Annotated in this window: 55 protein-coding genes (2 of these 55 cut by a window edge); 27 read left to right on the top strand and 28 right to left on the bottom strand. The window is 33.0% G+C overall.

The window, feature by feature from the left end:
- The 16 genes from D6T69_RS04580 to D6T69_RS04510 all read right to left on the bottom strand — a co-directional run.
- Positions 1-546, bottom strand: the 5' portion of a protein-coding gene (locus D6T69_RS04580; RefSeq protein ID WP_125066658.1) for a CIS tube protein. Its footprint begins 141 nt before the window's first position; 546 of the gene's 687 nt are visible here — the first part of the coding sequence; the start codon lies at positions 544-546; its stop codon lies off the left edge, out of view.
- Complete coding sequence (locus D6T69_RS15935; RefSeq protein WP_164506685.1) at positions 546-707, bottom strand: DUF5908 family protein; 162 nt, start codon at positions 705-707, stop codon at positions 546-548. Before D6T69_RS15935 ends, D6T69_RS04580 begins: the two co-directional genes overlap by 1 nt.
- Position 708: 1 nt before the next feature.
- Positions 709-1,146 carry a phage tail protein gene (locus D6T69_RS04575; RefSeq protein ID WP_047790304.1) on the bottom strand — a complete coding sequence of 146 codons (438 nt, stop codon included), beginning with the start codon at positions 1,144-1,146 and terminating at the stop codon, positions 709-711.
- Positions 1,146-1,592: a phage tail protein gene (locus tag D6T69_RS04570; RefSeq protein WP_047790305.1), complete on the bottom strand. Its 447-nt coding sequence runs from the start codon at positions 1,590-1,592 to the stop codon at positions 1,146-1,148. Before D6T69_RS04570 ends, D6T69_RS04575 begins: the two co-directional genes overlap by 1 nt.
- 44 nt (positions 1,593-1,636) lie before the next feature.
- Positions 1,637-3,790 carry a phage tail sheath C-terminal domain-containing protein gene (locus D6T69_RS04565; protein WP_240628361.1) on the bottom strand — a complete coding sequence of 718 codons (2,154 nt, stop codon included), beginning with the start codon at positions 3,788-3,790 and terminating at the stop codon, positions 1,637-1,639.
- A 29-nt stretch (positions 3,791-3,819) separates the two neighbouring features.
- On the bottom strand, positions 3,820-4,890 hold the full coding sequence (locus tag D6T69_RS04560; protein ID WP_125066656.1) for a hypothetical protein: 1,071 nt from the start codon (positions 4,888-4,890) through the stop codon (positions 3,820-3,822).
- 6 nt (positions 4,891-4,896) lie between these two features.
- Positions 4,897-5,472 (bottom strand): DUF4255 domain-containing protein, encoded by a 576-nt coding sequence (locus tag D6T69_RS04555; protein ID WP_047790308.1) that lies wholly within the window; start codon positions 5,470-5,472, stop codon positions 4,897-4,899.
- Positions 5,473-5,754: 282 nt separating this feature from the next.
- The gene (gldA, locus tag D6T69_RS04550; RefSeq protein ID WP_125066655.1) at positions 5,755-6,648 is read right to left on the bottom strand and encodes a gliding motility-associated ABC transporter ATP-binding subunit GldA; all 894 of its coding nucleotides are present in this window, start codon (positions 6,646-6,648) and stop codon (positions 5,755-5,757) included.
- Between the two features lie 56 nt (positions 6,649-6,704).
- Positions 6,705-7,190, bottom strand: coding sequence for a dihydrofolate reductase (locus D6T69_RS04545; protein WP_125066654.1), 486 nt, complete (start codon positions 7,188-7,190; stop codon positions 6,705-6,707).
- Between the two features lie 18 nt (positions 7,191-7,208).
- Positions 7,209-7,394 carry a hypothetical protein gene (locus D6T69_RS04540; protein ID WP_047790311.1) on the bottom strand — a complete coding sequence of 62 codons (186 nt, stop codon included), beginning with the start codon at positions 7,392-7,394 and terminating at the stop codon, positions 7,209-7,211.
- Positions 7,395-7,458: 64 nt separating this feature from the next.
- Positions 7,459-8,283 carry a thymidylate synthase gene (locus D6T69_RS04535; RefSeq protein ID WP_125066653.1) on the bottom strand — a complete coding sequence of 275 codons (825 nt, stop codon included), beginning with the start codon at positions 8,281-8,283 and terminating at the stop codon, positions 7,459-7,461.
- 114 nt (positions 8,284-8,397) lie between these two features.
- Positions 8,398-8,580: a hypothetical protein gene (locus tag D6T69_RS04530; protein WP_099215628.1), complete on the bottom strand. Its 183-nt coding sequence runs from the start codon at positions 8,578-8,580 to the stop codon at positions 8,398-8,400.
- 106 nt (positions 8,581-8,686) lie between these two features.
- On the bottom strand, positions 8,687-10,432 hold the full coding sequence (locus tag D6T69_RS04525) for a NupC/NupG family nucleoside CNT transporter (RefSeq protein ID WP_125066652.1): 1,746 nt from the start codon (positions 10,430-10,432) through the stop codon (positions 8,687-8,689).
- A 15-nt stretch (positions 10,433-10,447) separates the two neighbouring features.
- Positions 10,448-11,059 carry a bifunctional nuclease family protein gene (locus D6T69_RS04520; protein WP_125066651.1) on the bottom strand — a complete coding sequence of 204 codons (612 nt, stop codon included), beginning with the start codon at positions 11,057-11,059 and terminating at the stop codon, positions 10,448-10,450.
- Positions 11,060-11,207: 148 nt separating this feature from the next.
- Positions 11,208-12,161 (bottom strand): electron transfer flavoprotein subunit alpha/FixB family protein, encoded by a 954-nt coding sequence (locus tag D6T69_RS04515; RefSeq protein WP_125066650.1) that lies wholly within the window; start codon positions 12,159-12,161, stop codon positions 11,208-11,210.
- Between the two features lie 101 nt (positions 12,162-12,262).
- Entirely contained in the window at positions 12,263-13,003 is a 741-nt protein-coding gene (locus tag D6T69_RS04510; protein WP_125066649.1) for an electron transfer flavoprotein subunit beta/FixA family protein, read from the bottom strand.
- 213 nt (positions 13,004-13,216) lie between these two features.
- Between D6T69_RS04510 and D6T69_RS04505 the strand changes: the two genes are divergently transcribed.
- The 19 genes from D6T69_RS04505 to D6T69_RS04415 all read left to right on the top strand — a co-directional run bounded on the left by D6T69_RS04505 (position 13,217) and on the right by D6T69_RS04415 (position 35,864).
- Entirely contained in the window at positions 13,217-14,197 is a 981-nt protein-coding gene (locus tag D6T69_RS04505) for a pyruvate dehydrogenase complex E1 component subunit beta (protein WP_125066648.1), read from the top strand.
- Positions 14,198-14,274: 77 nt separating this feature from the next.
- Positions 14,275-16,803 carry a DUF5686 family protein gene (locus tag D6T69_RS04500; RefSeq protein WP_125066647.1) on the top strand — a complete coding sequence of 843 codons (2,529 nt, stop codon included), beginning with the start codon at positions 14,275-14,277 and terminating at the stop codon, positions 16,801-16,803.
- 102 nt (positions 16,804-16,905) lie between these two features.
- A complete protein-coding gene (locus tag D6T69_RS04495; RefSeq protein ID WP_125066646.1) occupies positions 16,906-17,433 on the top strand; it encodes an inorganic diphosphatase in 528 nt (175 codons plus the stop codon).
- A 120-nt stretch (positions 17,434-17,553) separates the two neighbouring features.
- A complete protein-coding gene (locus D6T69_RS04490; RefSeq protein WP_125066645.1) occupies positions 17,554-19,983 on the top strand; it encodes a sodium-translocating pyrophosphatase in 2,430 nt (809 codons plus the stop codon).
- A gap of 489 nt (positions 19,984-20,472) precedes the next feature.
- Entirely contained in the window at positions 20,473-20,664 is a 192-nt protein-coding gene (locus D6T69_RS04485) for a hypothetical protein (RefSeq protein ID WP_125066644.1), read from the top strand.
- A 588-nt stretch (positions 20,665-21,252) separates the two neighbouring features.
- Positions 21,253-21,882, top strand: coding sequence for a hypothetical protein (locus D6T69_RS04480; protein WP_125066643.1), 630 nt, complete (start codon positions 21,253-21,255; stop codon positions 21,880-21,882).
- Between the two features lie 67 nt (positions 21,883-21,949).
- Positions 21,950-22,462 (top strand): TlpA family protein disulfide reductase, encoded by a 513-nt coding sequence (locus D6T69_RS04475; protein ID WP_125066642.1) that lies wholly within the window; start codon positions 21,950-21,952, stop codon positions 22,460-22,462.
- Positions 22,463-22,828: 366 nt separating this feature from the next.
- The gene (locus D6T69_RS04470) at positions 22,829-24,988 is read left to right on the top strand and encodes a peptidase domain-containing ABC transporter (protein ID WP_125066641.1); all 2,160 of its coding nucleotides are present in this window, start codon (positions 22,829-22,831) and stop codon (positions 24,986-24,988) included.
- 93 nt (positions 24,989-25,081) lie between these two features.
- Positions 25,082-26,398 (top strand): aminodeoxychorismate synthase component I, encoded by a 1,317-nt coding sequence (gene pabB, locus D6T69_RS04465; protein ID WP_125066640.1) that lies wholly within the window; start codon positions 25,082-25,084, stop codon positions 26,396-26,398.
- 66 nt (positions 26,399-26,464) lie between these two features.
- Positions 26,465-26,977 carry a hypothetical protein gene (locus D6T69_RS04460; RefSeq protein WP_125066639.1) on the top strand — a complete coding sequence of 171 codons (513 nt, stop codon included), beginning with the start codon at positions 26,465-26,467 and terminating at the stop codon, positions 26,975-26,977.
- Positions 26,977-27,801: an alpha/beta hydrolase gene (locus D6T69_RS04455; RefSeq protein ID WP_125066638.1), complete on the top strand. Its 825-nt coding sequence runs from the start codon at positions 26,977-26,979 to the stop codon at positions 27,799-27,801. The genes D6T69_RS04460 and D6T69_RS04455 overlap by 1 nt, the downstream gene beginning before the upstream one ends.
- An 11-nt stretch (positions 27,802-27,812) precedes the next feature.
- A complete protein-coding gene (tilS, locus tag D6T69_RS04450; RefSeq protein WP_125066637.1) occupies positions 27,813-29,126 on the top strand; it encodes a tRNA lysidine(34) synthetase TilS in 1,314 nt (437 codons plus the stop codon).
- Positions 29,127-29,151: 25 nt separating this feature from the next.
- Positions 29,152-31,113, top strand: coding sequence for a protein-disulfide reductase DsbD family protein (locus tag D6T69_RS04445; protein WP_125066636.1), 1,962 nt, complete (start codon positions 29,152-29,154; stop codon positions 31,111-31,113).
- 78 nt (positions 31,114-31,191) lie between these two features.
- Positions 31,192-31,764 (top strand): DUF4126 domain-containing protein, encoded by a 573-nt coding sequence (locus D6T69_RS04440; RefSeq protein WP_125066635.1) that lies wholly within the window; start codon positions 31,192-31,194, stop codon positions 31,762-31,764.
- Between the two features lie 32 nt (positions 31,765-31,796).
- Positions 31,797-32,159: a hypothetical protein gene (locus D6T69_RS04435; RefSeq protein ID WP_125066634.1), complete on the top strand. Its 363-nt coding sequence runs from the start codon at positions 31,797-31,799 to the stop codon at positions 32,157-32,159.
- A 40-nt stretch (positions 32,160-32,199) separates the two neighbouring features.
- On the top strand, positions 32,200-33,735 hold the full coding sequence (locus tag D6T69_RS04430) for a YifB family Mg chelatase-like AAA ATPase (protein ID WP_125066633.1): 1,536 nt from the start codon (positions 32,200-32,202) through the stop codon (positions 33,733-33,735).
- 135 nt (positions 33,736-33,870) lie between these two features.
- On the top strand, positions 33,871-34,878 hold the full coding sequence (locus D6T69_RS04425) for a TlpA family protein disulfide reductase (protein ID WP_125066632.1): 1,008 nt from the start codon (positions 33,871-33,873) through the stop codon (positions 34,876-34,878).
- Positions 34,879-34,981: 103 nt separating this feature from the next.
- Entirely contained in the window at positions 34,982-35,275 is a 294-nt protein-coding gene (locus D6T69_RS04420; RefSeq protein ID WP_240628360.1) for a hypothetical protein, read from the top strand.
- A gap of 82 nt (positions 35,276-35,357) precedes the next feature.
- Entirely contained in the window at positions 35,358-35,864 is a 507-nt protein-coding gene (locus D6T69_RS04415) for a ferritin (protein WP_125066631.1), read from the top strand.
- Between the two features lie 100 nt (positions 35,865-35,964).
- Here the strand turns inward: D6T69_RS04415 and ahcY are convergent, their stop codons facing one another.
- Positions 35,965-37,281 (bottom strand): adenosylhomocysteinase, encoded by a 1,317-nt coding sequence (ahcY, locus tag D6T69_RS04410; RefSeq protein WP_125066630.1) that lies wholly within the window; start codon positions 37,279-37,281, stop codon positions 35,965-35,967.
- Positions 37,282-37,343: 62 nt separating this feature from the next.
- Between ahcY and D6T69_RS04405 the strand changes: the two genes are divergently transcribed.
- From D6T69_RS04405 to arfB, 5 genes are all read left to right on the top strand, one after another.
- Entirely contained in the window at positions 37,344-37,970 is a 627-nt protein-coding gene (locus D6T69_RS04405; protein ID WP_125066629.1) for a 4'-phosphopantetheinyl transferase family protein, read from the top strand.
- A 210-nt stretch (positions 37,971-38,180) separates the two neighbouring features.
- Positions 38,181-38,441, top strand: coding sequence for a hypothetical protein (locus D6T69_RS04400; protein ID WP_073182558.1), 261 nt, complete (start codon positions 38,181-38,183; stop codon positions 38,439-38,441).
- A complete protein-coding gene (pnuC, locus tag D6T69_RS04395; protein ID WP_125066628.1) occupies positions 38,425-39,057 on the top strand; it encodes a nicotinamide riboside transporter PnuC in 633 nt (210 codons plus the stop codon). The genes D6T69_RS04400 and pnuC overlap by 17 nt, the downstream gene beginning before the upstream one ends.
- Complete coding sequence (locus D6T69_RS04390; RefSeq protein WP_125066627.1) at positions 39,018-39,671, top strand: AAA family ATPase; 654 nt, start codon at positions 39,018-39,020, stop codon at positions 39,669-39,671. Before pnuC ends, D6T69_RS04390 begins: the two co-directional genes overlap by 40 nt.
- Before the next feature lie 500 nt (positions 39,672-40,171).
- Positions 40,172-40,573: an alternative ribosome rescue aminoacyl-tRNA hydrolase ArfB gene (gene arfB / locus D6T69_RS04385; protein ID WP_125066626.1), complete on the top strand. Its 402-nt coding sequence runs from the start codon at positions 40,172-40,174 to the stop codon at positions 40,571-40,573.
- Positions 40,574-40,676: 103 nt separating this feature from the next.
- On the opposite strand, the gene D6T69_RS04380 is transcribed toward arfB, so the two are convergent.
- Positions 40,677-41,630, bottom strand: coding sequence for a hypothetical protein (locus D6T69_RS04380; RefSeq protein WP_125066625.1), 954 nt, complete (start codon positions 41,628-41,630; stop codon positions 40,677-40,679).
- Positions 41,631-43,044: 1,414 nt separating this feature from the next.
- Here D6T69_RS04380 and D6T69_RS04375 point away from each other — a divergent pair.
- Positions 43,045-44,016 (top strand): hypothetical protein, encoded by a 972-nt coding sequence (locus D6T69_RS04375; protein ID WP_125066624.1) that lies wholly within the window; start codon positions 43,045-43,047, stop codon positions 44,014-44,016.
- Between the two features lie 338 nt (positions 44,017-44,354).
- Here the strand turns inward: D6T69_RS04375 and D6T69_RS04370 are convergent, their stop codons facing one another.
- The 6 genes from D6T69_RS04370 to D6T69_RS04345 form a co-directional block, all read right to left on the bottom strand.
- Positions 44,355-45,194, bottom strand: a complete 840-nt coding sequence (locus D6T69_RS04370) for a hypothetical protein (protein ID WP_125066623.1) — start codon at positions 45,192-45,194, stop codon at positions 44,355-44,357.
- 539 nt (positions 45,195-45,733) lie between these two features.
- Positions 45,734-46,153 (bottom strand): hypothetical protein, encoded by a 420-nt coding sequence (locus tag D6T69_RS04365; RefSeq protein ID WP_125066622.1) that lies wholly within the window; start codon positions 46,151-46,153, stop codon positions 45,734-45,736.
- 77 nt (positions 46,154-46,230) lie between these two features.
- Entirely contained in the window at positions 46,231-46,638 is a 408-nt protein-coding gene (locus D6T69_RS04360) for a hypothetical protein (RefSeq protein WP_125066621.1), read from the bottom strand.
- Between the two features lie 161 nt (positions 46,639-46,799).
- Positions 46,800-48,341, bottom strand: a complete 1,542-nt coding sequence (locus D6T69_RS04355) for an acyl-CoA carboxylase subunit beta (RefSeq protein ID WP_125066620.1) — start codon at positions 48,339-48,341, stop codon at positions 46,800-46,802.
- A 132-nt stretch (positions 48,342-48,473) separates the two neighbouring features.
- On the bottom strand, positions 48,474-49,910 hold the full coding sequence (accC, locus tag D6T69_RS04350; RefSeq protein ID WP_125066619.1) for an acetyl-CoA carboxylase biotin carboxylase subunit: 1,437 nt from the start codon (positions 49,908-49,910) through the stop codon (positions 48,474-48,476).
- A 1-nt stretch (position 49,911) separates the two neighbouring features.
- Positions 49,912-50,397 (bottom strand): biotin/lipoyl-containing protein, encoded by a 486-nt coding sequence (locus tag D6T69_RS04345; RefSeq protein ID WP_125066618.1) that lies wholly within the window; start codon positions 50,395-50,397, stop codon positions 49,912-49,914.
- 478 nt (positions 50,398-50,875) lie between these two features.
- Between D6T69_RS04345 and D6T69_RS04340 the strand changes: the two genes are divergently transcribed.
- Both D6T69_RS04340 and D6T69_RS04335 read left to right on the top strand, forming a co-directional pair.
- The gene (locus D6T69_RS04340; protein ID WP_125066617.1) at positions 50,876-53,245 is read left to right on the top strand and encodes a TonB-dependent receptor; all 2,370 of its coding nucleotides are present in this window, start codon (positions 50,876-50,878) and stop codon (positions 53,243-53,245) included.
- A 102-nt stretch (positions 53,246-53,347) separates the two neighbouring features.
- A complete protein-coding gene (locus D6T69_RS04335; protein ID WP_125066616.1) occupies positions 53,348-53,854 on the top strand; it encodes a hypothetical protein in 507 nt (168 codons plus the stop codon).
- Between the two features lie 45 nt (positions 53,855-53,899).
- Here the strand turns inward: D6T69_RS04335 and D6T69_RS04330 are convergent, their stop codons facing one another.
- The 4 genes in view from D6T69_RS04330 to ruvB are tightly spaced (at most 11 nt apart) and all read right to left on the bottom strand, a layout consistent with a single transcriptional unit that may run on beyond the window.
- Positions 53,900-54,280 carry a rhodanese-like domain-containing protein gene (locus tag D6T69_RS04330; protein ID WP_164506684.1) on the bottom strand — a complete coding sequence of 127 codons (381 nt, stop codon included), beginning with the start codon at positions 54,278-54,280 and terminating at the stop codon, positions 53,900-53,902.
- 5 nt (positions 54,281-54,285) lie between these two features.
- Complete coding sequence (locus D6T69_RS04325; protein WP_125066614.1) at positions 54,286-55,695, bottom strand: MBL fold metallo-hydrolase; 1,410 nt, start codon at positions 55,693-55,695, stop codon at positions 54,286-54,288.
- An 11-nt stretch (positions 55,696-55,706) separates the two neighbouring features.
- Positions 55,707-57,437, bottom strand: a complete 1,731-nt coding sequence (locus D6T69_RS04320) for a SulP family inorganic anion transporter (RefSeq protein ID WP_125066613.1) — start codon at positions 57,435-57,437, stop codon at positions 55,707-55,709.
- A gap of 4 nt (positions 57,438-57,441) precedes the next feature.
- A protein-coding gene (ruvB, locus tag D6T69_RS04315) for a Holliday junction branch migration DNA helicase RuvB (RefSeq protein WP_125066612.1) crosses the window boundary here: on the bottom strand, positions 57,442-57,671 show its 3' portion. The gene runs 793 nt beyond the window's last position; 230 of the gene's 1,023 nt are visible here — the last part of the coding sequence; the start codon falls outside the window, past its right edge; the stop codon is at positions 57,442-57,444.

The following is a 57,671-nucleotide window of genomic DNA, read 5'->3' as shown; positions in this document are numbered from 1 at the left end:
GTCTCCTGACTTTACTTTACGATAGTGTGTTAAATCTGGCGACTGATTGTTTTCTCTTGCTACTCTTAAATCATCATCAATAGTACCTTTTACCTTAAGCTTTGCACTGGCACGTAATGGTGTTCCATCTGGTGCAAACAATTTATATTCTATAGAAAGATCGACTAAAGAGCCTTTAAAAAGGAGAGCTCCCCATTTAATCATTAAATAGTTAGGTTTGTGCTCCTCTCCTTTATATTCGAATACAATTTTTTTGAATGCTTCTATTTTATCTATGATTCCATCTTTTAGATCACTTTTTCCGTCAATGGCTCCACTACTATCAAATAACAAGTCTAAATCTAATTCTTGAGGAGGTATTCTTGTAAACTTAGGTTGATAACCACTTGTACCTTGCCCTTGCTCTTCAGTATATTCTGGCTTATAAGCAATCATATACTTTTCTGGGTTTATAAGTGTTGTAAACTCTCCATTGGCTACTTCATCCTTAAACTTATCGTCAGAATAGGCCTTTATTACTAATTTTTTTAATTCTCCTTGACTCATTATCGTTGTTTTTGCCTTTCAAGAATATCCATTACTTCTTCCACACATGCTGAAACTATAGCTGCAGTATTTCCGTTTTTTGATCCACTCGTCTTCCCTTGTGATACTGATTTTTCATCCACATTAATCTTGATATGTAGTTCTTTGATGGTAATAGGCATCTTATACTATTTTAAAATAATTATAGGTTAACTCAAGTGTTTCAATAACCAGTTTACTTTCTTCAGCGTTAAAGTCACCTACATTCCATTTTACAGGATATGCATGTTTTACATTCCAAGTTTGTATGGCTTGTTCGTCTTCTCCTAATAACATTACATTGATGTTTACAGGTTGTATTTCAAAGTTTCCTAAAGCTTTTTTACACCACTTGATTACTTCCGAGTCTACAAGCATCCCTCTTTTCAACACTAAATTTGGATATTTGGAACGTACGGGTATTTTATGCTTGAATCTGTTTTCTCCTCCTTCGGCTATTTCTTCAGTTTCAAGGTCTACAGTGAGACCTGAAACTGATTGAAATGAGTTGTCGCCGCTTGAAGTTGAGATGTCTTCAAACTCTACTTTAAAACTAAATCCTACTGGTGGATGATAGCTCATTACGATGACATTTTTAGCTTCTCAATTGCCCATTCAGCAGTTTCAATGGCAATTTCATTACCATCCGCTTTTAAATCTGTAGGCTGTACTTTAGTGATATAAGCATTCTGAGCTTCCCATACTACTGCTGGTTGCCCTGTCTCATCTAATAACTTGATGGTTAAGTCTCCTCTAAACTGCTCACCTCCTTCTTGGAAATAAACTGTTTTAGCCCATTGCTTGTAAAACTGTTTACTTTCATCTACAAAGGTTCCTCTCTTCATAGTAATGTTACTATACTCGAACAAGCCTGGTTGTTTTGATTTGTGGTATTCTTTATCTGCTCCTCCACGATATTCTATTACTTTATTATCAAAACTTAACCCTGATACTTCTGTACAATTAAATTTCGTATCTCCAAAGGTTACCTCGAAGGAAAACTTTGGCATTGGATATGATTCTGCCATGATTCTTTATTTTTTATTTATAATTTTTTGGTTAGTTAGTTTACTTATGCTTCTTGCATTTTGTGAGAGAATTTAAGGATGATAAATTCAGCTGGACGTACTACTGCCATACCTATTTCTATGATCATATTTCCTTCTAAAACATCTTGAGCAGTCATGGTTTCTCCTAAACCAACACTTACATAAAATGCTTTTTCTGGTGTAGGACCTGCAAGTGCTCCTGCTCTCCATTGTTGTGTTAAGAAGTTGTCAATCATTGCTTTTACACGCACCCAAGTGTTTTTATCATTAGGTTCGAAAACAAATTGTTCTGATGCTTTTTTGATTGACTCTTCTGCCATGTTGAAGAAACGTCTTACAGATACATATCTCCACTCGTTATCATTTCCTGCAAGGGTTCTCGCTCCCCAAACTAAGTTTCCTTTTCCAACGAATGATCTAATGGCATTGATTGATTTACCTGCAACTGTATCTACATTTAAGTTTTGTTGATCTTCATGGGAAACTTTTACTGTAGGCTCCATAACATAAGTAAGACCTACATTGGCTGGTGCCTTCCATACTCCTCTATCTGAATCAACTCTCGCATATACTCCTGCCATTGCACTACTAGGTGGTAATACTAATGGTAAGTTTCCTATTTCAGTTAAAATTAGGTTGTATGTTTCATTATCTGAACTCTCTATACTTCCTAAACTTCTACCGTGCAATTCTCCATTATTTGTATCTAAATCTATATTTTGAGGACCAACTGCTACCTCATCAACAATAGAAGCCTTTAAAGTATCCCAAGAAGTTTCAATTCCATCAAAAATTGTAGTATCTCCTTTTGCTACTGGAGCTATTTCTGCTGGTGAAGCAGGCATTGTAATTGTAATCAATTTGTTTACCTCATCTACAATATTCGAAGTATTATTTTCAATTACATTCTTAATTTTAGTAGTGTTACCATCATCAATAAAGTTTTTTAAATTAATTGTTAATTTTGATAACTCTTCAAATACTTGCTCAACCTTATCTGTGTCCTCAAATAATAAATTAAAAGCTGCTAGTTTCCCTTGAATATCTGTAACATCTGCCGCAGCAGCTAATTCATCTTCAAGAGCAGATATTGCGGCTTTTGCCTCAACATTAATTTTACTTTTCACATCAATTAACGCTTCCAAGTCACTTAATAACTTTACTAAATTACCGTGTAATGTCAATGGTCTTGCTCCTGTATAATCTTTAGACTCAGAATTTCTTTCTTCTAAATTAAGTCCTTCTTTTCCTCCTGTATTTATACTATATAAATAATTTACAACCTCTGCCAAAGAACCTGCTAAGTCTGTAGCTCCAGATTTATCAGAAATACTCTTTACAGCTGCTGCAACATCTATAGCATTTAAATTGTTTGTAATTACAACTTTTGCTTGTGGATCTGCTTCATTTACATGGGTAATACTTACACTGTTTTTATCGAACTTATAGTCTAAAATTGTTTTTAAATGTGGGTAATAAGCTGCTCCATACTTAAGGTAATCTTTTCCTAAACCTATTTCACTTCTTAGTATACCTATATTAGGGTCGGTTGGACTATCAGCGTCATAAGATCTTGTATCAATAATCGTAAAACGATCTTGTAATTCGTTACACTGTTGTAATGCTAGTTCATAAAGATCATAAAAAGTTGTATCAGACGAAATTGCAGTTGCATCTGGAAACAAAATTAATGTTGGTTCATCAACTTTTCTTACATCATTTAATCCTTGGGTAAAATGAGTCATTAAATCAATGTCGTTTACATTAACAATTTTTGTATCGTTTGTATCTAAATCATCTCCATATCTACCTACAGAAACAATATAACATGGTCCGCCTCCATTAGCAAAGTACATTTGCATAGAGTAATACATTAAAAAAGGTTCTCTTTCGGATGGTTGATTAACTACAATATTCCTTTCGTTAGCTCCATTAACTCTTACATCTGTAATTTTTACTTGAATTGTTGTTTCTGGTTTTGCTCCTCCAAAATATGTTTCATATTCCAACATCGATGTTATTCGAGTAGGAATTCCTTTCAAATCTCCTTTAACCTTATTAGTTGCTCTCTCGGTATAACCAATAAAAGCTGGAATTGCTGTTTCTACTTGAGCTACCGAAGGCGGAAACTTTACAATTTCCTCTACGTAGACTCCTGGTGTTTTGTACGCTGACATAATTACTTGTTTTAAATTTTAATTTTTGTTTATATAAATACTTCCGAATAATAATTTTGTGATTCTTTCTTAATACTTTCAGGAGTAGGATTAGGGAAATAATAATCTTCTTGTGGTTCTGGTATAACGTCTTGTTTCTCTATCTCTACACGCCCATTAAGTGTCAATGGTTTTTCTTCTGATGTAGTCATTACAAGGTTTTCACTTCTTTTTGTGTAACGCCAAAATGTATTCCTATTTTCAATGCAAATAGTAAACTCAGGAAACTCTTTTAACAAGCATTGTTTTGATACATCAAAGACTTCTGTTTCTTCATTCTTGGCTAATACTTCCTCTGTTAAATTGGTATTGTTGTCTCCTGATATCTGGATTTGAACAACACCTATTACTCCACTATTTTTAATTCTTTTTACAAAAGAGTTGATTATACCTAGTACCTTTTGCTCTTCTACATTTAAAGGAATAGCCTTCGTTATTTTAGACTCAATAGTATCTAACTCTGATGCTTCTACATTTGCAATAGTTACTAAGTTTGGTGTAACTGTTTCAAGTTCTTTTTCACTTTCTAGTTGATGTAAAAGCTTTCTTGTTTCACTATCTGAAATCAAAAAAGAACTCCATTTTTTTACTTCTGAAATTGTTTCAAATAAATTGATTGCTGAGGAACTTTTGTTTGATAAGTAATATAATTGCTGCTCTTTCTTTTCAATTATGTTAGAAAAATTTTCAAAATAAGGATGATGTACTTTTAAGTAAAAAGTTAACGTTAGTGAATCAGATAAGATAATTATTGGACTATATCTATCTACTTCTTGATTTCCTTCTTCTGTAGTTACTTTTATTGTTTCTGATAGTACTCGAACTCCCTTTTTATGGTTTCTAAGTAATAGTCTGTGATTTTTTAAACTTTTTCTAGTTTCTTCAGTAGGTTGAATTGATAGAAACTTGCTGATATCATATTGTTCTTCTAAACGTTTTTTTTCTTCTTCTGTAAGAGGTGTTACTCCATTATTTCCTCCATTTAATTCGAAAAAAGTTCGTTCTCCTTCGTTTAGGAAGTAAGAGTGGTATATATTGATATTGAACAGTGTTTTGTACATAATCATTTAATTTTTAATTATTGATTGTTGTTCAATACCTGAGACTACTGTTCCTTCATTAGTTACAACATCCCTTTCTATTTCTAGTAATGTTATTTTGTAAAGTACAGATGGGTACTGCTTACCTCCTAAGGTTCCCCATATATAATTTAACTCTTCAAAAGAAGGTGTATATAGTTGGGTAATAAACTTAAACGTCTTTAGGTCTCCTAATCCATCTATACCTTCAAAGTTGGTGTTTTGATGTGTGAATACTTTTTTCCCCTGGAAAAAGGCTAATATTTTTGTTAAACTCTTTAAAGATTCAGCATAACTGGATTTATCTACACTGAATAAAACATAAAGGTTTAAATATACTTTTGGATTTCTGTAACTAACTGTAGTTCCTTCTACACGATTGTTAGAAGTATTTTTTAGCGCAAATTCTTCTTGTGTATTGATTAATGTTAACGAAATATCTGGAGTGTTTGCTGGGGAATTTCCATCTCCGTCCGCCATAGCTATATTTGATAGGTCTACAGCTTTTTCGTCGAAATAATCATTTAGTTCTTCGGTAATGATTTGTAATATTTCAAAAATCATTTTAATAGTAAGTTTGGTTAGTTTTGCTTGTAGATTGAAGGGTTAGCAATCAGACATTGTAAAATTAATCGCTCTTACCAAGAGTAACCGCAATGAAAAACTCTTTTAAAAAAGTAGTTTCTCCTAAATATTTTCTAATAGAATTACAGGTAGTAAAAAGGGGAAAATCACCCTTACTTTTTTAAATAGTAAGGCTTAAACTTTAGAGATACCAAGTAAGTAAAACAAAAAACTCCTTACATAATGTATGCAAGGAGTCTTTCTTTTTAGGTTGTTATTTTTCTATTGAGTTAACTCTCTAAATAAACTTTCTAAGTTTTTATTTTCGGTATTTAATCCTAGAATTTTTAACCCGTTTTCTTGTGCAAAGTCAAAAATTACTGGACGCATATCTTCTTTTGAATTAAAAACAAGTATCCAGTTATTTTCTAAAGTGTTTTTATACGATACTATATTAGGTAAGCGTTTTATAAACTGTTCTTCTAATTTATAATCAAACGTTACTTTAATTACTTGTTCATTATCTGTTTTAAGTTCTGAAATAGGTTTGTTAATTACTATTTCTCCTTTATTAATAATTATAACTCTGTCACACATTGCTTCTACTTCTTGCATAATGTGTGTAGATAGTAGTACTGTTTTATCTTTTCCTAGTTCTTTAATTAATTGACGTATTTCAACTAATTGATTTGGGTCTAATCCTGTTGTTGGTTCATCTAGAATCAACACTTCTGGGTCATGTAATATAGCCGCTGCTAAACCAACTCTTTGGCGATATCCTTTAGATAGTTGATTAATTTTCTTGTGTGCTTCAATCGTTAACCCTACTTTTTCAATAGTCTCATTAACCTTAGAGTTTTCTATGTTGTGTAGAGATGCTTGAAACTGTAAATACTCTCGTACATACATATCTAAATACAACGGGTTATGCTCTGGTAAATAACCTATCTTTTTTTGTGCTTCAATAGGATTTGATATTACATCAATTCCACTTACCAATACAGTTCCTTCTGAAGGTTGAATAAACCCTGTTAAGATTTTCATTGTTGTAGATTTCCCAGCTCCATTGGGGCCTAAAAAACCAACTATTTCTCCTTTTTTTGCTGAAAAGGAAATATTATTTACTGCTTTTTGTGTTCCGTAAGTTTTTGATATTTCAGTAAGTTGTATTGACATTTTGAGTTTTCTGAGTATAAGGATGAAATTCTAAAACAAGTTTAGGATAACAAAAGTTAACGCTTCTCATAAGAAACGAAGCTATAGTCATATTTATTTTTTTCATCAGCTTTAAAATCTTCCCTTGCTACTTCTTTCCATATTTCCATATTTATTTCAGGGAAAAAAGCATCTGCTTCGAATTCGTGATGCAAAAGAGTTATATCTAACCTATCAACTAAATTTTGTTCTAAAGCATCCTTATAAATTTGCGCTCCACCTATAATAAATGCATCTTTTCCTTCAGTCAACTCTATAGCTTGCTCAATACTATTAGCCATTAAACAGCCATCAACAAAGTAGTTATTGTTTCGAGTAATTATTATGGATGTACGATTAGGCAAAGGTTTTCCAATACTTTCAAAAGTATTTCGTCCCATTAAAATAGGATGTCCTGTAGTAACTTTTTTAAAGCGTTTTAAATCGGCAGGTAAGTGCCAAATTAAGTCATTATCTTTCCCTAAAGCATTGTTTTTTGCAATTGCAGCTATGAGTGTGATCATAAGTTTAGTTTGTGTGGCTTACATATTTTTCACCCATTCTTTAATATATCCTGTAAGATCTCTTTTTTCTGTTGTAGCCTCTTCAAAAGTTTCATTTTTCATGTTATCAACTAACGTGTGGATTGCTTTTAACACATTTTCATCATTAATTTCGGCTATTTTATCGTAGAGATCTTCTTTTAAAACATCAACATCTATATTCATTTTTATAACTTTTTTAGTGATTTCTTACAAAGCTACTAAACAATATATATAAAATAAAGTTAAATTAGACTGCCACAACTCCTTTTATGTGAGGATGCGGATCATAACCAACCAATTCAAAATCTTCAAAAGTAAAATCTTCAATATTTTTTATAGCTGGATTAATTTTCATTTTAGGAAGAGGTTTTGGTTCACGTGATAGTTGCAACTCTAATTGCTCCATATGATTATTATATATATGAGCATCACCAAATGTGTGAATAAATTCTCCTGCTTCGTAACCACAAACTTGTGCTACCATCATTGTAAATAAAGCATACGATGCAATATTAAAAGGAACTCCTAAAAATATATCTGCACTACGTTGGTACAATTGACATGAAAGTTTCCCATCTGCTACATAAAATTGAAAAAATGCATGACATGGAGGAAGTGCTGCTTTCCCATTTGCTACATTTTCAGCAAATGACTTTGAAGTATCTGGTAACACAGAAGGATTCCATGCAGACACTAACATTCTACGGCTGTTTGGATTACTTTTTAAGGTTTCAATTACTTCTTTTAACTGATCTATTTCATCACTATTCCAGTTACGCCACTGATGTCCATACACTGGGCCTAAATCACCATTTTCATCAGCCCATTCATTCCATATACGTACACCATTTTCTTGCAAATACTTAATATTTGTATCACCTTTTATAAACCATAATAATTCATAAATAATCGATTTTAGGTGTAACTTCTTAGTTGTTACCATAGGAAACCCTTTACTTAAATCAAATCGCATTTGATACCCAAAAACACTTTTTGTTCCTGTTCCTGTTCTATCTCCTTTCTCGTTTCCGTTTTCTAAAACGTGTTTTACTAAATCGTGATACTGCTTCATCCTTCTACTTTTAATCGTTAAAATTCTTGAACTGTTTAACAACGTAAAAATAAAAAAGCATCTACAAAAAATGTAAATGCTTTTAAAATTATATTAATAAGTTATCAACTATAACTATGCCCAAACGCAAGTTCCATTACTTTGGCAGTAACCATAGTCACAAAACTCTTGACCATTTGCAAACCTAGTACAACATAAACGAGGTCCTTTGCAGTAGGTATAGCCTCCTCCGTTAATTTGGTTTTGTTCGCTTCTTGATAACGTTTTAATTCCTTTTAAACTTTTCAGTTTTTTCATGATAGATTTAATTTTGGGGGTTAATATTGGTATAAATATATCAAAAAAAGTAAACAAACAAAACTATCACTCTAAAAAACAATAGATTACAAAAGAATTAAGTTTTTTATCCTATAATCATTCCTGCTATGGTTGCTGACATTAACGAAGCAATTGTACCTCCAATTAAAGCTTTCATTCCAAACTCAGATAAGTTTTTACGTTGACCTGGAGCTAATGAACCAATTCCCCCTATTTGAATTCCAATAGAAGCAAAATTGGCAAAACCACACAACATATAAGTAGCCATAATTACCGACTTATTATAGGTTAAATGAGTAGCGCTTGCTGCATTTTTTAAATCAGCCAACTGGATATATCCTACAAACTCACTTGCAGCCAATTTAATACCTAATAGCTGTCCCATTAATGCCATATCTTCTTTAGCAACTCCAATTAACCACATTAAAGGCGCAAAAGCATATCCTAAAATAAATTCTAATGACAATGCTTCATAAGGTGTAGTTCCTTCAATTAATTTATTCAAAGAGGTAAACTTCCAATCAAAGTATTCAATCCCATCAAAACCTCCTATACTTCCTAAAATACCGTTTATCATGGCTATAAACGCAATAAACACTAATAACATGGCTGCAACATTCATTGCCAATTGTAAACCTTCTGTTGTTCCATTAGCTATAGCATCTAAAATATTTGAGCCAATTTTTTCTGATGAAACTTGTACATCTGTATTTACTTCTTCTGTTTGTGGGTATAATATCTTAGAAATAATAATAGCTCCCGGTGCTGCCATTACAGATGCTGCTAATAAGTGTTTTGCATATAATAAGCGTAATGCTTCGTCATCTCCTCCTAAAAATCCAATATAAGCAGCTAAAACAGCTCCTGCTACGGTTGCCATTCCTCCTATCATTACTAACAAGATTTCAGAACGGTTCATTTTTTCTAAGTATGCCTTAATTAATAAAGGTGCTTCTGTTTGACCTAAGAAAATATTTCCTGCTACTGATAAACTTTCAGCTCCTGATATTTTTAAAAACTTAGATAATAACCAAGCTAACCCTTTTACTACTTTTTGAATTAACCCTAGATAAAACAACACTGATGTTAATGCCGAGAAAAATATAATGGTAGGTAGTACTTGGAAAGCAAAGATGAATCCAAAAGAATCCATATCAGCAACTAAACCGCTAAATAAAAACTCACTTCCTGCTCTTGTAAAGTCTAACACACTTACAAACAAGCCTCCTACTAGCTCAAATGTTTTTTGTACAAAAGGAACTTTTAAGACCCCAATTGCTATTAACAACTGAAAAGCCAATCCTAATCCTACTGTTTTCCAATCAATACCTCTTCGGTTTGCACTAAATAAAAAAGCAATAATTAGTAATGTTATCATCCCTAAAGCCCCTCTCCACAAACTTTGCATCGAAAAACCTTGGCTTGGAATTATTTCACTTGTGCCTTCTACCTCTTTTTCAGTTTCTTGAGCTAAAACTACTTTTGGCTCTGCCGTAAAATTATAAAGTATATTTTTTTCTGAAAGTGTTAATACTTCATCTGTCAATTCAACCACGTTATAATAACGAACTGTGTCGTTGGGTTGTTTGTAGTTAAAAATTAATAAGTTATTCTGATGAATATAGTTTCCTGAAGCTTGTAAACTATCTTTTTCTACTAAAGAGTATGTAAAGTTTCCTTCTGATAAGGTAAAAATATCTGTAGGATCTATAGAAACAATTGAATCTCCTTCTGTTGTTGTAATTGATGAGAAATTCCACTTTTTTTCAATGCTTTGGCTAAAAGTTATCATCGTAACGCAAAGCATTATGAAAGTAAATAGTTTCTTCATTTTTAATATTTTAAATTAAGAACGTTTGCTGATTTCATCACGAATCTTAGCTGCCAATTCGTAGTTTTCATTGGTTACAGCATCGTTAAGTTGTTCGTGTAATTCTTTAAGTGATAAGTGTGAGTAACTGCCTTCTCCTTCTTCCTCTTCTATTGAAAATTCAATTTCATCTTCGTCCGAATCTAGGTCTTCTTCAATTGTTAACTCTTCATCCATTTTTAGATAAATACCTGCTTTATCTAAAATGTTTTCATACGTAAAAATTGGTGCTTCAAATCGAACTGCCAATGCTATCGCATCTGATGTTCTTGTATCAATAACCTCTTCTACCCCTTCTCGTTCACAAATTAAGCTTGAATAAAATACACCATCAACTAGTTTGTGTATAATTACTTGCTTAACAGTAATAGAGAATCGATCAGAAAACGTTTTAAATAAATCGTGAGTAAGTGGTCTTGGCGGACGGATTTCTTTTTCTAAGGCTATAGCTATTGATTGTGCCTCAAACGCTCCTATGATTATAGGAAGTGTTCTAGTTCCTTCCATTTCACTCAGCACTAAAGCATATGCCCCACTTTGTGTTTGGCTATACGAAATCCCTTTTATAGTTAGTTTAATTAAACTCATGTACAATCAATCATCATAAAATACAAAAAAACTGTCTAAATTTAGGCCTTTTGCTTAAAATTTTAGACAGCCTTCTAAAGTGGGCACAATTTACTAAAAATTATGAGTTGAACTCTAATTTCTAGAAAAAGAAAAAATTACCACTATTTTATGCTTGTTTAAAAGCTTTTAATTTTTCTACTAACTGAGGTACAACTTCAAAAGCATCACCAACAATACCATAATCAGCAGCTTTGAAAAAAGGAGCTTCTGGGTCTGTGTTGATAACTACTTTTACTTTAGATGCATTAATTCCTGCTAAATGTTGAATTGCACCAGAAATACCGATAGCTATGTATAAGTTTGAAGCCACTGGCTTACCAGTTTGACCAACGTGTTCACTATGAGGACGCCATCCTAAATCAGATACAGGCTTAGAACATGCAGTTGCAGCACCTAAAACATCGGCTAACTCTTCAACCATTCCCCAGTTTTCAGGTCCTTTTAAACCTCTACCTGCAGAAACAACAATATCAGCATCAGCAATAGTAACTTTACCAGTTGCTCTATTAATATTTTCAGATTTAACTCCTAATTCAGGTAATGTAGCATCAAAATTCTCAGCAGAACCACTTACTGAATTTTCATGTGCTCCGTAAGAATTTTTAGCAACTCCTATTACTTTTTTCTCAGTTGAGATTTCAGTATTATTGAATCCTTTATTTGAGAATGCTTTTCTCTTGACAACAAAAGGACTAGTGCTACTTGGTAATGCTACCGCATTTGAAGCATATCCAGCTTCTAAACCTACAGCAACTAATGGAGCTAAAGTTAACCCATCAACACTAGAATCGATAATTACCGTGTTAGCGCCTTTTGCTTCTGCTACTTGTTTAATAATTGAAGCATATGCTTTAGCATTGAATGAAGATAAGTCATTCTTTACCTCTACTACTTTCTCTGCTCCGTAAGTATATAATTCAGAAGCATCACCTCCATTAATAGTTAATACTACTAAGTCGCTTCCTAATTGTTCTGCTACTTTTTTTCCGTATGAAACAACTTCAAAAGCTGTTTTTTTGAATTTTCCTTCCGATGAATCGGCAAAAACTAATACAGACATATTTATTTATTTTTTAGTCGTTAGTGGTCAGTTTTTAATCATTAAGCACTAACAAGTATTTTTATTCTTTCTTTTAAACTCTATTAAAACAGTTCAACTGATTAAATTACTTTTGCTTCGTTATGTAATAAATCAATTAAATCATCAACATTATCAACTAACTTAACCGCTCCTTTTGGTGCTGGTTTTTCAAAGTTTTGAGTTGCTGTTGCTCCTGTTGCTCCTGTTGGCTCTACCACGTTTAATGGTTTTTTACGTGCCATCATAATACCTCTCATATTAGGAATACGTAAATCTTTTTCTTCCACGATTCCTTTTTGACCTGCTATCACCATTGGTAAAGTAGAAGACACTTTTTCTTCACCTCCATCAATCTCTCTATTCAAAGTAACATTTGTTCCGTCTACCTCTACACCAACACATCCATTAACAAAGTTAAAATCTAACAAAGAAGCTAACATTCCAGGAACCATTTGTCCGTTATAGTCAGCAGATTCTTTTCCTGCTAACACTAAATCATATCCTCCATTTTTAACAACTTCAGCTAATTCTTTAGCAACCATAAATCCATCCGTTGGCTCTGCATTTACACGAATTGCATCATCTGCACCAATGGCCAAAGCTTTACGTAAAGTAGGTTCAGTAGAAGCTCCTCCAACATTCACTACTGTTACACTTGCCCCTTGTTTTTCTTTAAACCACATAGCACGAGTTAAACTAAACTCATCGTATGGATTTATAACATATTGAACCCCGTTAGTATCAAACTTTGTATCGTTATCAGTAAAGTTGATTTTTGAAGTAGTATCAGGTACATGACTGATACAAACTAATATTTTCATATATCGTTGTTTTAAAGAAACTTAATTTTGTGCGACGAAGTTAAGGATTTTTTTTAATTTACTATGCGTGCATAATAAATTTTTTCCTCAACATTAATCAGCCTCAAAATTAAGGTATTATTATCACATAATCATTTGTTGGTTTTAAAGCTACAATATTACCCCTATTTTTATTATTTTTGCACTCTTGATAAACAACTACTTATAAAACGTATGAAAACAGTACAATTTAGAGAAGCCGTTTGCGAAGCAATGAGCGAGGAAATGCGTAGAGATGAAAGCATTTACTTGATTGGAGAAGAAGTTGCCGAGTATAATGGTGCATATAAAGCCAGTAAAGGAATGTTAGACGAGTTTGGTGCCAAACGCGTTATTGATGCTCCTATTGCTGAATTAGGCTTTGGTGGTATTGCTGTAGGATCAGCAATGAACGGTAACCGTCCTATTGTTGAGTATATGACTTTCAATTTCTCTTTAGTAGGAATTGACCAAATCATTAACAATGCTGCGAAAATCCGTCAAATGAGTGGTGGACAGTTTAACTGCCCTATTGTTTTCCGTGGCCCTACTGCTTCTGCAGGTCAATTAGCTGCAACACACTCACAAGCTTTTGAAAGCTGGTATGCTAACTGTCCTGGATTAAAAGTAATTGTTCCTTCTAATCCATACGACGCAAAAGGTTTATTAAAAGCTGCTATTCGTGATGACGATCCTGTAATTTTTATGGAATCCGAGCAAATGTATGGTGACAAAATGGAAATTCCTGAAGGGGAATATATCATTCCTATTGGAGTTGCCGATATTAAAAGAGAAGGTTCAGATGTAACTGTAGTATCTTTTGGTAAGATCATTAAAGAGGCATACAAAGCTGCAGACGAATTAGCTAAAGAAGGGATTTCAGTTGAAATTATTGATTTACGTACGGTTCGCCCAATGGATCATAAAACGATTTTAGAATCTGTAAAGAAAACTAACAGATTAGTAATATTAGAAGAAGCATGGCCGTTTGGAAGTGTTTCATCAGAAATTACTTTTAGAGTACAAGATGAGGCATTTGATTACTTAGATGCTCCTATAAAAAGAATTACCACTGCTGATGCTCCTGCACCGTATTCTCCAGTACTACTGGAAGAATGGCTGCCAAATGCAAGTGATGTTGTATCTGCTGTAAAAGAGGTAATGTACCGCAAATAATTGAAGAAAAAAGAAATTGAAAAATAAATTAAAAATCCTTTTGACTCACGTCAAAAGGATTTTGTAGTAAAAAAATAATGAAACATCTTCTTAGCTTACTATTACTACTAACTACCAATATTTTAAGCGCACAATTAACAATACAGGGTAAAGTAGTTGACGAGTTTGACACTCCAATGCCTTTTGTTAATGTCATCCTAAAAAATACCACACACGGAACCACTACTGATGATAATGGTAAATTTTATTTAAAAACAAATAAGTACAGAGGTACACTTGAAATATCTTTTGTAGGGTTCCAAACCCAAACCATTAAAGTTAGTCAAAAAACTAAATTTTTAAGCGTTGTTTTAAAAGAGGAAAGTAATGAGTTAGAAGAAGTCGTTATTGTGACTAAACCTAAAAAAAGGTTAAAGAAAAAAGAAAACCCTGCTTATAGAATTCTGAAAGAAATTTGGAAACGCAAACGAAAAAATGGGCTCGATTTAGTTGACCATTATCAATACAAAAAAAACACATCCATAGAAATAGGGTTAAACAACTTAGACACATTATTCTTGAAAAAAATATTTAAAAAAGAATATAAACAGGCCCTTCAAGAAATAAATTATGATAGCGACGGAATAAACTATTACATTCCTATTTACTTAAATGAACAAGTTGCTAATGTATATGGAGACAATAAAAACGACAATATTAGAGAAGATATAGAAGCAGAAAAATCTGAAGGTTTAAGTGCTCAAGGTTTTATTTTTGATAGAATGGCTAATACTTTTCAAAATGTTGATGTATTTAAAAACAACATCAATTTACTTCAAAAGCCTTTTATCAGTCCTTTATCTACTGATGGTTTTTCTACATATGACTATGTTCTTTACGATAGTATTGTAAACAACAATAAAAAACTTTACAATATTTATTTCTTTCCTAGAAGAGATGGTGATTTAGCTTTTCAAGGAAATTTTTGGGTAGCTGACAAAAACTTCTCAATCAAAAAACTAAAAATGAAAGTCCACAAAAGCATCAACCTAAACTTTGTAAGAGGGCTTACTTTTGAAAAAGAATTTGAAGTTAGAAACGACAGTATTTACATCCCTACTAAAAATGCTTATGAAGGTGACTTTACTTTTATTGACAAAAATGAAAGTAATAAAGGTTTAACAATTAAAAAGAATATTACTTTTAAAAACTACGTTCTTAACAAAGCCTTTCCAAAAAACTTTTACGAACAAGCTATTGAAAAGATTAGACCTGACCAATACGAAAAGGAAGAATCGTATTGGGAAGCTGTTCAAACTAACGAAAGCAAAAACACATATAAGTTAATTGAAAGTGTTAAAGAGAAAAAACAAATAAAAAATCTAACAGGACTAATTAACACTGTAGCTAGCGGATACATAAACACAAATCTAGGTGTACAAATAGGACCATTATGGACTGCTTTCGCAAACAACCAAGTTGAAGGGTTTAGAACTAAGATGGGGTTCCGAACTTTCATAACCAAAGACGATCGTTTTCGTTTAGGCGGTCATGTTGCCTACGGATTTAAAGACAAACGAGTAAAGTATGGTGCTGAAGCGCGCTACCTACTATCTTACAAACCTAGAATTGCTGTTGGAGTTGCATATCAAAAAGATATTGAACAATTAGGTAGTACCCTATTAAACACAACACAACTTTTAGGAAGAAGCTTCGGTACTGCCGCTTTATTTTCAAGAGGAGATAATTTCTTTTTATCTGATATTGAAAAAATAGCCACAAATTTTGATTATCAGATTCAACAAAACTTACATATAGGATTTAATTTTTCCCATTCAAAAATAGCTTCTGCTTCTGAGAGAAATTTCTCTATGAATTATATTGATGAGAACGGAAATATGCAATCACAAGTTACAGATGTAGCTTCCGATATTTATGTTTCGTTCACCCCAGGAAGGTTTGTATACGGGTTAGGTGTAGAAAGACGCTTTGGCCGAAATGTATTCCCTACTTTTGTATTAAACTACCGAAAAGGCTATAAAGGACCTTTTAATGGAACTCACAGTTACGATAAAATCCAATTTAAATATAGCCAACCTATTTTACTAAGTAAATTTGGAACTTTAGACGCTAGTATTGAAGCAGGAAAAACATTTGGTACTGTCCCTGTTGCTTTATTAAGTCCAATCCCTGCCAATCAAACATTTTCATTAGTAAAAGATACTTTTGCCTTACTAAATTACTACGATTTTGTTACTGATGAATATTTAGCTGGGCACTTTGAACACCACTTTAATGGTTATATTCTAAATAGGATTCCACTATTAAAAAAGTTAAAATTAAGAAGTTTGGTTTCTTTCAGAGCTGCCTATGGTAATATCTCTCAAGAAAATAGAGCTATAAACGATGGTTTAACCAATAGTAGTGGAGCTTATAATATTAACTATAACGCACCTAATAAACTGTATTATGAATACAGTGTTGGATTAGAAAATATTGGATATGGTAACCTACGTTTTTTAAGGATTGATGCTATCTGGAGAAGCAATTATACACCTCCAACAGGCTCGGTTGTTGCCCCAACACCTAAGTTCGCAATCCGTATAGGTATTAAACCTGGCTTATAATCACACATTTAACCATAAATTACCTTTATTTTTTCTTTAAAAAATCTAATAAATTACTACTTTTGCAAACCGATTTTAGAAACGAAGAAAAGTTAAGAATATATGACCGCAAAAGAAAGAAAAACAGTTGATGTTTTAATTGAAATACCAAAAGGAAGTAGAAACAAGTACGAATACGATTTTGATTTAGGAAAAATTCGCTTTGACAGAATGTTATTCTCATCAATGATGTATCCTGGAGACTATGGATTTATTCCTCAAACTTTAGCGTTAGATGGTGACCCATTAGACGTATTAGTATTGGGTGCTGAACCAACATTTCCAATGTGTGTTATGGAAGTAAAGCCAATTGGTGTTTTCCACATGGCTGATGAAAAAGGACCAGATGAAAAAATCGTTTGTGTACCTGTATCAGACCCAATCTGGAACAAATACAATGACTTATCTGACTTAAACCCACACCGTCAAAAAGAAATCACTCACTTCTTCCAAGTATACAAAGACTTAGAAAAGAAAAAAGTTGATATTGGAGACTGGGGTAATGCTGATGAAGCCTACGAAATATTAGATAAATGTTTAGAGCGTTATGAAAATAGCGAACATAAAACAAATGGAGATTTTACTATCTAATTTATAAAAAAACTCCTTTTATAAAACAAAAAACCTCTCAGTTGCAACTGAGAGGTTTTTTGTTTAGTTATTGATTTTGTTATATTTACGAACACTTATAACTAATCAAATAACAATAACATGAAACAAAACATGATATATGTGCCTATTATTTTGGCACTTTTAGGACTCATTTTTATGTATATAAAAATGGTCTGGGTTAAAAAACAAGATGCAGGAAATGATAAAATGAAATCTATTTCAAAAAGTATTAAAGAAGGAGCTCTTGCTTTTTTAGCTGCTGAATATCGATTATTACTAATCTTTGTTGTTATCGCTTCATTAGCCTTATTCGGAATCTCTCAAGTAGTAGAAACAACAAGTATTATGATTGTTCCTGCATTTATTATCGGAGCAATATTTTCTGCACTCGCAGGAAACATAGGAATGCGAATCGCTACCGATGCTAATGCACGAACCGCAGAAGCTGCAAAAACTAGCCTGCCCCAAGCTTTAAAAATATCTTTTGGTGGTGGAACCGTAATGGGACTTGGTGTCGCTGGTTTAGCTGTTTTAGGTCTAAGTTTATTTTTTCTAATATTTGTTGGTCAATTTATTACAGATGGAGGTAACTTTTACAATGAAATGACTGTTGTATTAGAAGCCTTGGCTGGATTTTCTTTAGGAGCTGAATCTATTGCTTTATTTGCTCGTGTTGGTGGAGGTATTTATACCAAAGCTGCCGATGTAGGTGCCGATTTAGTTGGAAAAGTAGAAGCAGGAATTCCTGAAGACGATCCTCGTAACCCAGCAACCATTGCAGATAACGTTGGTGATAATGTTGGTGATGTTGCAGGTATGGGGGCCGATTTGTTTGGTTCGTACGTAGCAACCGTACTAGCAGCCATGGTACTAGGAAACTATGTTATTAGAGATATGTCTATAACCTCACCTTTTTCTGATCCCTTTAACGGAATGGGACCTATTTTACTTCCTTTAGTAATTGCAGGAGTTGGTATTATTGCTTCCATTATTGGAACTTTCTTGGTAGGAATTAAGGATAATAGTGCAAAAGAAGCACAAGTACAAAAAGCACTAGATACTGGAAACTGGGTCGCTATTATTTTAACATTAATAGCTAGTTTCTTCTTGATTAAATGGATGCTTCCTCAAACAATGCAAATGAAGTTCTTCGGAGAAGGCTTTAAAGAAGTAGCAGCTATCAATGTGTTTTGGGCTGCCTGTATTGGTTTAGCTGTAGGAGCATTAATCTCAATGGTTACAGCTTATTATACCAGTTTAGGTAAAAAACCAGTGTTAGCTATCGTACAAAATAGTGCTACAGGTGCTGGAACCAATATTATTGCTGGTTTAGCGGTAGGTATGAAATCTACTTTTTTATCTGTTTTATTATTTGCAGCAGCTATTTATGGCTCATATTATTTCGCTGGATTTTACGGAGTTGCTTTAGCAGCTTCAGCAATGATGGCAACAACGGCAATGCAATTAGCTATTGATGCATTTGGTCCTATTGCAGATAATGCGGGTGGAGTTGCTGAAATGAGTGAATTAGAAGATCACGTCCGTGAACGTACCGACATATTAGATTCTGTAGGAAATACTACTGCTGCAGTTGGTAAAGGATTCGCCATCGCTTCCGCAGCTTTAACAGCCTTAGCTTTATTTGCTGCTTATGTAACCTTCACAGGAATTGACGGAATTAACATTTTTAAAGCAGATGTATTAGCAATGTTATTTGTCGGTGGAATGATTCCTGTTATATTCTCAGCATTAGCCATGCAATCGGTAGGAAAAGCAGCTATGGAAATGGTCCATGAAGTTCGTCGTCAGTTTAGAGAAATTCCAGGAATTATGGAAGGAACTGGTACTCCTGAATATGCAAAATGTGTAGATATTTCAACCAAAGCTGCTTTAAAAGAAATGATTTTACCTGGATTAATTACTATTATTACCCCAGTAATTATCGGGTTAATTTTTGGTGCTGAACCTTTAGGTGGTTATATGGCAGGTGTTTGTGTGTCAGGTGTTATGTGGGCTATTTTCCAAAACAACGCTGGTGGTGCTTGGGACAATGCTAAAAAATCGTTTGAAGCTGGTGTTGAAATCAACGGAGAAATGACTTACAAAGGTTCTGATGCGCATAAAGCTGCTGTAACAGGTGATACTGTTGGTGATCCTTTTAAAGATACCTCTGGACCATCAATGAATATTTTAATTAAACTTACGTGTTTAGTTGGTTTAGTTATTGCCCCAATATTAGGCGGACATACTTCTTCTGAAACACATGAAGAGACAGAAAATATTAAAGTTTGGATTGACAAAAATGGTGAAAAACACGAAATAAAACTTTCTACTGATGCTGAATTTACTACAGAGAACAAGTTAGAAAATATCATTAAAGTAACTATTGAAAAGAATGATGATGGTACTGCTAAAGCAATTATTTCTACTACAATTGTTAAAAACGGTGAAGAAACAACTGAAGAAAAAACTTTTGAAGGTACTTTAGAAGAAGTTGAACAAAAAATTAAAGAGTACGAAAATAAATAAAAGCTAAACACACCTCATAAAAACTCAAACCCGATAGCAGTATTGCTATCGGGTTTCTTATTTTTCTATACCCCACACCACATATTACTCAAGAATAAAACCCCAAAAAAACAAACAAAACACTAACTTAAATGTTAAAAAACAATACAAAATTTAAAAAATGTTTGTTTTATAAAAATATGTTTTTAAATTAGCCTTGCTAAAGAAATAAAAAAAGAATTGCTGATTACCGAAATTGCTGATTACCGAAATTGCTGATTACCGAAATTGCTGATTACCGAAATTGCTGATTACCGAAAATTCTACATTATTTCTTAACAAACCTAAAAGTTAATACCGTAAGGGTGCTAAAAATATTTTTGTGCAAGAATGGTCATAAAGCTATGAGTGACTAAAAAGAAATCATGGAAAAGTTAAATTATTAAATGCTATTCAAATGGTTAAAATTATACTACTTATAATAGCATTTATATTAAAAATTATGTTATTATGAAAACATTAGAATTAAATCAAATGGAAAATCTTCAAGGAGGAGAAATGTCACAAGCGTGTAAAAGAGCTTTAACTACTATGGCAGTTTCATTTACTATTGGTCTTTTTACTGGTGGTATAGGTGCTGCAGTAGGTTTTGGATTAGCTTCTGCTAATATGTCAATGTCTTGTGGAAGAGGAGACTTTTAAAATAATAATAATCTAGCTAAATACTCTAAATAATTTAAACGGTTGGAGTATTTAGCTACAATAAAATATCATAATGAAAAAAATCATGTTATTATTAGGTATCTTAATGTTAATTATATGTTCTTTCTTTTTATATAAGAGCATTAAAAGCTTTAGCTTAGAAAATAATGATTGGGTGTATACTATTATTTATGGGTTGTTGGAGTTAGCTTTAATTTATTACTTATTCAACAACTTCATAAAAAGTAATAAATAATTAAACAATCTGACTTACAAAAATGTTAGCTTTTTACTAAACTAAAACATATATACAATAGGAGTTGTTGATATTAAATCATGAACTTTTGTTTTTACCTCTTTAGTTTTATTAAAACAACAAAATTAAGAATATGCTAATGACATTTTTAGATAAAATGAAAATATATTTTACATTTGTTATACTTGCTATTTTAATTATTTTAAATAAGTTTTTAAAGATATTAGATTTACCTAATTATCTTTATAGTTTATCGTACTTCATTGCTGGGACTTGTTTATTTATTGTTTCTTGTATTAAGAGAGTAGACAAACAATAATGCTTTACCCAAAATGAAAAAGAAACTATTATTTATAATCATCATACTTTACATTTTTGCCTCTTACTTAACTAATAAATTTCTTTCCTTAGAAGATTTAATATATGGTTTTTACTCAGAGCAGTTTGCTAAAGAACAAATAGAGCAAATAATTCAAAATCAAGAAAAATGGTCATGGATAAGTTATGCTATAATCCCTGTTTTAGTCTTAATAAGAGGAGGTTTAGTTGCCTTATGCTTAAACGTTGGCTTGTTTTTTTACGACACAGAAAACAAGATAAAATTTAAACAACTATTTAGAATAGCCCTGTTAGGAGAGTTTGTGTTGGTATTGGTAGGTTTTGTAAAACTACTATACTTTTTATTTATAAAAACAAACTATACCTTACAAGACATTCAACAGTTTTATCCTCTAAGCTATATTAATTTTTTAGATATTGAAAATTTAGAACCTTGGCTTATATACCCTTTACAAACCATTAACTTATTTGAAATAACCTACTTTTTTGTACTGGTATATGGAGTACACAAACTACTAAAAAACAACTATTGGAAAAGTTTTGAAATCACCGCAGCTAGTTATGGTACTGGCTTGGTTATTTGGTTAGGGTTAGTGATGTTTTTAACCTTAAACCTAACCTAGTCTAAGGTTAGTTCAAAAAGTTCATTGAGCGTAGTCGAAATAAAAAATAGTTAATAAAAATAATATAATGAAGAAAAAACTCAAATTAGTTATAGGAATTATATTGCTAGCAATTGTTACTTTTTTAGGCTATAAAATAACTACCAAGCTCAGCCATAAAAAGGAAGTAGCACGACGTATTAAAACCATCCCTAACTTTTCCTTTACAACCCTAAACGGAGAAAATTTTACGCAAAACAACTTACAAAATAAACCCACGGTTTTTGTCTATTTTAATACTGAGTGTGACTATTGTCAATCAGAAGCTACAAAAATTCAAAAACGCTTACAAGATTTTAAACACACGCAATTGATATTTGTTTCTTATGAAAAAAAAGAGCAAATCATACAGTTTGCTATAAGCTATAAATTAGATAATCAAAAAAATGTTACTTTCTTAGAAGATACCAAGGCTAAGTTTGCCACTATTTTCGATGTATACTCTATACCCTATATCGTAGTATATAACAAAAACCAAGAACTACTGCAAAAATTTAAAGGAGCTACCAAAATAGAAGATATTTTAAAAGTCATTCCGTAACAAAAAATGGCATGAAAGAAAAAATACATTTTAATGGTAAAAAAAGTAAATTTTAGATAAAAGAAATGTTTTGTTGATTTGAGTGAAGGAGAAGATACTGTATTGTTATAGTAAATACATCATTACCAAAAAGCAGTATCCCTATCTAAACGTAGAAATAGTGAACGAAGAAACAGAATTGCGGTGCGGAGCATAACGCATGAAGTTTACTGAGAGAACGATACGGAGTAATTTCCTTGTTTAGACTTGATTTTTTGTTTCGTTTTTTATCAAAAAAAAATGAAACCGACATAATTGAAAAGTTTAAAAGTTAAATAGTGACTTATTTTTTGTAAAACTGTGTAAACCCTGTTAGAAAATAAATTTATGAACAAAAAAAACATTCATAAAACCCATGTATTACAACATGACCAATCTGATTGTGGAGTGGCCTGTTTATTATCGTTAATTCAATATTACGGAGGAGCAAACTCCATAGAAAAATTAAGAGAATTAAGCGGTACAACACGCCAAGGAACCACCTTATTAGGTCTATATCAAACTGCCAACCAAATAGGTTTTACAGCACAAGGTAACGAAGCAGACATTCAAGCATTGATAGATCATGATGCCCCATTAATACTACACGTACTTCTAGAAAACAAATTACAACACTACGTGGTTTGTTATGGGTTTAAAAACAACCAGTTCATCATAGGCGACCCAGGAAAAGGAATTTCAACCCTTACTAAAGAAGAACTAGAAAAAATATGGATTTCTAAAACCTGCTTAACCCTAAGCCCTAACGAAAAATTTATAAAAGCGGAAGAAACAAAAAAGTCAAAAAAACAATGGTTTTTTCAACTATTACAAGAAGATAAGCAATTACTCACCACAAGTATCGTACTAGGAGTAGGAATTGCCGTATTAGGAATGGCAATGTCTGTATTTTCTCAAAAACTAATCGATGATATTTTACCATCACAAAACACCAAAAAATTAATATCGGGCATTGGGCTTCTAACCTTTTTGTTACTAGTAAGAATTGGCTTTACCTCCTTAAGAGAATTGTTATTAATACGACAATCAAAAGACTTCAACAACCGAATAATTGACTCTTTTTACACCTCTTTACTCCATTTACCAAAACCTTTTTTTGACACCCGTAAAATAGGAGAATTAGTAGCGAGATTAAACGATACAAACAGAGTGCAAAAAGTAATCAAGTTCATAGCCAGCAATGTAGTTATTGATGCTTTAGTTGTATTAGTATCGTTTGGTTTTTTATTTTTCTACTCATGGAAAGTAGGTATTATCGCTTTGGTTAGTTTGCCTATTTACTTTTTCATAATATACCGATTCAATCATAAAATTATCAAATCGCAAAAAGAAGTCATGCAAAGTTATGCCCTAAACGAAAGCAATTACATCAGCTCAATGCAAGGCATAGCCACTATAAAAAACTACAACAGGCAATCATTCTTTCAAAAGATAAATCAATTAGTATTTGGTAACCTGCAAAATAAAATTGTTGATTTAGGCAAAATAAATGTACGTTTAGCACTACTCTCAGGTACTGCAGGAGTCTTGTTTTTAATGGCTATTTTATCATATACCTCATACCAAGTATATCAAAAGCAAATGCTATTAGGAGAATTAATGGCAATATTAGGTATTGCAGGCTCGCTATTACCATCAATAACCAACTTAGCTCTAATTACCATACCTATAAACGAAGCAAAAATAGCCTTTAACCGTATGTTTGAGTTTACATCGATAGAAAAAGAGAAACAAGGAACAATAGAACTCACAAATTTTGAACACCTACAAATAAACGACCTATCTTTTCGTTTTGCAGGCAGAAGTCAACTATTAAAAAAAGTAAACCTTACCATAAAAAAAGGAGAGCTCTCAGCAATTGTTGGAGAAAGCGGAAGTGGCAAAAGCACCTTAGGACAAATACTACAGAAATTCTACGATTTTGAAAACGGGACAATAATCGTCAATAAAAAAGACACTCTTAACGATATTGAGTTAACTAGTTGGAGAAACTTAGTAGGAGTTGTACCACAAGAAATCACCATTTTTAACGGTAATGTATTAGACAATATTTTATTAGGAAAAGAAGGCACCCCAGAAAACGTTGTAAAATTTTGTCAAGAACACGGTTTTGAAGAATTCATTAAAGAATTTCCACAAGGATATACTACAATACTAGGAGAAGAAGGAGTGAATTTATCAGGAGGGCAAAAACAAATCATAGCCCTAGCACGTGTTTTATATAAAAAACCACAATTGCTTATTTTAGACGAAGCCACTGCTGCTATGGATAGAAAAACTGAAAAGTTCAGTATCCAATTAATTACTAGATTAAAAGAGCAAATGGGCGTACTGTTTATTTCCCACCGTTTAGAAACCCTAAAAAAATATGCCGACACTATATATGTATTAGAAAAAGGAGAAACCACCATAAAAGGAAATCATAAGCAATTATTAGAAACCTCAAATTTTTATAGTGATTATTGGAAAGAGTTAGCGATTAGTTAGCTGAAGTTACAAAAAAAAAAGAATAACCCTATAAATTATATAAAACCCAAACCCGATAGTAGTATTTCTATCGGGTTTCTTATTTTTGTGGCAATGTCAAGAACCGTCCGTATTTTTTCTATAGACACCCCTGAACTCTTCAAGCAAAAACTGTTTGTTTGGGCTAAACAATTTGAAACAGCTATTTGGCTAGATTCTAACAATTACGAGCAACAATATAGCTCTTTTGATTGCGCTTTAGCTATAGAAGAGTTTACTTCTATTAAAACAGACTACCACAACGCTTTTGATAAGCTAAAAGAATATCAGTCTTTCACTAAAGACTATATCTTTGGCTACATTAGTTATGATGTTAAAAATGATGTAGAAAAACTAACTTCTAAGAATTTTGACGGACTTCATCTTCCTGATTTATATTTTTTTCAACCTCAAAAACTACTATTCATCAAAGGAAATACTGTTGAATTTCATTACTTACAAATGATTGATGATGAATTAGAAGAAGATTTTGAAGATATTATTGAAACAAACCCTTCTATTAATAATTATGAACAAGAAGAAACAGATGAAGTAAAAATAAAACTACGTATCCATAAAGATGAATACTATCAAAAAGTAGAAAAAGTATTAGAACATATACATAGAGGAGATATTTATGAAGCTAACTTCTGTCAAGAATTCTATGCAGAAAACACAGTTATAAACCCCTATAAAGTATACACACAATTAAACAAAATATCGGAACCTCCATTTGCTACTTTTTTCAGAAACGACAATCATTACCTACTATCTGCAACTCCCGAACGATATATTAGAAAAGAAAATTCTAAAATTATTTCGCAACCTATTAAAGGGACAGCAAAACGTTTGATTGACCCGATTGAAGATGAAAAAATAGCTTTTGATTTAGCTCGTGATGAAAAAGAACGGTCAGAAAATATTATGATTGTAGATTTAGTTCGTAACGACTTATCAAGAACAGCTAAAAAAGGAAGTGTCCAAGTAGAAGAACTATGTAAAGTATATTCGTTTAAGCAAGTACATCAAATGATTTCTACCGTAGTTTCAGAAATTGAAAATACCACACATCCAGTTGATGTAATTAAAGATACTTTTCCTATGGGAAGTATGACCGGAGCTCCAAAAATTTCTGCCATGAAAATCATTGAAGACCTAGAAGAAACCAAACGTGGCCTATACTCTGGAACCGTAGGCTATTTTACTCCTAATGGCGACTTCGATTTTAACGTAGTTATCCGAAGTATTTTATACAATTCCGAGAACAAATACGTTTCATACTCAGTTGGTGGGGCTATTACAGCAAAATCTACTCCAGAAAAGGAGTATGAAGAATGTTTACTCAAAGCCAAGGCTATGAAATATGTTTTAACGCACACTAACAAAAGTTAACTATATTTATAGCAAATACTCAGAAAAAGTATTTCTAATCAAAAAACTATTACAAAAAATAAAGAGATGAAAAACACAATTAAACTTATACTGTTCGTTGCTATCATTGCATCAATGACGTCTTGTAAAGCAAACAAGTATTCATTTTTAAACGATTATCCTACTAAAAATGTTCCTTTGGTTGATAGTACAAACTTTAGCAATCATGTAGAGGGTAAATTATTAACAAAACCACAACAAGAGCTTTTAAAGCTTCCTTCAATTTTTGAAGAACAATTAAATGAAGAGAACGCTAAAATTGGCATTTCTTATCTTCCTAAAATATCAGAAAATTTTCAATCAGTAGTATATTATTTCTATCCAAATAATACTGAGTTAATCTCTATGTTGGTGACTTACGATAAACAATTTAATATAATTAATAGTCAAGTATTGGCTTATGACGAAATTGCGGAAGGAATGTTAAAAACTACCTCTACTCTTAATAAAAATAGTATTGAATTAGTTGAATATATTTCTGACGCTCCTTCTACTATTATTTTTAATATTTTAGAAGACGGAAATATTACAAGAGACTAATGACACACCATACATTCACATTCAATTTTCATAAAACTGAGTTTTTTGGTCAGTATTGGCAACCAGAAACTGTAAAAGCCATAGTGGTAATTATTCACGGAATGGGAGAACATTCTGGAAGGTATAAACATGTTGCAAAAAAACTAACCGATAATAATTTTGGTGTAGTTACTTTTGATCATTTTGGTCATGGAAAAACAACAGGGAAAAGAGGACACAATCCAGGGTATAATTATGTATTAAAAAGTGTTACTAAACTTATTGAAAAAACTAAAGAGGTTTTTGGTGATAAACCTACGTTTTTATATGGGCACTCTATGGGAGGCAACACTGTAATTAATTACACGCTTAGAGAAAAACATCATCTAAAAGGAGTCATAGCTACCAGTCCTTTTTTACGTTTAGCTTTTCAGCCGCCTACTTGGAAACTTTCGTTAGGAAAAATAATGCAAAAAATAGCTCCCTCAATTACTTTAGGAAATGAGTTAGATGCTAACGATATATCTCGCGACCCTATTGAAGTTGAAAAATATATAAATGACTCATTAGTTCATGATAAAGTAAGTCCTAATTTTTCTTTATCATTTATTGATGCTGGTGAATGGGCTATAAAAAATGCACCTTCTTTAAAAACACCAATGTTACTATTACACGGTACAGGTGATAAAATTATTGATTATAAAGGCACGGAGGCTTTTGCTAACAATACGCCTAAAGCTAGTATAAAACTATACGAAGGAGGATATCATGAGTTACAAAATGACTTATGTAAAGAAGAAATGCTACAAGATGTTGTAAACTGGCTAAACACTCAATTACAATAATTATTATTCACATGCTCCAACAATTAGCAAAACATATTGACGAACAATTTTCTTTTTTAAAAGAAAAAAAGTTACTAATTGCTATTTCTGGGGGAGTTGATAGTGTTGTACTAACACACCTCTTACATCAACTACAGTTTAATACTTCGTTAGCACACTGTAATTTTCAACTAAGAGGAAAAGAAAGTGATTTAGATGAACTCTTTATTAAAGAGTTAGGAAAAAGTTTGAACATTCAAACATTTACAACACGCTTTAACACTAATGAATATACTACTAAAAATAAATTATCAACACAACTAGCAGCAAGAGAGTTACGTTACAGTTGGTTTGACTCCCTAAGTAAAGAAAATAATTTTGATTATATATTAACAGCCCATCATGCTGATGATAATTTAGAGACATTTTTAATTAATCTCTCTCGAGGTACTGGTTTAGAAGGCTTAACAGGAATTCCTTCAATTAATAAAAATATCATTAGACCTTTACTTATTTTTTCTCGTGAAGAGATTATAACCTTTGCCAAAAAAAATAATATTGAATGGCGTGAAGATGAAAGTAATTCAGAAACCAAATATCTTCGAAATAAAATACGCCACCAGATTGTACCTACACTAAAAGAATTGAATGACAGCGTTTTAAAAAACTTCAATAAAACAATTGATCATTTAAAAGAGTCTCAACAAATTATTGATGATAAAATAGCGGACATTACCCATGAAATTGTCTCAAAAGAGGGAGATTTATTAAAAATAAATATTGAAAAACTGTTAAAGTTATCCAACCCAAAAGCATACCTCTACCAGCTGCTAAAGTCCTATAAATTCACGGAATGGAACGATGTTTACAACTTGATTTATGCACAATCTGGCAAGCAGATTTTAACAAAATTTTATACTTTGTTGAAAGACAGAGATTTTTTATTACTTTTACGCACTAATGAAAAAAGTTCCTTTGAAAAGGAATATTTCATTATTAGGGAGGAAAACAAAGAAATTACAGCACCGATAAAGCTGCAACTAAAAAAAGTTCTAAAAAAAACTAACATTAATAAAGAAAACATTTATGTTGATTATGAACTTCTTAACTTCCCTCTAAAACTCAGACGGTGGAAATCCGGCGACTTTTTTTATCCTAAAGGAATGATAGGTCGAAAAAAAGTAAGTAAATATTTTAAAGACGAAAAAATATCAATTGTAAACAAAAATAAAATTTGGTTGCTCTGTTCTAGTAAAAACGAAGTTATTTGGATAGTAGGAAAACGACAAGATAGACGCTTTTTACCAACAGAAAAAACAACCAAACTATTAAAAATTAGTATTTAATTAACCCCATCAAACTACATATAGAATGAAAAAATTCTTTACTCTATTTTTATTATTCATAGGTTTAGCGGTTTATTCTCAATCTGACGATAACCCCGTAGTTGTTACTCCTAAGGTAGAGAAAATCTCTGATACTGAGTACGACTTAATTTTTGACGTGTTAATTGCTGAAGACTGGCATTTATATTCTCAATACAACCCTGAAGATGCTTCACTACCTATGACAATTGCACCAGCAGAAGGACAATCTGGATATACCTTAAATGGTAAAGCCAAGGAAAGTGAAACAGAAACTCAGTTTAGTGAAATCTGGGGAAAAGATGAGATCTTTTTTGTTGAAGAAGGTAAGTTAATACAAAGAATTACTGTTTCTGATTCTACATTAACAAAAGTTACGTTAAATCTTGACGCACAAGTGTGTAAAGAATACTGTTTACCTTTTGATGAAGACTTCACATTCTCATTAACAGGAGAAAAAGTAACACAAACAGTTGCTGAAGTTGATGACAAAAGTAAAGAACTATCTCAAACTTTAAACTTAGACTTAAAAAATACCGTATTATTAAAAAGTTCGACTGAATCAAGCTCAGGTGAAGAAGAAGACAATAGCCTATTAAACATTTTCTTACTAGGTTTTGTTGGTGGATTATTAGCTTTCTTAACTCCATGTGTATTCCCAATGGTTCCTTTAACTGTATCTTTTTTCACAAAGCGTACTGAGAAAAAAGGAAAAGGTGTTGGTAGTGCTGTTTTATACGGTTTCTTTATCGTATTAATATATGGGTTAATAAGTCTTCCTTTCCATTTCTTAGACACGTTAGATCCTGAAATATTAAACAGTATTTCAACGAACATTTGGTTAAACTTATTTTTCTTTGTTGTTTTAATATTCTTCGCAGGTTCTTTCTTCGGATTTTATGAATTAACATTACCTAGCTCTTGGAGTAATAAGGCTGATAGTGCATCTAATGTTGGTGGAGTAATCGGAATTTTCTTCATGGCATTAACTTTAGCTATTGTATCATTCTCTTGTACAGGTCCTATTTTAGGATCATTATTAGCAGGATCATTAAGTGGTGGTGCTATGCAATTATCAGTTGGTATGGTTGGGTTTGGTTTAGCTTTAGCTTTACCTTTTGCTTTATTTGCAATGTTCCCTAACTGGTTAAACACATTACCAAAATCTGGTGGATGGTTAAATACTGTTAAAGTTGTTTTAGGATTTATTGAATTAGCTTTTGCTTTCAAATTCTTATCAAATGCAGATTTAGTAGGTCACTGGGGATTATTAAAAAGAGAAATCTTTATTGGTATATGGGCATTAATTGCATTTTTATTAGCGCTTTACCTATTTGGATTTATTGGTAAAAGATATGGTAAAATGACTCTTTTTAGAGTATTAATGGGAATTGGTGCTTTAGGTTTAGCTGTATATTTAGCTCCTGGAGTTATGGAGAAACCAGCTTGGAGCCAAAATGAATTATTAAGTGGATTTGCTCCACCTAAATTCCACAGTATCTATCAAAAAGATAATCACTGTCCTCTTAACTTAAACTGTTTTAAAGATTTTGATGAAGGTATTGCTTACGCAAAATCAGTTAACAAACCAGTATTATTAGATTTTACAGGATGGGCATGTGTTAACTGTCGTAAGATGGAAGAGAATATTTGGAGTCAACCAAACATCTACTCTTTAATTAATGATGATTATGTATTAATTTCATTATATGTAGATGACCACCAAAGAACATTACCAGAAGAAGAGCAATTTGACTTTATCAAATCTAACGGAAAAGTAAAGAGAATTAGAACTTATGGTGATAAGTGGGCTACTTTACAAGCTGCTAACTTTAAAACAGCTTCTCAACCATTCTATGTATTAATGAGTCCAGAATTAGAGGTATTAAACTCACCTCAACAATATACAGATCATACAACTTACTACAATTGGTTAAAAACTGGTTTAGATAGATTTAACTCTAACTAATTTAGTATTCGTATTATAATATTTAAAAGCCTCTTTTTAAAAAAAGAGGCTTTTTTTATATCTTTCAATAAAAAATATATGACACCAGAAACTATTATCAGCATATTTTTAGGAATTGGCTTAGCTGCTTCTGTAGGGTTTAGAGTCTTTTTACCTCTATTTGCGTTAAGCTTAGCAGGATATTATAATGTTATTCCATTAAATGAAAACTGGCTGTGGGTAGCAAGTACTCCTGCTATTATAGCATTAGGAGTAGCTACAATATTAGAAATATTTGCATATTATATTCCTTGGTTTGATAACCTACTCGATACCATAGCTGTTCCGTTGGCTGCTATTGCCGGCACTGCTGTAATGGTTTCAACTGTAGCAGATTTATCCCCTGTTATCACTTGGGCTTTAGCAATTATTGCTGGTGGTGGAACAGCTACAGCCATTAAAGGCACTGCTGCCTCTACTCGACTCACCTCTACAACAACAACTGGTGGAATTGCTAATCCGGTTATTTCAACTGTAGAAACAGGTACTTCTGTGGTGATGTCAGCTTTTTCTATTTTTTTACCTATAGTCGCTATTATTTTAGTCGTTTTAATATTTATAAGTATTCGTAAAATGTATCGATATATTTTTCCTAAATCAAAAAAGGCATAATTATTGGTACTACTTTTATAAATCTAAACTTTATGAAAAATATTATTACTACCGTTTTTTTAATAGCAGTCGTATTTTCTACTACCGCTCAAGAAATAGATAAAAAGGAAAAAACTCCTAAAAGTATTTATACCTTTTCTAACGTCTCTACAAATTTTTATGATTCATCAACAATAAATAAAAATCTAAATTTAAATGAATTATCATTTTTTATTGTAAGTCAACAAGACATTGACAATAACTCTTTTTCGATTCCATTTAATAAACTAAGTAAAAAGCCAACTTCATTAATTTATGATGATTATACCGATTATCAGAACAACAATCTTTTAAAAGGTTTCTTAAAAAAGAACGACCCAACTCGTTGGAATCCACAACAAATGCGATTACAGTAAATTTTATTTTTTTCTCTATCTTTAACGAAAAGAGAAAAATATGCTAGTAAAAGTCTATGGAAGTGCTGTTTTTGGTATTGAAGCAACCACAATTACCGTTGAAGTAAACATTGATAAAGGTATAGGATACCACTTGGTGGGGTTACCTGATAAAGCTGTAAGTGAAAGTTCGTATCGAATCTCTGCTGCTTTAGCCAACAACAGTTACAAACTCCCTGGAAAGAAAATCATTATTAACATGGCACCTGCCGATATACGTAAAGAAGGTGCTGCCTATGATTTAACTTTAGCTGTTGGAATTTTAGCTGCCTCCAATCAAATAAAATCAGAACAGATTGACGAATATATTATTATGGGAGAACTTTCTCTTGATGGAAGTTTACAACCTATAAAAGGAGCTCTACCTATTGCTATTAAAGCTCGTGAAGAAGGTTTTAAACACTTCATCCTTCCCAAAGAAAATGCTAAAGAGGCTGCTATTGTTAATGACTTAAATATTCTTGGGGTAGACAATATTATGGAAGTTATCAATCATTTCGATGGTAATAAACTAATTGTACCTACAACCGTTGACACCCGCGCTGAATTTTACAAACATATTGATTTTCCAGAATTTGATTTTGCTGATGTAAAAGGGCAAGAATCTATAAAACGTTGCATGGAAATTGCCGCAGCTGGCGGACATAATATTATTCTTATCGGACCTCCAGGAGCGGGTAAAACAATGTTAGCAAAACGCTTACCTTCCATTCTTCCTCCTATGACCTTACACGAAGCTTTAGAAACAACTAAAATACATTCCGTTGTAGGAAAAGTAAAGAATACTGGTTTAATGTATCAACGTCCCTTTCGCTCACCACATCACACAATATCTGATGTTGCACTCGTAGGTGGAGGACAATATCCTCAACCTGGAGAAATATCTTTGGCACATAATGGTGTTTTATTTTTAGATGAACTTCCCGAATTTAAGCGTACAGTTTTAGAAGTAATGCGTCAACCATTAGAAGATAGAGAAGTAACCATATCACGAGCACGTTTTACCGTAAACTACCCCAGTAGTTTTATGTTAGTCGCTAGTATGAACCCTAGCCCTTCCGGTTATTTTAATAATCCTGACTCTCCTGTTACTTCCTCTCCTGCTGAAATGCAGCGATATTTAAGTAAAATTTCTGGTCCTTTGTTAGATAGAATTGATATTCACATTGAAGTTACACCAGTGCCCTTTGATAAACTTTCTGATGAACGAAAAGGAGAAAGTAGTGTAGATATTAGAAAAAGAGTTACCCATGCTCGTGAAATACAAACAACTAGATTTAAAGACTTTGAAAACATTCATTACAACGCACAAATGAATGTAAAGCAAATTCGTGAATTTTGTAAATTATCAGAAGAAAGTAAGAATTTATTAAAAATCGCCATGGAAAAGTTAAACCTATCGGCTAGGGCTTATGACAGAATTTTAAAAGTATCTCGTACCATTGCTGATTTAGCTTCATCCAGAAATATACAATCCGAACATATTACCGAAGCAATTCAATATAGAAGTTTAGACCGTGAAGGTTGGTTAGGGTAATTATAAGATTAGAATTCAGGCAGGTATACAACTTTAAAACAGTTAGGAAAATGTTAAAAAATTGCGCTTTCATTTAAAATCACTAATTTAGACGCTTATTATAACGCTGGATAGCAAAATTAAACATACACCCTAATGAAAAAACTAGTTTACTTATTGGCATTTTCTATTGCCTTAGTTTCATGTAAAGAGGAGCAAAAAGATTATGTGACTTTTTCTGGAAAAATCACTAACAAAAACTCTGAAACTGTTACCATCTCAAACCCTCAATTTAAATTCAACAAAGTAATTAAAGTTGGTGAGGATGGAACTTTTAAAGATACTATGAACGTAAAAGATGGTTTCTACAGACTTTTTGATGGTAAAGAATATGCTACTTTATACTTAAAAAATGGAGCCGACATTAATATGACGCTTGATGCTAAAGAATTTGACGAAACCATAACTTATACGGGTGTTGGTTTTGAAGAAAGTGCTTTCTTAGCTCAGTCTTCTCTAAATCAAGAAAAATTATTCGGAGATAAAGAATTAATGGATTTACCAGAATTAGACTTCAGATCTAAAGTTTCTTCTTTTGTTGATGATTTTAACAAAAGATTTGAAGGAGCTTCATTAGATTCTACTTTCGTAGCAAATCAAAAACAAAGTATTGCTGGTTTAGAAAAGTACTTAACTAAAATGTACAACGACAAGCAATACATTGCTAAAAACTTAGCTAAAGGTGCTGATTCTCCTAAGTTTGTTGATTATGAAAACAATGCTGGTGGTACTACTTCTTTAGATGATTTAAAAGGTAAGTATGTTTATATCGATTTATGGGCTACTTGGTGTCAACCATGTAAAAACGAAATCCCATTCTTAAAGAAAGTTGAAGAAAAATACCATAATAAAAACATCGAGTTCGTAAGTATTTCTGTTGACAGACAAAAAGACTATGAGACTTGGAAAAAAATGATTGTTGATAAAGAATTATCAGGAGTTCAATTATATGCTAAAGAAGATAAAGCTTTTATGGATGCGTATAGAGTATCAGGAATTCCAAGATTTATTTTATTAGATCCAGAAGGAAAGATTATAGACTCTAATGCTCCAAGACCTTCTAATCCTAAATTAGTTGAGTTATTTGATTCATTAAATATCTAGTCTTAAAAGACATTTTATAATAAAAAAGCCCGCAAATTTGCGGGCTTTTTTATTGCTTACATTATTCTTCTTTAGATTCATTAAAAATAATTATATTTGCCGAATGAATTTTTTAACAGAAGATGTATCGTTTAAAATATCTTGTGGTGGCAGAAACTGCTACCAACTAGATTTAGGCTATAAAGTAATAGACTTTACTTTTTGCCAACTATTAACCTTCAGGAAAAAAGTATTAGAATACACTTCTTACGAATCATTAGAAACGATTATCGACGGAGATAACTTCGTACTCCTTTTTGCAGCAGACAACAAGCATGTATTATTCTTAGAAGTACCACAACTTATAGAATTAAGAGAACTTCTTTTATCTGTTTTCAAACAGAAAACCCTTTACTAAGACTAGCTTTAAATTAGCCCCTCTATTCTTTTTAGAGTCTTATAATCTGTATCTTTATAGTATTAAAACTAAACAAAATATTATGGAAACAGCAATAAGAAGAGACATGATTTTAGATGTGGAAGTAGTTGATTTGCTAAACCACCAAATAACGATGGAGCAACAAGCTTCTTCTAAATACTTAGCCATGGCATCATGGTGCGATCAAAGAGAACTTAGAAATAGCGCCGCATACTTTTATAAGCAAGCTGAAGAAGAAAGAGAGCACATGATGAAAATATTCAAATTTATTAACGATAACGGAGGTAGTGCAATGTCACCTGTAGCTACTGAAGTTGCTCACGAATTTGAAAGCTTACGAGCTATTTTTGAAGCTTCGTTAGATGCAGAAATAGAGGTTACCAAATCTATTCACCACGTATTCAAAACCGCAAGAAAAGTAGGCGATTTCACTTCTGAAATCTTTTTACAATGGTTTGTAACAGAACAAGCGGAAGAAGAAGAAAAAGTAAGAGACATTTTAGACTTAATCGATTTAATGGAAGGTATGCCTTTAAAAATGATTGATGAGCGTATTCCTACTGAATAAAACGTTTATAAACAGTATAAAAAAATCCCGCAACAATGTTGCGGGATTTTTTAAGTCTTGATTCTTGATTCCTGATTCTAAAAATCTTGACTCTAAGAATCTAGTATCTATAGTGTTCTGGTTTGTATGGACCTTCTACAGTTACTCCAATATACTCAGCTTGGTCTTCACGTAACTCAGTTAACTCTACACCAATCTTAGCTAAGTGTAATTTTGCTACTTTTTCATCTAAGTGTTTTGGTAACATGTACACCTCGTTTTTATACGCATCAGAATTATTCCATAACTCGATTTGCGCTAAAGTTTGATTTGTAAATGAGTTAGACATTACAAAACTTGGGTGACCAGTAGCACAACCTAAGTTTACTAAACGTCCTTCAGCTAATACAATAATATCGTTTCCTTTAACTGTATACTTATCAACTTGAGGCTTAATTTCAACCTTAGTATCTCCGTAAGTATCGTTTAACCAAGCCATTTGGATTTCATTATCGAAGTGACCGATGTTACAAACGATAGTCTTATCTTTCATTGCTTCGAAGTGCTCAGAACGAACGATATCTTTGTTACCAGTAGTAGTAATTACGATATCAGCCTTACCTACAACAGTTTCTAATTTCTTTACTTCAAAACCATCCATAGCAGCTTGTAATGCACAAATAGGATCAATTTCAGTAACAGTAACGATAGAACCAGCTCCACGGAAAGACGCCGCAGTACCTTTACCAACATCACCATAACCACAAACCACTACTCTTTTACCAGCTAACATTACATCCGTAGCACGACGAATTGCATCAACTGCAGATTCTTTACATCCGTACTTATTGTCAAACTTCGATTTAGTAACCGAGTCATTTACGTTAATAGCAGGCATTGGTAACGTTCCGTTTTTCATACGCTCGTATAAACGGTGTACCCCTGTAGTAGTTTCTTCAGATAAACCTTTAATTCCAGGAGCTAACTCAGGGTATTTATCTAAAACCATATTCGTTAAATCACCACCATCATCTAAAATCATGTTTAATGGCTTCTTATCTTCACCAAAGAATAATGTTTGTTCAATACACCAATCAAACTCTTCCTCGTTCATACCTTTCCAAGCATACACAGGAGTTCCAGCAGCAGCAATAGCAGCAGCAGCTTGATCTTGCGTAGAGAAAATATTACAAGAACTCCAAGTAACCTCAGCACCTAAAGCCTGTAACGTTTCAATTAAAACCGCAGTTTGAATTGTCATGTGTAAACATCCTGCAATTCTTGCTCCCTTTAAAGGTTGCTCATCTTTATACTCTTCGCGTAAACTCATTAACCCTGGCATTTCAGCTTCTGCCAATTCAATCTCTTTTCTTCCCCAATCAGCTAAAGAAATATCTTTAACTTTGTAAGGAACATATGTCGCGGTTTTTGTGCTCATATTTTTGTATATTTATGTATCTTAAATTTGAGTCGCAAAATTACGAAATAACTTTCTAAAATATGCCTCTTTACAAAACATTAACGGTAAACAACCATGCTAAAGCATTGATTTGGAAGATTGAAGAATCTTTTGAACAACTTTCTAACGGTGTTTCTTTAACAAAAGGAAATCAGCAAAGAGTAAACAATATGAAGTCCGATTTACACCAAAGAGGCTTTATGAGCGTACGTCATTTACTAAAAGAAGTTGGCTATACCGATGATGATTTACTATACGATGGTTACGGAAAGCCACACTTAAAAGACGGTAAATTCATTTCAATCACCCATTCATTTACCTTTTCGGCAATTATTATTTCCGATACACAACCTGTGGGGATAGATATTGAAATGCAGCGCGACAAAATTGTGAAAATCGCACACAAGTTCACTCCTATAGAAGAATACAAATCCATAGCCAACCACGATGCTTTAGTTAGTAAACTCACCATTGTTTGGGGTGCCAAAGAAAGTTTGTATAAAATCTACGGAAAGAAAAAATTGCTCTTCTTAGAAAACATTTATATTGAAGACTTCTCTTTTGATACCAATCAAACCACTGGAAAAATCTTGTACGAAGGACAAACCTCTGAGTACGACATCCACTTTTTAGAAATGGAAGGATTCACCTGCGTGTGCGCTTGTTAAAAAAACACCTGCTCTAAATCACAACTTTGCCACTATGAGACTTTGAAGCTCTACATCTTAGCAACTAAAAAACTCTGTAACTTCCAAACTTTGAAACTTTGCCACTCCAAAACTTTGAAACTCTACAACCCCAAAAAACCTCCCAAAACCTTTCCTGCGTAACAACAACTTAACTTTAGTAACTTTGCATCTTTCTAATTAGGAACAACCATGAAAATATCCGTAGAATTGACCTTAAGTCCGCTTCAGAACGAATTTGAAGAACCAATTATCAATTTCATCAAAAAACTAAGAGCCTCGGGATTAACCGTATTAGAGAATCCTTTAAGTACGCAAGTGTATGGAGATTATGATACCGTGATGCGTTTGGTTACTTCAGAATTGAAAAATGCCTTTGAATTAATTGACAACGGATTGCTATTTATGAAAATCGTAAAAACCGATCGTAGCGATTATGAGCCAACTTTTTGATTTCCTTTTTGGGCAGTATGCTGATTACAACCCTATTGATGTTTCGCTAGAAATTATCGCCGTTATCTTTGGTTTTTTATCCGTTTGGTATTCTAAACAGAATAAAATTTGGGTATTCCCTACGGGGATGATAAGCACTGCTATTTTTGTGTACCTCTTGTTAAAGTGGGAACTGTTAGGCGATATGATGATTAACGGTTACTACTTTATTATGAGTGTATACGGCTGGTATATCTGGACGCGAAAAGTAGATGCTACACATGTAACTCCTATTTCAAGAACAACATCTAAAGAAAAAAAACAAAGCGTAGCCATATTTGTAGCCACCTTAGTTTTTGTCTATGCTGTGTATACCGTTTTTGATAAATGGACAAGTTGGACAGCTTATGTAGACACCGTTACCACTGCCATTTTCTTTGTTGGAATGTGGCTCATGGCAAAACGAAAAATAGAAAACTGGATTTATTGGATTATTGGTGATATTATCTCCGTTCCTCTCTACTTTTACAAAGGATTTACCTTTACTAGTTTTCAATATTTATTATTTACCTTTATAGCAATTGCAGGATATTTAGCATGGAAAAAGCACTTACACAGCAACCCATCAACCTTGTAAAGGTGGTATTATTTGGACCTGAAAGCACAGGAAAAACAACGCTTTCTGGTCAGTTAGCGCGTCATTACAATACCGTTTGGGCTCCCGAATTTGCTCGTGAATACTTGCAAGGCAAGTGGAACAACGAACGTAAAACTTGTGAGCAACACGATTTAATTCCGATTGCTGAAGGACAAATGGACTTGGAAAATGAATTGGCTAAAAAAGCGGATAAAGTACTCATCTGTGATACCGATTTGTTAGAAACCAAAGTATATTCTGAAGAGTATTATGGCGGATTCGTAGATCCTAAATTAGATGAAGCTGCGATTGCAAATACCTACGATATTTATTTCTTAACCTATATCGATACGCCTTGGGAAGCCGACGATTTGCGCGACAGACCCGAGCAACGATTGGAAATGTTTAAAGCCTTTGAAAATGCGTTGAAAAAGTACAACCGTCCGTATGTGCTGTTAAAAGGAAACAAAGAAACCCGTTTGAAAAAAGCAGTCGCAATTATTGATGCGTTACTTACTAAAAAAGAAAACTTATACTCTTTTTCCGACACCCTTACCGATTTAGACATGCACTTCATGCACCAATCACCCGACACACCTAACTACGATATGTAAGTATCGCTAAACGTCATTCCGAACGACGAAGGAGGAGGAATCTCATCAATAAGAGTAACTACTATCCTTTAAAACTCCCAACACCCAACTTTGAGATTTCTCAGTCGCACACTCCTTCTAAATGACGTACGTTTTGTCATTTCGAGCGATAGCGAGAAATCTGCTTAATTCTAGTTACGAATACCCTTTAAAGTTCCCAACACTCACCAATAAGAGTCACTTCTATTAGTAAGCCCCCTTTACAAACAACAATAGATTATTTATATTTGAAACTCCTGCTTTTACAGGAATACAGTAACACCTATTAAAGTAGGTTGACTAAAATTTTAAAGCTGTCAATTCGAGTGAATTTTGCGATTGAAAAGAGCATAATTTGTATCAAGAATTTAGGACTTAGACGCTGGAATAGTTCTCGATAAAATTTTTATCTCGTTAGCACTTGATAAAAACCACTCGAACTGACATTGGAAGTTAATTCCGTTAATGCATTCACTAACACTATGAACAAAGAACAACTTTTAAAAGAACTCAACTTTAAAGCCGTACGAAGCTCTGGTGCGGGCGGACAGCATGTAAACAAAGTATCCTCTAAAGTAGAATTAAGTTTTACAATTGAAGACTCATTAGGACTCTCGGACAAAGAAAAGGCTCTACTCCTTAAAAACTTAGCGAACAGACTTTCTAAAGAAAACACGCTTATACTAAGCTCACAAGAAAGCCGCTCACAACACCGCAATAAAGAATTAGTTACCGAACGCTTTTTTAACCTTTTAGCACAAGCCTTGGTAGTACCCAAAGTACGCAAAGCTACCAAACCTAAAAAAGCAGCGATTGCTAAACGTTTGGATGCTAAAAAACAACAGGCTGAAAAAAAAGAAAACCGAAAAAAGTTTCGGTTTTAACATGGTTTAACTTTGCAAGTACGCTCTAAACTGCAAATCCGTGAAGTTTTTCAGTAGTAAGCGAGAACAAACAATTACTTATAGCCATTTTTGGTAATAGTTTTTATTCAATCATAAATTCTCTGTCCAGTTTTTTGGAAGAGCCAATTCTAATATATCCTTTAGTAATTAAATTGTAAATGAATATATCTTTCAAATAGTTTAAACTTTTCAAATCATTTATTCGATATAGCTTTTCGATATAGTACACAAGATTCACCCTGTATTTACTTCTTAAAAATCTCCATTTTATGAACTCTTCAATATCACTTTCTAAGAAATATTCAGTTTTAGAATAATAATGTTCTTTTTCTTTACGATTTTCTTGGTAGAATGATTTTATAACAGAAGATGACTTTAACTCTTCAGTAATTTTTTGAATTCTTTTAAATTTCCAATTTCTTGTTAGCAGTCTAAAAATCAGAAAAATTAATAAGCCGAATAAAATGTAATTCAAATATTGAATGCCAAAAGGAAATATTTCAGAAACAGATGTTTTTAGTGATGTAATTTGCGCTAGAATATTTACCACTAAAATCAACAAAGCTGAAATTCCTAAAACAAGAAAGTTCTTAGTTTTAGGTTGATAAACATTTATCAATTCCTTGTTAAGCTCTTCATTTTTTGCTTCATTTAATTTTTGAACTTCTTTTTTAAGAGTGTCAATTTGATGCTCTTTTGATTTTATTGTAGACTCTAATCTTTTGTTTTCACCTTCAAGTTCTATAATTCGACTTTTGTCGATAACTGTTTCATAGCTTTTTTCATAAATAGCAAGTTCATTCGGACTTTGTTCAAGTCTCAATCCATTCATATGAGTTTTTAGTTCAGAATACAATACATTTAAAGTCTTAAATTTTTCCGTCGCTTTTTCTTTAAGACCATCTTCAAATAAGTCAGGATGCGAATTCTTTCTCGCTGAATACAATTGTTTATGTAATTCAAAAACATCAATTTCTTTCGTAATATTTAATTCGGCTTTTACTTTAGAAATAATTGAAGTAGTTATTTCAGACATTCTCGGTTATTTATCTTGGTTGTGTTTAAATTATTGCTAACTCGTTATATACCAAACTTTAGTTCTTTTATCCCGATAAAAACATGGAATTTCATAAAGTTTAGCAATTTTTATACACTTTCAAATATATCAAAACCAACACTTTATTAAAAGTAAAGTTATCAACGAGTTACTGTTATTTGTTAATTAATTATAAAATGCAAGTTGCTCTTACAATTCTTGCGAACCTAATACAAAGTGTGTAAACATTCTTACGGAATCCCATAACCTCCCCTATTTAAGTTATAAAAGTTGTTTTTTAGAGTAGTAACGGTTTTTTATATTGCTGTTTGGGTCGCTGATACTACGGCATGCTCCTTTAATACCACGGCACGGGTTGCTGATATCGCGGCATGCTCCGTTAACATCACGGCACGGGTCGCTGATATCACGGCATGCTCCGTTAACACCACGGCACGGGTCGCTGATATCACGGCATGCTCCGTTAACACCACGGCACGGGTCGCTGATATCGCGGCATGCTCCGTTAACATCACGGCACGGGTCGCTGATATCACGGCATGCTCCGTTAACACCACGGCACGGGTCGCTGATATCACGGCATGCTCCGTTAACACCACGGCACGGGTCGCTGATATCGCGGCATGCTCCGTTAACATCACGGCATGGGTCGCTGATACTACGGCATGCTCCGTTGACACCACGGCATGGGTCGCTAATATTACGGCTATCCTCCCACTCTTAAATCTGTATGGATTCAATCCAACGCTCTCGGTCTACGTAGTAACGACTTAGATTTTATATGGAAAAATCTTATTCTAAGCTATTATTCTTTTTCCATTGATGAAAAAGAAACCGACTTTGGAGGTTCATGAATTCCTTTGAAAACCAATAAAAATTAATGAGCTAAACAAAAAATCTAGCCTTAACCATCCTGCACTCAAAAATAATCATCCACAAACCTAAATTAAAATAACTCGCTATCGCTCAAACAGATTTTAATTTTAACGTTTCTTGCGGTGTTATTTTTGGCTTGCCTGCTTATGACGGGGTCCTTTTTTAGTAGTCTCTTTAATCAAAGTATGCTGTTTCGAACTGACAGTACACAAAAAAAGTATTCGCAACTCTAGTATAAAAGATACACTTCTGATTGTCTGCCTGTTAAAAAAAAGCAAAAATTGACCATCACATTTGTTTTTTATACCCCAACACTATAATTTAGAAGTGATTAAGAAAAAGAAACTAACAAAATGCTATGATTGTATTGCTAAAACCATCTAATATTTTATGGGCTTTTAACTAGTGGCAAGGGGCTCTCCTGCTATTATAATCTTGTTGTTTCTACTAATTACCTTAGGGTAGCGTGTATTACGCATACCTAAAAACACACATGTAACTTAAATTAAATTTTAATATGGAAACAAGAAGAAAATTCAAAGGTTCAGATGCTTTTTTAGCTGAAAGCGCACGTACAATTTACAACCTATTTACGCAAGATTTGGAGCCTTTTACCGCTTTCAATGCCCGATTTACGAGCGAGTATGCGGCGGCTTTTTTACATCAGATTGATGCGGCAGATACGGTAGTTACCGATGTAAGTACCTTGGCAAAACAAGGAGTGGAAACACAAAAAGTGTTGATAGAAATGCAAAATGCTAGTCGTGTGTATAATCGTATTAAAAGTCATGCTATGTGGGCTTTTCCTGATAATCCTGCGGTATTAAAGGAGTTTACAACTGGCTATAGAGATGCGAGTAAGAATCAGCCTAAAATGTTGGTGTTTTTAGAAACCTTAGAAAAAGTGGTTACAAATTATTTAGATGATTTGACCGATGTAACGAAAGGCGGAATGCCTGCATCTATTGTGGAAGAGTTGGCTACAATTAAAGACGAATTAAAAAGCGCGAACACTCAGCAAGAGGTATATAAAAAACAACGTTTGGTTATTACTCAAGATCGTATTTCGGCATTGAACGATTGTTATACAACACTTGTTCAAATTATAAATACGGCTCAGTTAGTATTTGCCAATGAACCTGCAAAAAGAGCACAGTATAGCTATCGTCCAACTACAGGAAGCAGCTCTATTACTGATTTTGTGGGACAGGTAGCGCCTAATGAAACCAAGGTGATTACTCAGGTATCGTATGACAAGGAGAGTTTTATTGGTTTTGAAAACAGAGGGGAAACCACACTACAATTCGACATTAGTACCGACGAGGTTACCTTAAACGGCAATATGGTTGAATTGGAAAGTGGCGCTATTAACAATCAGCCAATGGAATGGTTACTAGCGGATGTTGCCAACGGTACTAAAGTGAATATTTTGGCGTATAATCCGTCTACTACCTCAACGGGAAGTTATTGGGTGAGTACGGATGTGTAAGAATAATTTTTTATAAAAAATAACAACGTCATTACAAAGGAGGCACGACTGAAGTAATCTGTTTATTTTGAATTATAAACTTAAAGATTACTGCGTTATCATTCGTAATGACGTTTTTTTTATGTGGTTGTGAATATTCATTTTAGTTCACGCACTCTTTATTTATTTTTAATAGGAGTTCATGAATCTTCGATTTCTTTACTTGTCCAAAGAAAACGAGCCAAAAGAAAAGACACTTTTATTAACTAACGTCATTACGAATCCCGATACTTCGGGGTGAAGTAATCCATACCTCGTGAACTAGATAACTACTTATGTTCTTATAATTTTTAACATAATTATTTAAATATCGAATATCCTATTCCCATTCCTAACCAAGGCTGATACTTAAACACCCAATTTTGACCTAACGAAGATACTGGGAAATCCATTCCTAAAAGAATACTTAACCCTAACTTACCATAACCATATTGATATCCTACTCCAGAGCTTATACTTAAAATATTATCTCCATCATTAATTCCATCAGTATTTTTCTCTGTTAGCTCTAATTTATTAAGTCCTAAAAATCCATAAAAATTTTGAGTGTTTGTCAATTTAGGTTCTCTTCCTTTCTTATAAGAATATTTTTCCCAACTTTTCCCATAAGTAACAGCTACATTAACATCAGTTTCAATATTATTTGTAAAACTTGACAAACTATCCGATTGACTAGTAAGGTATATTTTTAATGGAACTGTAATTGCGCTTACTTTCCATGACTTTCTCGTTATTTTCACTCCTTCAGTTACATCGATATACAATCTTCTTTCTTTTGTCCCATTATATTTTTTAAAATCGTCAGCAACATCCTCCCTAGGTAAAATAATAAGTTTATTTTCTTTCTGTTCTAAATCAACAAAAATTGATGAATAATTAAATTTTGGATTAATTTTTTTAAATGAAAAATTTTTATCAATATCTACATATCCCTTTGATTTTTTAGTAGCATTTTTACCATTAATAGTATATAAAACCTCTTCTTTATCTTCTCCCTCTTCTAAAACTATAGGAACCTTATCATTTTTAGAAGTTCCATCATTTTTTAAATAAATTCTGTAATTACCTTTTATTTCTTCTTGCGCAAATGTTTTAATACATAAAAAAACAACGAGAGTTATTAATATTTTAGTTTTCATATCTACTTGGTTTTAATTTTTTACAACTGGTTACATCAAAACAATTATATACTCTATTCAGATAATAAAACAACTTAATTGCTTTGATAATTCCTTATAAACCTAAAAAAACATCTTTACAAATAATTACGGAAATCCTCAAAACCAACTATTTAAGTCATTAGAGTTAGTTTTTTCATCATTAATGTAGTGTTAAACTGAGTAAAGAGTAGATTTATACTTAATAGTATTGTTCAGTAAACTACTGCCTTCATTTTCTTTGCTTGTCCAAAGAAAACGAACCAAAAGAAAGGACACTTTTACGAGGAATTTTTAAACCTTGTTTAAAAACGTCTGAAAAACGATGCGAGGCAAAGCCTCTGAATCTCATCAATTTTTCAGACTATTCTGCGTAAAAGGGCTTCGAAAAACTCCTTTATAAAATCGAACTTTTATTAGCTAACGTCATTACGAAGGAGGTACGACTGAAGTAATCTGTTTATTTCGAACTATAAACTTAAAGATTACTTCATTTCATTCGTAATGACGTTTTTTTGTAGTTACTTTTTAGAATATGTAGTAGCTACATTTTTCTCTGGTAAAGTTGTTGTAAAATCTAAACTATATTTTTCTCCTATCTTATAGTTAAGAACTCCATCTTTTTGAAAGGAATCTAATCTCTTTAATTTTTCTAATGGAGCATCTTCTGTCATTCTCATTATTTGATGACCATATTTTTCAATACGCCCATTATAAAAAACTAAACAACTATAAAGTGTTTCAGGCTTTGTACTTTTAAAAAACAAGAATTTTCGTTTTGGTTCATTTCTATATAAATAGACCGTTAAGTCATACATAAAATTCTCAATCCAATATATCTCTAATACAATAGTTCCTTCTATACAGTCTCTTTCAGCTTTTAAATAGTAGGATGTATCAGCATACCTTCTTTTATTTTCAGTAATTATTTTCCAATTCATAGTTATACTAACACCTTATATAAATGTAGTTATATAGTTTGAACACACATTTTAATAAATATAGTACTAGTAATGATTTATATATCAGTTAATTTAATTTTCCCTTTTGCTATCTTTTTAGTGATAGACCTAAAAATATTATTTCCTCCTTCTATCCATTTTCCATCAATAAAAATTACTCTAAAAAATCTAATCCTTTCGGTTGCATGTGGTATACTAATATCTAAGCAATCTCTTTCTTGAGGAGTATAATCAAAATCAAATGTTTTAATAGTACTATTTAATTGATTAATAACTTTTTCAATAGTAACTCCGTTACCTAAATCTTTCTTTGGCATTACCATTTTACCAATTAAAGATGAACTATTCCTACCTAAATATCGAGTTAAATTCCAGTTATAACCTTCTAAGAAATTAGTTTTTATAGAACTTTCTTCTTTCTCTAAACAGGTACAGAAAATTAAAATTTTTCCGTTTTTACACATTTTTTTATTTTTTTTAAATCTAAAAAAATATGTTTATACATCCTTAACCTTTTCCAAAAACCTCATCAATATAGCATTAAATCAAGTACAACCCAAGGCTTTATAAACCAAAAAGACGCTCCTAAAAAGAAGCGCCTCTTAAAAATGTTGATATGTATTGGTTACAACGGTATATTTCCGTGTTTTCTATTCGGTCTTTCTACTTTTTTACCTTCTAACATCGCAAAAGCTTTAATCAGTTTTCTACGCGTGTCTTGTGGTAAAATAACCTCATCTACAAACCCGCGTTCTGCTGCACGGTACGGATTTGCAAATTTATTTGCATACTCAGCTTCTTTCTCTGCTAGTTTTGCTTCGTGATCATCTGCTTCAGCAATTTCCTTTTTAAAGATAATTTCACTCGCTCCTTTCGCTCCCATTACCGCAATTTCTGCACTAGGCCATGCAAAGTTCATATCAGCACCAATATGTTTTGAGTTCATTACATCATACGCTCCACCATAAGCTTTACGGGTAATTACACTTACTCTTGGTACGGTAGCTTCGCTCAACGCATATAATAACTTTGCTCCGTTGGTAATAATAGCATTCCATTCTTGATCGGTTCCTGGTAAGAATCCTGGTACATCTACCAACACCAATAACGGAATATTAAAACAATCACAAAAACGGGTGAATCGTGCTGCTTTTTTAGAACTGTTTACATCCAAACATCCTGCTAAACTCATCGGTTGGTTGGCTACAATCCCAACACTTCTTCCTCCTAAACGTGCAAATCCGACCACGATATTATCGGCATAATCTTTATGAATTTCAAAAAACGAATCAGCATCAGCAATACCGTCAATTACAGCACGCATATCATACGGCTTATTGGCATTATCTGGAACGATGTTGGCTAGCTCTTCTCTAGTTTCATCGCCTAATTCAAACGGTAATTTTGCTGTAGTTTCTTGATTGTTCTGTGGCATATAACTCAACAATGTTTTGATATCCTCTAAACATTGTACATCGTTCGCTGCCGTTAAATGTGTTACTCCCGATTTGGTTGCATGCGTACTTGCTCCTCCTAACTCTTCTGAAGTTACTTCTTCATTAGTTACTGTTTTTACTACGTTAGGTCCTGTAACAAACATATAACTTGAATTTTCTACCATAACGGTAAAATCGGTCATCGCTGGTGAATATACTGCTCCACCTGCACAAGGTCCCATAATCGCTGAGATTTGTGGGATGACTCCTGATGCTTGTACGTTTCTGTAAAAAATATCGGCATAACCACCTAACGAACGTACTCCTTCTTGAATACGCGCTCCACCAGAATCGTTCAATCCGATTAATGGTGCTCCTACTTTTACCGCTAAATCCATAATCTTACAGATTTTTTCGGCATGTGTTTCCGATAATGAACCTCCAAATACCGTAAAGTCTTGTGCAAACACATATACTAAGCGTCCGTTTACAGTACCATATCCTGTTACCACTCCGTCACCATAAAACTTCTGATTTTCCATTCCGAAATCGGTCGTTCTATGGGTTACTAAAATACCTACCTCTTCAAAAGAACCTTCATCTAAGAAATAATCGATACGCTCACGAGCGGTTAATTTTCCTTTTTGATGATGACGGTCGATGCGTTGTTGTCCGCCTCCTAACTTTGCTTCGGTAAGTTTATGTTGTAATTCTTCTATTTTAGATTTCATCTATATTCTTTTTTTGGGCGTTTCCCAAGGGTCGGGCTTTCCGCTATATCTTTTGTTGGTTTTCGATACTTGCTCCGCAAACTCGAACTGACAACAAAAGGATGCCGCTGCAATCCCTAACGCAAATTGTTTTTAACAAGTTTTTAAAATACGTTGCTCTTTTAAATACTGCTGTAAAGCAACTTGTGCAGCAATCTTCGCTTCTTTTTCGTATCCTGCTTCTAACAACTCAGGTGTGTAATATTTCTTTACAAAATGAGTATCAAAATTCCCTGATGTGAAAGCCTCGTGTTCGCATACGAACTTTCCAAACGGCAACGTAGTTTCTATTCCTTTTACCTTATAATTACTAATCGCTTGTTTCATTAACTCAATAGCTTCTTCACGCGTATTTCCGTAGGTAATCAATTTAGAAATCATCGGATCGTAATAAATAGGAATTTCCATTCCTTCTTCAAAACCATCATCTACACGAATATTTTCTCCTTTCGGATGTTGGTAGGTTTCCAACACGCCAATACTCGGTGCAAAATTGTCTAACGGGTCTTCAGCGTACACTCGTAATTCTAACGCGTGTCCGTTAATTTGCAACTCTTCTTGTGAGAATGATAGCTCCTCTCCTCTTGCTATTTTTATTTGTTGTTCTACCAAGTCTACTCCCGTAATAAGCTCCGTAACTGGGTGCTCTACTTGTAAACGTGTATTCATTTCTAAAAAGTAGAAGTTTTTATTTTCATCTAATAAAAACTCTACGGTTCCAGCTCCTAAATAATCACATGCTTTCGCAACTCTTACGGCTGCTGCTCCCATCGCTTCTCTAATCTCTGGAGTCAACACACTCGATGGCGCTTCTTCTACTACTTTTTGGTGGCGACGTTGTACCGAACATTCGCGTTCAAATAAATGTACTACGTTTCCATGAGCATCTGCCAATACTTGGATTTCGATATGACGTGGTGATCCTACATATTTTTCTATAAATACAGAACCATCTCCAAAAGCTGATTCTGCTTCTGAAATTGCACGCTGCATTTGTTCTTTAATATCGGCTTCTTTTTCAACAACACGCATTCCTTTTCCTCCTCCACCTGCTGAAGCTTTGATTAAGATTGGATAGCCAATTTCATTTGCTACTTTCGATGCATACTCGACATCAGTCACTGCTTCGTCGATACCCGGAACCATTGGAATATCGTAGGCTTTTACTGCATCTTTTGCTGCCAATTTGCTTCCCATCACTTCAATAGCGTGTGTTTTTGGGCCTATAAATACAATTCCTGATTTTGCTACGGCTTCTCCAAAGGCTGCGTTTTCACTTAAAAATCCGTATCCTGGGTGAATTCCATCTACATGCAACTCCTTCGCTACTTCAATAATTTTATCTCCTAATAAATACGATTGGTTAGAAGGTGCAGGACCAATACATACTGCTTCGTCTGCAAAAGTTACGTGTGGTGAATTTCTATCTGCTTCTGAAAAAACCGCTACCGTTTTAATTCCCATCTTTTTTGCTGTACGCATTACACGTAACGCAATTTCTCCTCTATTTGCTACTAATATCTTTTTCATATTATTCCATTTCTATTAAAACCGTATTCTTTTCTACTTTGTCACCCGCCTGTATAGCTACCGATTTTACTACTCCATCTCTTGGTGCTTGTAAGGTATTCTCCATTTTCATGGCTTCTAACACTAAAATTCCATCACCTTCTTTTACTTCTTGACCAATTTCAACATCAACAGAAACAATTAACCCAGGCATTGGTGCCTTGATATCGTTTTCTTTTTTCTCTGTTGCTACTTCTAAACCTAATTCATCAATCAACATATCTAATTCATCAGCAATACTTACCTCATAAGTGTTTCCATTGATTTGAATGGTGTATGTTTTTTGATTGAAATTTGTTTGAAGTATGGTGGCTTGATACGATTGGTTCCCTTCAAGTACGTGGTAGTTATTTTTTGATTTTTCTACTATATCTAACGCTTCTATTTGCGCTTCAGTAAAGTCAAAATCATGCGTTTTATTAACGCTCGTTTTAAAAGATTTACTCATAAATATCTGATATTTTCACCACTAAAATATTAAAATTACGATGGAATACATGAGTTAAATCTATAAATTGGCTAGAATGTTTTTTTACTTACTTAATAACTCCTTATTCTTTTATAAATAAGCCTAGAAAAACCCGCTATTTATCACTCTTAATTCATATTTCATATTTACCTTTGCACCGTTCTCATAAAGGGGTGCCTTATTTGAATTACGAATTTTGATTATTAAAATAATTTGTAATTAATCATTTATAATTAAATTCAGGCTGAGATCATACCCAACGAACCTGGAACAGGTAATGCTGTTTAGGGAGGCGATAATCGCCATTTGGAAACCAATTATTACGAGAAATTTGTTTATTGATGAAAAGACTACTTCGTCGTAAACTCCTCGTAATGACAAGTTTTAATTATTCAATGTTTAACTAAAGAATAATTACCTCTTTTTATTCGATTTTGTTTTTTATAAAATGAGACCGATGTCTTTTCAAAAAAAAGCGAAAATAGTCGCTTTTTTACTCGTATTATTTACAACGTTAACAGCAAGTGCGCAAACATTTACTTTATCTGGAAAAGTAATTGATGCTAACAAAAAACCTTTGGTAGGTGCTACTGTAACTGTTGCAACTCTTAACAAGGGAACTGCTACCGATTTTAATGGTGATTTTACATTAAAGCTATCAAAAGGAACCTATGTTTTTAAAGTTTCACACGTTGGTTTTGAGCCACTTTTACAAGAGGTTGTTATTACCAAGAATCAGCAATTTACATTTCAGTTAACTTCTGATGAAGCTATTTTAGATGAAGTACTGGTTTCTGCCGTTCGTGTAAAAGCAGATGCACCTGTAACGCACTCTAACTTAAGCAAACAAGAAATTGAAAAACGTAATTTAGGGCAAGACATTCCTGTATTATTAAACTATTTACCATCGGTAACATCCTCATCTGATGCGGGTGCTGGTATTGGATACACTTATATTCGTGTACGTGGTTCGGATGCTTCTCGTGTGAATGTTACGATTAACGGAATTCCATACAACGATGCCGAGAGTCAGGGTACTTTTTGGGTAAATATGGGAGATTTTGCTTCGTCAACGCAAAGTTTACAATTACAGCGTGGTGTAGGAACTTCTACGAACGGTTCTGGAGCATTTGGAGCTAGTTTAAATATTTTAACCGATGCTGTTTCTGATGAAGCTAGTGGAGAAATTTCGAATGCTTTTGGTTCGTACGGAACAAGAAAGCACACCGTAAAGTTTACTACTGGAAAATTAAATAATGGATTTGAGTTCGCAGGACGTTTGTCTAACATTTATTCTGACGGATATGTTGACCGTGCCTTTACCGATTTAAAATCGTATTTCTTACAAGGTAGCTATACTGATGACAACACCTTGATTAAAGCTTTAGTTTTTGGAGGTAAAGAAAGAACCTACCAAGCTTGGTATGGATTAAGCGCTGAGGAATTACAAGAAAACCGTCGCCAAAACCCGTATACCTACGAAAATGAAACCGATAATTATTGGCAAGATCACTACCAATTACATTGGAATGAGCAATTATCAGAAAACTGGTCTACCAACATTGGTTTAAATTACACCAAAGGAGAAGGGTATTTTGAGCAATTTAAAGAAGATAGTGCTGTATCAAAATATGATGGTATTGTAGAGGCAACAGGAACTGACTGGTATGGTTCTCCTGCTACAGACTTAATTGTTCGTCGTTGGTTAGACAATGATTTTTATGTGGCTAATGCTAATGTAACTTATAAAACTGAAAAGTTCGAGTTAATCTCTGGTGCTTCTTATAGTAATTATACAGGAGATCATTTTGGAGAAGTTATTTGGGCTAAAGAATTTGCTGATGGAGCTAATATTAGAGATCGTTATTATTTTAGTGATGCTAAAAAGAACGACTTTAGTGTTTTTTCTAAGGCTACTTTTAATGTTTTTGATAACCTAAAAGCTTTTGTTGATGTACAAGGTAGGTTTATTGATTATCAAACTAACGGATTAACTTCTGATAGAAATCCTTTAAATATTGATACTTCGTTTAGCTTCTTTAATCCTAAATTAGGGGTTACTTATACCATCAATAAAGAAAACAGTATTTATGCATCGTATGCTCGTGCGAACAGAGAACCAAACCGTGATGATTTTCAAAACGGACAAAACGTGAAACATGAAACGTTAGATGATTTTGAATTGGGATGGCGTTTGCACAATAAAACAGTTCAGCTAAATACCAATATTTATTATATGTCGTACGACAATCAATTAATTCAAACTGGTGGACTGAATGATGTTGGAGAATATTTACGAGAAAATGTGAAAGACAGCTATCGTTTAGGAGTAGAAATTGATGCTAATATTAATGTTTCAGACAAGTTTAGCATTAACCAAAACCTTACGGTAAGTAGTAATAAAATCAAGAATTTTATGTTAGACCGTGATGGTGTTCAACGCAATATTGGTACGACTAATATTGCTTTTTCTCCAAATATTATTGCTGGAAATGCTTTGGTTTATAAGCCTACAAAAGGGGTGCAATTAGCTTTACTATCTAAATTTGTTGGTGAACAATATTTAAGTAATACTAATACAGAAGCCTCTAAGCTAGATAGCTATTACGTTAGTGATTTTAATATTAGTTATGAACTTGTAATGAATAAAATTTTTAAATCAATTGTATTTACTGGATTGATAAACAATCTTTTTGATAAAGAATATGTTGATAGAGGATATACCTATTTAAATACTTGGGATACTCCTGGAACTTCTTTTGAAGTACAAGGATACTATCCGCAAGCTACTAGAAACTTTTTAGTAGGTGCAACCTTAAAATTTTAAGTGGGAAAAAGCTAGAAAAACAAAAAACCGAGACAATTGTCTCGGTTTTTTTATAAAGCTTCTTTTACCTTTGACTATTTAATTAAAAACAATCAAATCACTATGAAACTGAAAGAAATCTTAATAATATTACTTTCTTTAACAAGCATCGGACTTGGGGTTTATTCTTTTAAATTAAATAAAGAAGTTTCTCTATTAATGGACTCTAAAAACTTCTCTTTCAAATGGATAAATAATTACGAAATCTTAACTAGTTGCTGGAAAGAGAACAATAAAATAGCTAATCAGTTCTTTGATGTAAACTTTGATTCCAATTATGAAATCGCTAGAGTTTATACTACTTATGGAAAAGTATATCAAACCTGTTTTGACAGGGATGAAAATGGCGTTTATGAAAAAACTGACTGTTATAATTCAGCTGGAGACAAAGTAGGTTATTCTCTCGATAATGATGAGGATGGAGTGCCAGAAGAATTCGTTTTAATTTATGATTCAAAAAAAGAATTAAAGTTTATTGATAGTAATTTTGATGGTAAATTTGAAAAAATCATAATAATTAATAATAACAACGAAACTGAATTATTAATCAAAACAATGTTTGAAGAATAAGCTAAGATGAATAAAAAATCCCGAGTATACTACTCGGGATTTTCTTTATTCTTTATTTTTCTCTGTCCATTCTAGGTAACCTCCTAAAACATTGTAGGTTTCATAACCTTTTTTTGCTAGGAGCTCGGTAGCTTTTTTACTTCTACCTCCTGAGCGACAATAAATATATACAGGTTGTGTTTTATCTAACTTTTCTGAAACTTTTCCTTCAAAGTCTTCACCTGTAATATCTATTTTAATTGGAGTTTTGATAACTCCTCCAGCCCACTCTTCAGGAGTTCTAACATCTAATAACTGTACGTTATCTTCATTTTCTAAAACTACTTGTAGGTTTTCTACCGTGATATCTTTTGCCTCATTGGTTTGTGGCTTACACGATACTACCACTGTTAAAAATAAACCTACTAAAAATATACCTCTCTTCATTATTCTTATTTTAAAGTTGATGGGCATACTGTTGCTGTTCTTGGAATATCAGTTTCTTTAATAGCCTTATATCCTCCAGCAACATCTATTATATTATGGAATCCTCTTGCTTTTAAAATAGACGCTGCAATTACCGAACGGTATCCACCAGCACAGTGTACATAGAAGTCTTCTTTTGTTGGAAATTCTTCAACATGTTCGTTTAAGAAGTCTAACGGTGTACTTGGTACATCTACAATATGCTCATTTGCGTATTCTCCTGGTTTTCTAACATCAAAAACAGGTGCTTCTTTTTTTATTGCTTCTGCTAAAATAGTTGCAGAAACAGAACGTAACGTATCTACTTCTTTTCCTGCTTCTTTCCAAGCTGCAAAGCTTCCATCTAAATATCCTAATACATTATCAAAACCAACACGAGATAAGCGTGTAATAGTAGTTTCTTCTTCTCCTTCTGGAGTAACTAATAAAATTGGTTGAGTAACATCTTTAATCAATGCCCCTACCCATGGAGCAAATGTTCCTCCTAAACCAATAAAAATTGATTGTGGAATAAATCCTTTAATAAATTCTGATTGATGACGTACATCTAAAATCAACGCATCTGTTTCGTTTGCTATTTTTTCAAAATCTGTTACTGATAGAGCTGTTGCTCCACTTTTGATAACTTCATCGATAGATTGATACCCTTCCTTATTCATTTTTACATTTAAAGGAAAATATTCAGGTGGAGGTAATAATCCGTCTGTTACTTCTTTAACAAACTCTTCTTTGGTCATATCTGCACGAAGTGCGTAATTAGTTTTCTTTTGATCGCCAATTGTACCTACTGTTTCTTTGCTTAAGTTTTTACCACAAGCCGATCCTGCTCCATGTGCTGGATATACAATTACATCATCTTCCAGCGTCATAATTTTTGTACGTAAACTATCGTACAATAATCCTGCTAATTCATCTTGCGTTAAGTTTGCTGCTTTTTGCGCTAAATCTGGGCGTCCAACATCACCTAAAAACAAGGTATCTCCACTAAAAACTGCATGATTTTTTCCGTCTTTATCTTTTAGTAAATACGAAGCACTTTCCATTGTATGTCCTGGAGTATGTAATACAGTAATTGTAATTTCTCCTAATGTAAATACTTCTCCATCTGTTGCTATACGAGCTTCATAATTTGTTTTTGCTGTTGGTCCGTATACAATTACTGCTCCTGTTTTTTCAGCTAGCGTAACATGACCACTTACAAAATCTGCATGGAAGTGAGTTTCGAAAATATATTTGATTTTAGCGCCATCTTTTTCAGCTCTGTTTATATAAGGATCAACTTCACGTAATGGATCTATAATTGCTACTTCTCCATTACTTTCAATATAATAGGCTCCTTGTGCTAAACAACCTGTATAAATTTGCTCTATTTTCATGATATTATATATTATTTATACGCTTGATGTATATACTGTGCGTATTTTTTCTGATTTTGATTATCTCCTGTTTTATAAAAATTTACGGCACCATTGGCACGCATAAAAAAGTGATCTAAACTTACAACATCTAATAAACCTCCTCTAAAAAAAGCATCTCTTACTGGTCCTTTAACTCCTGCAAAATAAAATTGGATATTGTGTTTGTTAAAGTAAACTATACGTTCTTTTAACATCTCTATTCCAGTACTATCAACTCTGTTGATACTCTCTGCATCTAATACAATCAATTTTAATGCCTTCCCCTTTTCTTCTGTCATTTCGTCCAATTTATCTCTAAAATAGTTTGAGTTGGCATAAAATAATTGTGCATCAAAACGAAATACTAAAATTTCATCATCTAAAATAACTTCCTTAAACCTGCTTTTATTACGATAGAAATCTGAATTTGGTACTTTTCCTAACTCCACTACATACGGTCTTGAGGTTCTAAAAATTAAAACAATTAATGATAAAACTACCCCGATTAAAATTCCGTATTCAATTCCGAAGAAAATAGTAGCTAAGAAAGTAGCTAAGAGTAGCCAGAAATCTAAATTATTTGCTTTCCATAACCTTCTTGCTTCTTTTACATTAATCAGGTTAAAAACTGCAACAATAATGATTGCTGATAAAATAGTTTTTGGTAAGTGATAGAAAACTGGGGTTAAAAAAAGTAAGGTAAACACTACCAAAATTGCGGAAACTATTGCAGAAACTCCTGTAGTTCCTCCCGATTCTGCATTAATTGCCGAACGAGAAAAACTTGATGCTGACGGATACGATTGAAATAATGATCCTACCATATTACTCAAACCTAAAGCTACTAACTCCTGATTGGGTCTTACTCTATACTCATCTTGCTTAGCTTCCAAGGTTTTTCCGATAGAAATAGTTTCTAAATACCCTACCATAACTAAGGTTGCTGCTATGGGCATTAATTCACGTATTAAAGCTACATCAATCACTGGCATTGAAAATTTAGGTAAACCTGATGGAATATCTTTTACAATGGCTACATCTGATAATTCTGTTCCAAAAAAACGGATACTTACTATACCCAATATAACAACGATTAACGCATTGGGTATTTTTCTATTAATTCTTCTAAAAATTATAATAATAGCACATGCTATTAAACCTATTATTGTTGTATTTGTTTTAAAATATTTAAGTCTGAAGAGAATATCTTCTAATAATACATGGATTTGATCACTTTGTACAAACTCTACTCCGAATAAGTTCCTAAATTGATTCAATCCAATAATTAAAGCTACTGCTGAGGTAAATCCTGTTATTACAGGTCTTGATAAAAAGTTTACGATAAACCCTAAGCGGAAAATTCCCATTAAAAACTGAATAGTACCTACAACCAGCGCGAGTAATATTGCTATAACTATATAGCTTTCAGACCCCGTTAATGCTAAGGTAGAAACCCCTGTTGCTACGATTAATGAATCCATTGCTACTGGACCAATTGCTACTTGACGTGATGTACCAAAGACTGCATACATCAGTTGAGGCATCAAGGCTGCATACAAGCCATAAATTGGTGGTAAGCCTGCTATCAGTGCATAAGCAATACCTTGTGGTATTAACACAATAGCAACGGTTATACCTGCAACTACATCACCTCTTAACTGTGATTTTTTATAGTTGGGTAACCATTCTAGTATCGGTATGAGTTTTTTTAGTAGATCCATTTATTTAAAAGAGCTCTCCTTGGCTAGTTCCTTTAATTCTTCCTAAATGTTTATATGCCAAATCGGTTACTTCTCTTCCTCTTGGCGTACGCATAATAAATCCTTGTTGTATTAAAAAGGGTTCATATACTTCTTCAATTGTTTCTGCATTTTCAGCAACTGCTGTTGCTAAAGTGGTTATCCCTACAGGTCCTCCTTTAAACTTATCAATAATGGTAGATAAAATTTTATTAT

It is taken from the genome of Tenacibaculum singaporense, assembly GCF_003867015.1.
Lineage (GTDB): Bacteria > Bacteroidota > Bacteroidia > Flavobacteriales > Flavobacteriaceae > Polaribacter > Polaribacter singaporensis.
This window is presented reverse-complemented; position numbering and strand designations above follow the sequence as displayed.

Coding starts and splice junctions, on each gene's coding strand:
- D6T69_RS04510 (WP_125066649.1), bottom strand. CDS start 13,003: ATGAAAATATTAGTTTGTATCAGTCATGTACCTGATACTACTTCAAAA.
- D6T69_RS04525 (WP_125066652.1), bottom strand. CDS start 10,432: ATGAAGAAACTATTTACTTTCATAATGCTTTGCGTTACGATGATAACT.
- D6T69_RS04325 (WP_125066614.1), bottom strand. CDS start 55,695: ATGAAAATAGAGCAAATTTATACAGGTTGTTTAGCACAAGGAGCCTAT.
- D6T69_RS04490 (WP_125066645.1), top strand. CDS start 17,554: ATGAAACAAAACATGATATATGTGCCTATTATTTTGGCACTTTTAGGA.
- arfB (WP_125066626.1), top strand. CDS start 40,172: ATGAACAAAGAACAACTTTTAAAAGAACTCAACTTTAAAGCCGTACGA.
- D6T69_RS15935 (WP_164506685.1), bottom strand. CDS start 707: ATGCCTATTACCATCAAAGAACTACATATCAAGATTAATGTGGATGAA.
- D6T69_RS04480 (WP_125066643.1), top strand. CDS start 21,253: ATGAAAAAGAAACTATTATTTATAATCATCATACTTTACATTTTTGCC.
- D6T69_RS04460 (WP_125066639.1), top strand. CDS start 26,465: ATGAAAAACACAATTAAACTTATACTGTTCGTTGCTATCATTGCATCA.
- D6T69_RS04330 (WP_164506684.1), bottom strand. CDS start 54,280: ATGAAGAGAGGTATATTTTTAGTAGGTTTATTTTTAACAGTGGTAGTA.
- D6T69_RS04390 (WP_125066627.1), top strand. CDS start 39,018: ATGGAAAAAGCACTTACACAGCAACCCATCAACCTTGTAAAGGTGGTA.
- D6T69_RS04545 (WP_125066654.1), bottom strand. CDS start 7,190: ATGATCACACTCATAGCTGCAATTGCAAAAAACAATGCTTTAGGGAAA.
- D6T69_RS04505 (WP_125066648.1), top strand. CDS start 13,217: ATGAAAACAGTACAATTTAGAGAAGCCGTTTGCGAAGCAATGAGCGAG.
- tilS (WP_125066637.1), top strand. CDS start 27,813: ATGCTCCAACAATTAGCAAAACATATTGACGAACAATTTTCTTTTTTA.
- D6T69_RS04575 (WP_047790304.1), bottom strand. CDS start 1,146: ATGAGCTATCATCCACCAGTAGGATTTAGTTTTAAAGTAGAGTTTGAA.
- D6T69_RS04340 (WP_125066617.1), top strand. CDS start 50,876: ATGTCTTTTCAAAAAAAAGCGAAAATAGTCGCTTTTTTACTCGTATTA.
- D6T69_RS04440 (WP_125066635.1), top strand. CDS start 31,192: ATGACACCAGAAACTATTATCAGCATATTTTTAGGAATTGGCTTAGCT.
- D6T69_RS04375 (WP_125066624.1), top strand. CDS start 43,045: ATGGAAACAAGAAGAAAATTCAAAGGTTCAGATGCTTTTTTAGCTGAA.
- accC (WP_125066619.1), bottom strand. CDS start 49,910: ATGAAAAAGATATTAGTAGCAAATAGAGGAGAAATTGCGTTACGTGTA.
- D6T69_RS04565 (WP_240628361.1), bottom strand. CDS start 3,790: ATGTCAGCGTACAAAACACCAGGAGTCTACGTAGAGGAAATTGTAAAG.
- D6T69_RS04530 (WP_099215628.1), bottom strand. CDS start 8,580: ATGAAAAAACTGAAAAGTTTAAAAGGAATTAAAACGTTATCAAGAAGC.
- gldA (WP_125066655.1), bottom strand. CDS start 6,648: ATGTCAATACAACTTACTGAAATATCAAAAACTTACGGAACACAAAAA.
- D6T69_RS04435 (WP_125066634.1), top strand. CDS start 31,797: ATGAAAAATATTATTACTACCGTTTTTTTAATAGCAGTCGTATTTTCT.
- D6T69_RS04320 (WP_125066613.1), bottom strand. CDS start 57,437: ATGGATCTACTAAAAAAACTCATACCGATACTAGAATGGTTACCCAAC.
- D6T69_RS04365 (WP_125066622.1), bottom strand. CDS start 46,153: ATGAATTGGAAAATAATTACTGAAAATAAAAGAAGGTATGCTGATACA.
- D6T69_RS04535 (WP_125066653.1), bottom strand. CDS start 8,283: ATGAAGCAGTATCACGATTTAGTAAAACACGTTTTAGAAAACGGAAAC.
- D6T69_RS04425 (WP_125066632.1), top strand. CDS start 33,871: ATGAAAAAACTAGTTTACTTATTGGCATTTTCTATTGCCTTAGTTTCA.
- D6T69_RS04420 (WP_240628360.1), top strand. CDS start 34,982: ATGAATTTTTTAACAGAAGATGTATCGTTTAAAATATCTTGTGGTGGC.
- D6T69_RS04570 (WP_047790305.1), bottom strand. CDS start 1,592: ATGGCAGAATCATATCCAATGCCAAAGTTTTCCTTCGAGGTAACCTTT.
- D6T69_RS04415 (WP_125066631.1), top strand. CDS start 35,358: ATGGAAACAGCAATAAGAAGAGACATGATTTTAGATGTGGAAGTAGTT.
- D6T69_RS04430 (WP_125066633.1), top strand. CDS start 32,200: ATGCTAGTAAAAGTCTATGGAAGTGCTGTTTTTGGTATTGAAGCAACC.
- D6T69_RS04445 (WP_125066636.1), top strand. CDS start 29,152: ATGAAAAAATTCTTTACTCTATTTTTATTATTCATAGGTTTAGCGGTT.
- D6T69_RS04380 (WP_125066625.1), bottom strand. CDS start 41,630: ATGTCTGAAATAACTACTTCAATTATTTCTAAAGTAAAAGCCGAATTA.
- D6T69_RS04470 (WP_125066641.1), top strand. CDS start 22,829: ATGAACAAAAAAAACATTCATAAAACCCATGTATTACAACATGACCAA.
- D6T69_RS04360 (WP_125066621.1), bottom strand. CDS start 46,638: ATGTGTAAAAACGGAAAAATTTTAATTTTCTGTACCTGTTTAGAGAAA.
- D6T69_RS04370 (WP_125066623.1), bottom strand. CDS start 45,194: ATGAAAACTAAAATATTAATAACTCTCGTTGTTTTTTTATGTATTAAA.
- D6T69_RS04540 (WP_047790311.1), bottom strand. CDS start 7,394: ATGAATATAGATGTTGATGTTTTAAAAGAAGATCTCTACGATAAAATA.
- pabB (WP_125066640.1), top strand. CDS start 25,082: ATGTCAAGAACCGTCCGTATTTTTTCTATAGACACCCCTGAACTCTTC.
- D6T69_RS04405 (WP_125066629.1), top strand. CDS start 37,344: ATGCCTCTTTACAAAACATTAACGGTAAACAACCATGCTAAAGCATTG.
- D6T69_RS04475 (WP_125066642.1), top strand. CDS start 21,950: ATGAAGAAAAAACTCAAATTAGTTATAGGAATTATATTGCTAGCAATT.
- D6T69_RS04520 (WP_125066651.1), bottom strand. CDS start 11,059: ATGAGTTTAATTAAACTAACTATAAAAGGGATTTCGTATAGCCAAACA.
- pnuC (WP_125066628.1), top strand. CDS start 38,425: ATGAGCCAACTTTTTGATTTCCTTTTTGGGCAGTATGCTGATTACAAC.
- ahcY (WP_125066630.1), bottom strand. CDS start 37,281: ATGAGCACAAAAACCGCGACATATGTTCCTTACAAAGTTAAAGATATT.
- D6T69_RS04455 (WP_125066638.1), top strand. CDS start 26,977: ATGACACACCATACATTCACATTCAATTTTCATAAAACTGAGTTTTTT.
- D6T69_RS04355 (WP_125066620.1), bottom strand. CDS start 48,341: ATGAAATCTAAAATAGAAGAATTACAACATAAACTTACCGAAGCAAAG.
- D6T69_RS04400 (WP_073182558.1), top strand. CDS start 38,181: ATGAAAATATCCGTAGAATTGACCTTAAGTCCGCTTCAGAACGAATTT.
- D6T69_RS04500 (WP_125066647.1), top strand. CDS start 14,275: ATGAAACATCTTCTTAGCTTACTATTACTACTAACTACCAATATTTTA.
- D6T69_RS04515 (WP_125066650.1), bottom strand. CDS start 12,161: ATGTCTGTATTAGTTTTTGCCGATTCATCGGAAGGAAAATTCAAAAAA.
- D6T69_RS04485 (WP_125066644.1), top strand. CDS start 20,473: ATGAAAACATTAGAATTAAATCAAATGGAAAATCTTCAAGGAGGAGAA.
- D6T69_RS04560 (WP_125066656.1), bottom strand. CDS start 4,890: ATGTACAAAACACTGTTCAATATCAATATATACCACTCTTACTTCCTA.
- D6T69_RS04335 (WP_125066616.1), top strand. CDS start 53,348: ATGAAACTGAAAGAAATCTTAATAATATTACTTTCTTTAACAAGCATC.
- D6T69_RS04555 (WP_047790308.1), bottom strand. CDS start 5,472: ATGATTTTTGAAATATTACAAATCATTACCGAAGAACTAAATGATTAT.
- D6T69_RS04345 (WP_125066618.1), bottom strand. CDS start 50,397: ATGAGTAAATCTTTTAAAACGAGCGTTAATAAAACGCATGATTTTGAC.
- D6T69_RS04495 (WP_125066646.1), top strand. CDS start 16,906: ATGACCGCAAAAGAAAGAAAAACAGTTGATGTTTTAATTGAAATACCA.